The 47,209-nt window shown below is 63.8% G+C and carries 38 protein-coding genes, 1 tRNA gene and 1 pseudogene; 17 read left to right on the top strand and 23 right to left on the bottom strand.

Annotation, left to right across the window (positions count from 1 at the left end):
* Both BRA1253DRAFT_RS45325 and BRA1253DRAFT_RS22755 read left to right on the top strand, forming a co-directional pair.
* Nucleotides 1-178, top strand: a pseudogene (locus BRA1253DRAFT_RS45325) (DNA-3-methyladenine glycosylase I); the annotation flags it as partial.
* Nucleotides 179-418: 240 nt separating this feature from the next.
* Complete coding sequence (locus BRA1253DRAFT_RS22755; RefSeq protein WP_007598221.1) at nucleotides 419-712, top strand: hypothetical protein; 294 nt, start codon at nucleotides 419-421, stop codon at nucleotides 710-712.
* A gap of 115 nt (nucleotides 713-827) precedes the next feature.
* On the opposite strand, the gene dinB is transcribed toward BRA1253DRAFT_RS22755, so the two are convergent.
* On the bottom strand, nucleotides 828-1,931 hold the full coding sequence (dinB, locus tag BRA1253DRAFT_RS22750) for a DNA polymerase IV (RefSeq protein WP_007598220.1): 1,104 nt from the start codon (nucleotides 1,929-1,931) through the stop codon (nucleotides 828-830).
* A gap of 167 nt (nucleotides 1,932-2,098) precedes the next feature.
* On the opposite strand from dinB, the gene BRA1253DRAFT_RS22745 reads away from it, so the two are divergent.
* On the top strand, nucleotides 2,099-2,308 hold the full coding sequence (locus BRA1253DRAFT_RS22745; RefSeq protein ID WP_007598219.1) for a hypothetical protein: 210 nt from the start codon (nucleotides 2,099-2,101) through the stop codon (nucleotides 2,306-2,308).
* A gap of 83 nt (nucleotides 2,309-2,391) precedes the next feature.
* Here the strand turns inward: BRA1253DRAFT_RS22745 and BRA1253DRAFT_RS22740 are convergent.
* From BRA1253DRAFT_RS22740 to BRA1253DRAFT_RS22695, 10 genes are all read right to left on the bottom strand, one after another.
* Nucleotides 2,392-2,468 (bottom strand) — tRNA-Arg (locus tag BRA1253DRAFT_RS22740).
* Nucleotides 2,469-2,542: 74 nt separating this feature from the next.
* Nucleotides 2,543-3,598, bottom strand: coding sequence for a diguanylate cyclase (locus BRA1253DRAFT_RS22735; protein ID WP_007598218.1), 1,056 nt, complete (start codon nucleotides 3,596-3,598; stop codon nucleotides 2,543-2,545).
* A gap of 1 nt (nucleotide 3,599) precedes the next feature.
* Nucleotides 3,600-6,710 carry an EAL domain-containing protein gene (locus BRA1253DRAFT_RS22730; RefSeq protein ID WP_007598217.1) on the bottom strand — a complete coding sequence of 1,037 codons (3,111 nt, stop codon included), beginning with the start codon at nucleotides 6,708-6,710 and terminating at the stop codon, nucleotides 3,600-3,602.
* 136 nt (nucleotides 6,711-6,846) lie between these two features.
* The gene (locus tag BRA1253DRAFT_RS22725) at nucleotides 6,847-7,932 is read right to left on the bottom strand and encodes a branched-chain amino acid ABC transporter permease (protein WP_007598213.1); all 1,086 of its coding nucleotides are present in this window, start codon (nucleotides 7,930-7,932) and stop codon (nucleotides 6,847-6,849) included.
* Nucleotides 7,929-8,939 (bottom strand): branched-chain amino acid ABC transporter permease, encoded by a 1,011-nt coding sequence (locus BRA1253DRAFT_RS22720; protein ID WP_007598211.1) that lies wholly within the window; start codon nucleotides 8,937-8,939, stop codon nucleotides 7,929-7,931. The genes BRA1253DRAFT_RS22725 and BRA1253DRAFT_RS22720 overlap by 4 nt, the downstream gene beginning before the upstream one ends.
* On the bottom strand, nucleotides 8,936-9,658 hold the full coding sequence (locus BRA1253DRAFT_RS22715) for an ABC transporter ATP-binding protein (protein ID WP_007598210.1): 723 nt from the start codon (nucleotides 9,656-9,658) through the stop codon (nucleotides 8,936-8,938). The genes BRA1253DRAFT_RS22720 and BRA1253DRAFT_RS22715 overlap by 4 nt, the downstream gene beginning before the upstream one ends.
* Nucleotides 9,655-10,431 carry an ABC transporter ATP-binding protein gene (locus tag BRA1253DRAFT_RS22710; protein ID WP_007598207.1) on the bottom strand — a complete coding sequence of 259 codons (777 nt, stop codon included), beginning with the start codon at nucleotides 10,429-10,431 and terminating at the stop codon, nucleotides 9,655-9,657. Before BRA1253DRAFT_RS22710 ends, BRA1253DRAFT_RS22715 begins: the two co-directional genes overlap by 4 nt.
* A gap of 170 nt (nucleotides 10,432-10,601) precedes the next feature.
* On the bottom strand, nucleotides 10,602-11,768 hold the full coding sequence (locus tag BRA1253DRAFT_RS22705) for a substrate-binding domain-containing protein (protein ID WP_246648586.1): 1,167 nt from the start codon (nucleotides 11,766-11,768) through the stop codon (nucleotides 10,602-10,604).
* A gap of 237 nt (nucleotides 11,769-12,005) precedes the next feature.
* Nucleotides 12,006-13,742: a bifunctional diguanylate cyclase/phosphodiesterase gene (locus tag BRA1253DRAFT_RS22700; RefSeq protein ID WP_035993821.1), complete on the bottom strand. Its 1,737-nt coding sequence runs from the start codon at nucleotides 13,740-13,742 to the stop codon at nucleotides 12,006-12,008.
* 208 nt (nucleotides 13,743-13,950) lie between these two features.
* Complete coding sequence (locus BRA1253DRAFT_RS22695; protein ID WP_007598200.1) at nucleotides 13,951-14,916, bottom strand: sensor histidine kinase; 966 nt, start codon at nucleotides 14,914-14,916, stop codon at nucleotides 13,951-13,953.
* A gap of 195 nt (nucleotides 14,917-15,111) precedes the next feature.
* Between BRA1253DRAFT_RS22695 and BRA1253DRAFT_RS22690 the strand changes: the two genes are divergently transcribed.
* A complete protein-coding gene (locus BRA1253DRAFT_RS22690) occupies nucleotides 15,112-15,954 on the top strand; it encodes an SDR family NAD(P)-dependent oxidoreductase (protein ID WP_007598198.1) in 843 nt (280 codons plus the stop codon).
* 99 nt (nucleotides 15,955-16,053) lie between these two features.
* Here BRA1253DRAFT_RS22690 and BRA1253DRAFT_RS22685 read toward each other — a convergent pair whose 3' ends face one another.
* Together BRA1253DRAFT_RS22685 and BRA1253DRAFT_RS22680 are read right to left on the bottom strand one after the other, a co-directional pair.
* The gene (locus tag BRA1253DRAFT_RS22685) at nucleotides 16,054-17,430 is read right to left on the bottom strand and encodes a cytochrome P450 (protein WP_007598194.1); all 1,377 of its coding nucleotides are present in this window, start codon (nucleotides 17,428-17,430) and stop codon (nucleotides 16,054-16,056) included.
* A gap of 64 nt (nucleotides 17,431-17,494) precedes the next feature.
* Nucleotides 17,495-18,730, bottom strand: a complete 1,236-nt coding sequence (locus tag BRA1253DRAFT_RS22680; protein WP_007598192.1) for an LLM class flavin-dependent oxidoreductase — start codon at nucleotides 18,728-18,730, stop codon at nucleotides 17,495-17,497.
* A 235-nt stretch (nucleotides 18,731-18,965) separates the two neighbouring features.
* Between BRA1253DRAFT_RS22680 and BRA1253DRAFT_RS22675 the strand changes: the two genes are divergently transcribed.
* The gene (locus BRA1253DRAFT_RS22675; protein ID WP_007598190.1) at nucleotides 18,966-20,378 is read left to right on the top strand and encodes an MFS transporter; all 1,413 of its coding nucleotides are present in this window, start codon (nucleotides 18,966-18,968) and stop codon (nucleotides 20,376-20,378) included.
* A 141-nt stretch (nucleotides 20,379-20,519) separates the two neighbouring features.
* Entirely contained in the window at nucleotides 20,520-21,686 is a 1,167-nt protein-coding gene (locus BRA1253DRAFT_RS22670) for a PHB depolymerase family esterase (RefSeq protein WP_007598188.1), read from the top strand.
* Between the two features lie 171 nt (nucleotides 21,687-21,857).
* Here BRA1253DRAFT_RS22670 and BRA1253DRAFT_RS22665 read toward each other — a convergent pair whose 3' ends face one another.
* Nucleotides 21,858-22,538: an MBL fold metallo-hydrolase gene (locus BRA1253DRAFT_RS22665; RefSeq protein WP_007598186.1), complete on the bottom strand. Its 681-nt coding sequence runs from the start codon at nucleotides 22,536-22,538 to the stop codon at nucleotides 21,858-21,860.
* A 172-nt stretch (nucleotides 22,539-22,710) separates the two neighbouring features.
* Here BRA1253DRAFT_RS22665 and BRA1253DRAFT_RS22660 point away from each other — a divergent pair, with 172 nt between their 5' ends.
* The gene (locus BRA1253DRAFT_RS22660; protein WP_007598184.1) at nucleotides 22,711-24,309 is read left to right on the top strand and encodes an alpha-amylase family glycosyl hydrolase; all 1,599 of its coding nucleotides are present in this window, start codon (nucleotides 22,711-22,713) and stop codon (nucleotides 24,307-24,309) included.
* Between the two features lie 156 nt (nucleotides 24,310-24,465).
* On the opposite strand, the gene BRA1253DRAFT_RS22655 is transcribed toward BRA1253DRAFT_RS22660, so the two are convergent.
* A complete protein-coding gene (locus BRA1253DRAFT_RS22655) occupies nucleotides 24,466-26,163 on the bottom strand; it encodes an alpha-amylase family protein (RefSeq protein WP_007598182.1) in 1,698 nt (565 codons plus the stop codon).
* 239 nt (nucleotides 26,164-26,402) lie between these two features.
* Here BRA1253DRAFT_RS22655 and BRA1253DRAFT_RS22650 point away from each other — a divergent pair, with 239 nt between their 5' ends.
* A complete protein-coding gene (locus BRA1253DRAFT_RS22650; RefSeq protein WP_035993816.1) occupies nucleotides 26,403-26,891 on the top strand; it encodes an MmcB family DNA repair protein in 489 nt (162 codons plus the stop codon).
* 121 nt (nucleotides 26,892-27,012) lie between these two features.
* Here the strand turns inward: BRA1253DRAFT_RS22650 and BRA1253DRAFT_RS22645 are convergent, their stop codons facing one another.
* Both BRA1253DRAFT_RS22645 and BRA1253DRAFT_RS22640 read right to left on the bottom strand, forming a co-directional pair.
* Nucleotides 27,013-27,567, bottom strand: a complete 555-nt coding sequence (locus BRA1253DRAFT_RS22645) for an ActR/PrrA/RegA family redox response regulator transcription factor (protein ID WP_007598178.1) — start codon at nucleotides 27,565-27,567, stop codon at nucleotides 27,013-27,015.
* 103 nt (nucleotides 27,568-27,670) lie between these two features.
* Nucleotides 27,671-28,981, bottom strand: a complete 1,311-nt coding sequence (locus BRA1253DRAFT_RS22640) for an ActS/PrrB/RegB family redox-sensitive histidine kinase (RefSeq protein ID WP_007598177.1) — start codon at nucleotides 28,979-28,981, stop codon at nucleotides 27,671-27,673.
* 105 nt (nucleotides 28,982-29,086) lie between these two features.
* Between BRA1253DRAFT_RS22640 and BRA1253DRAFT_RS22635 the strand changes: the two genes are divergently transcribed.
* The 4 genes from BRA1253DRAFT_RS22635 to BRA1253DRAFT_RS22620 all read left to right on the top strand — a co-directional run bounded on the left by BRA1253DRAFT_RS22635 (nucleotide 29,087) and on the right by BRA1253DRAFT_RS22620 (nucleotide 33,324).
* Nucleotides 29,087-29,890, top strand: a complete 804-nt coding sequence (locus BRA1253DRAFT_RS22635; protein WP_007598176.1) for an ABC transporter ATP-binding protein — start codon at nucleotides 29,087-29,089, stop codon at nucleotides 29,888-29,890.
* Nucleotides 29,891-29,998: 108 nt separating this feature from the next.
* The gene (locus BRA1253DRAFT_RS22630) at nucleotides 29,999-30,817 is read left to right on the top strand and encodes an ABC transporter permease (RefSeq protein ID WP_007598174.1); all 819 of its coding nucleotides are present in this window, start codon (nucleotides 29,999-30,001) and stop codon (nucleotides 30,815-30,817) included.
* A gap of 121 nt (nucleotides 30,818-30,938) precedes the next feature.
* Nucleotides 30,939-32,267: a polyhydroxyalkanoate depolymerase gene (locus BRA1253DRAFT_RS22625; protein WP_007598173.1), complete on the top strand. Its 1,329-nt coding sequence runs from the start codon at nucleotides 30,939-30,941 to the stop codon at nucleotides 32,265-32,267.
* 217 nt (nucleotides 32,268-32,484) lie between these two features.
* The gene (locus tag BRA1253DRAFT_RS22620; protein ID WP_007598172.1) at nucleotides 32,485-33,324 is read left to right on the top strand and encodes a M48 family metallopeptidase; all 840 of its coding nucleotides are present in this window, start codon (nucleotides 32,485-32,487) and stop codon (nucleotides 33,322-33,324) included.
* A 175-nt stretch (nucleotides 33,325-33,499) separates the two neighbouring features.
* On the opposite strand, the gene BRA1253DRAFT_RS22615 is transcribed toward BRA1253DRAFT_RS22620, so the two are convergent.
* Together BRA1253DRAFT_RS22615 and BRA1253DRAFT_RS22610 are read right to left on the bottom strand one after the other, a co-directional pair.
* Complete coding sequence (locus BRA1253DRAFT_RS22615; RefSeq protein WP_035993812.1) at nucleotides 33,500-34,159, bottom strand: hypothetical protein; 660 nt, start codon at nucleotides 34,157-34,159, stop codon at nucleotides 33,500-33,502.
* Between the two features lie 352 nt (nucleotides 34,160-34,511).
* Nucleotides 34,512-36,725 carry a transglycosylase domain-containing protein gene (locus BRA1253DRAFT_RS22610; protein ID WP_007598169.1) on the bottom strand — a complete coding sequence of 738 codons (2,214 nt, stop codon included), beginning with the start codon at nucleotides 36,723-36,725 and terminating at the stop codon, nucleotides 34,512-34,514.
* Nucleotides 36,726-36,891: 166 nt separating this feature from the next.
* Here BRA1253DRAFT_RS22610 and BRA1253DRAFT_RS22605 point away from each other — a divergent pair, with 166 nt between their 5' ends.
* Nucleotides 36,892-37,317 carry a DUF1330 domain-containing protein gene (locus BRA1253DRAFT_RS22605; RefSeq protein WP_007598167.1) on the top strand — a complete coding sequence of 142 codons (426 nt, stop codon included), beginning with the start codon at nucleotides 36,892-36,894 and terminating at the stop codon, nucleotides 37,315-37,317.
* Nucleotides 37,318-37,377: 60 nt separating this feature from the next.
* Here the strand turns inward: BRA1253DRAFT_RS22605 and BRA1253DRAFT_RS22600 are convergent, their stop codons facing one another.
* The 3 genes from BRA1253DRAFT_RS22600 to BRA1253DRAFT_RS22590 all read right to left on the bottom strand — a co-directional run bounded on the left by BRA1253DRAFT_RS22600 (nucleotide 37,378) and on the right by BRA1253DRAFT_RS22590 (nucleotide 40,680).
* Nucleotides 37,378-38,604: an ABC transporter substrate-binding protein gene (locus BRA1253DRAFT_RS22600; protein WP_007598165.1), complete on the bottom strand. Its 1,227-nt coding sequence runs from the start codon at nucleotides 38,602-38,604 to the stop codon at nucleotides 37,378-37,380.
* A gap of 270 nt (nucleotides 38,605-38,874) precedes the next feature.
* Nucleotides 38,875-40,101 (bottom strand): ABC transporter substrate-binding protein, encoded by a 1,227-nt coding sequence (locus BRA1253DRAFT_RS22595; protein ID WP_007598163.1) that lies wholly within the window; start codon nucleotides 40,099-40,101, stop codon nucleotides 38,875-38,877.
* Nucleotides 40,102-40,236: 135 nt separating this feature from the next.
* Nucleotides 40,237-40,680, bottom strand: coding sequence for a DUF1304 domain-containing protein (locus BRA1253DRAFT_RS22590; protein ID WP_007598162.1), 444 nt, complete (start codon nucleotides 40,678-40,680; stop codon nucleotides 40,237-40,239).
* A gap of 9 nt (nucleotides 40,681-40,689) precedes the next feature.
* Here BRA1253DRAFT_RS22590 and BRA1253DRAFT_RS22585 point away from each other — a divergent pair, with 9 nt between their 5' ends.
* Nucleotides 40,690-41,220 (top strand): methylated-DNA--[protein]-cysteine S-methyltransferase, encoded by a 531-nt coding sequence (locus tag BRA1253DRAFT_RS22585; RefSeq protein WP_007598160.1) that lies wholly within the window; start codon nucleotides 40,690-40,692, stop codon nucleotides 41,218-41,220.
* A gap of 142 nt (nucleotides 41,221-41,362) precedes the next feature.
* Here BRA1253DRAFT_RS22585 and BRA1253DRAFT_RS22580 read toward each other — a convergent pair whose 3' ends face one another.
* The gene (locus BRA1253DRAFT_RS22580) at nucleotides 41,363-44,152 is read right to left on the bottom strand and encodes a [protein-PII] uridylyltransferase (RefSeq protein WP_007598158.1); all 2,790 of its coding nucleotides are present in this window, start codon (nucleotides 44,150-44,152) and stop codon (nucleotides 41,363-41,365) included.
* 187 nt (nucleotides 44,153-44,339) lie between these two features.
* On the opposite strand from BRA1253DRAFT_RS22580, the gene BRA1253DRAFT_RS22575 reads away from it, so the two are divergent.
* From BRA1253DRAFT_RS22575 to BRA1253DRAFT_RS22565, 3 genes are all read left to right on the top strand, one after another.
* Nucleotides 44,340-45,311, top strand: a complete 972-nt coding sequence (locus tag BRA1253DRAFT_RS22575) for an aliphatic sulfonate ABC transporter substrate-binding protein (protein ID WP_007598156.1) — start codon at nucleotides 44,340-44,342, stop codon at nucleotides 45,309-45,311.
* 211 nt (nucleotides 45,312-45,522) lie between these two features.
* Nucleotides 45,523-46,368: an ABC transporter permease gene (locus BRA1253DRAFT_RS22570; RefSeq protein ID WP_007598155.1), complete on the top strand. Its 846-nt coding sequence runs from the start codon at nucleotides 45,523-45,525 to the stop codon at nucleotides 46,366-46,368.
* Nucleotides 46,369-46,372: 4 nt separating this feature from the next.
* Nucleotides 46,373-47,158: an ABC transporter ATP-binding protein gene (locus tag BRA1253DRAFT_RS22565; RefSeq protein WP_007598153.1), complete on the top strand. Its 786-nt coding sequence runs from the start codon at nucleotides 46,373-46,375 to the stop codon at nucleotides 47,156-47,158.
* Nucleotides 47,159-47,209: the final 51 nt, after the last annotated feature.

Below are 47,209 nucleotides of genomic sequence, written 5' to 3'. Positions count from 1 at the left end.
GGACGTCGTGGCCTGCCTGCGCGATGCCGGTCTCGACATCGCCGAAGTGGTCAAGTCGAAAGGCGATCTGGCAAAAGTGCAGGCGCAGTTCAATGCCTGGGCCGAGGAGACCGGGCTCCCCTACACATATCTGTCACGCATCTGCGCGCTGTCCGTCGGCGAGAACAGAAGCGAGTAGCGAATTCGGCTCTTGGAATTTGGCTCTTGGATTCGGCTCTGGGGATGCCGAATCATGTGCGTCCTGTGGCGATCTCGTGCCGCAAGCGCGGCAGGGCGCAACCCGTGATCACGAAATGTATTTTTCGGGAACATTTGTGCGGAGCACCTGTTCGGGAGATAGGCCAGGCGAACATCGGCGCAGGGAACGCCCGGTCTGGCTCAGCTCAATGAAACCGACGTGACAGAAACGGAGCAGCTCATGAAGCTCACATCCGAACAGGTGAAGCAGACCGTCAACCAGCTCGGCGCTCAGGTGCTGCCCGACGAGCATCCCGCCATGCCGCAGCTCAACAGCATGTTCGGCGAACACACTTTCTTCGTCGATGAGACAGGGCTGAAGGTCGTCGAGCCCACGGCGCCCCCCGGCACCGAGCGCCAGAGCGGCGAAGTCGTCAGCCTCGCCGATTGGGGCGATTCCGAGCTGACACGCCTGATGGCGCACGAGCCCGAGCCGACCGGCGTGATCGTCGTGTTCGAGCACGTGAGGCATTGATCGGGCCCAGGGGATCGACCTTCGGTGGCGAGTCTGAAAACCCGCCACCGTAGATTCGCGTGGCGAGCGCGCTCTACGTGGCTGTCTGCGTCCGCGGAAAGCCCGTCAGTTTGGTTCAGATGCCGAGAGTCAGTTGCGGCGGCTCCGCATCGTCCCCGGCCTGGAGGGAAGACAGCGAGACTCCTAGGAGCCTGACGCTCTTCGGCAGCGGCATCTCGCCTTCGAGCAGACCGCAAGCCAGCCGCTCAAGATCGTCCCGGCCTGCAACCGGCGAAAGAGCGGACCTGCTGCGCGTGATGATCTCGAAATCGGCAAACTTGATCTTCAAGGTGACGGTGCGGCCGCGGCTGCCCGTCGCCTCGCAATGGCGCCACACCTTGTCGACGAGCGGCTTGAGCTCGGCGACCAGCGTGTCGAATTCGGTGAGATCGCTTGAGAACGTGGTCTCCGCGCCGATGGACTTGCGGACCCGGTTGGCCCGGACCGGCCGTTCGTCGACACCGCGCGAGATCCAGTAGTAATAGGCGCCCGACTTGCCGAAATTCGCATTCATGAACTCCAGCGTCTGACGACGAATATCGAGACCGGTGAACATGCCGAGCGCGTTCATCTTCGCGCCCGTGGCCGGGCCTATCCCATGGAATTTGCCGACGGGCAGCGTCTCGACGAAGGCGGGTCCCATCTCCGGTGAGATCACGAACTGACCGTTGGGCTTGCGATGATCGGAGGCGAGCTTGGCCAGGAACTTGTTGTAGGAGATGCCGGCCGACGCGTTGAGACCCGTCTCGGCCTTGATCCTCTCGCGGATCTTGAGTGCAATGTCGCGTGCCAGCGGAATGCCTTGCAGGTTTTCGGTCACGTCGAGATAGGCCTCGTCGAGCGACAACGGCTCGATGATGGCGGTATGCTCCGCGAAGATGTCGCGGATCTGCCTGGAGATCGCCTTGTAGACCTCGAAGCGCGGCTTGACGAAGATCAGATCGGGACATTGTCGCTTCGCCGTCACGGACGGCATGGCGGAGCGAACGCCGAACTCGCGGGCCTCATAGCTGGCGGCGGCGACGACGCCACGTTCCGCGGAGCCTCCGACCGCGACCGGCTTTCCGCGCAGCTCCGGATGATCGCGTTGTTCCACGGACGCGTAGAAGGCATCCATGTCGATATGGATGATCTTGCGGACGGGCGAGGTCTCGCCGGTCACCGTGTCGGATTCGCTCATGGCAAGATGATACAATTGAGCGATGAGAAGCGCGAGGTGATGTGATTCAGCGGTCGACACAGGCTGGCCGCCGCTGCGGGATGTACCAGTCCATCAAAAAGCAATCTCAGGCTTGTGAGTGGCAAGCATGGGCATGCGCTCTAATATGAGCCGCCGGAGGACAGTCCATGCAATACAGCTCCGAACTCATTCGAACCATGCGTCAGGCGCTGGAGGCCGTGATGGCGAGCGTGCCGCCCGATCAGTCGGTCTTCGGTCTGAAAGCGGCCGTAGCCGAATGCATCCTGAAGGCGGCCGCACACGGCCAGACGTCGTACGACGGACTGGTCACGTCGGCTTCCGACCAGGTCCAGGCGATCATCTCGATGCTGAATTGAGCTTGCGCTGAGCCGGCGATGACTTGAGCGCGGGCGGTAACAAGGCCACTCGGGTGGGGGCTCCAGCGCGGACTGGAAGAGACTGGCGCACCCGACACGATTCGAACGTGTGACCTTTGCCTTCGGAGGGCAACGCTCTATCCAGCTGAGCTACGGGTGCTAGTCGAGGTTCATTTAGCCGATTGGCGGGGGCCGGGCAACCGCTTCCGCCGTCTCCTGCCAGGCTGATTCGGGCTAGGCTGATTTTCTGGCGACGCGGCCCGGAACCGGCACGCCGTCCCGCCCGAGCTTGGCGAACTCGGCGAGCAGCCGTTCGGCGCAGATGATCCGGTTGCGGCCGAGCCGTTTGGCCGCATAGAGCGCCTCGTCGGCCGCGGCCAGCAGACGGTCGGGGCTGCCGTCGGTTTCGCCGGGAATGTGGCTGGCGACGCCGACGCTGAGGGTGACGTGGTCACCGGCCCCGGTGGCGCCATGGGTGATCCGCAAGGCCATCACAGCGCAGCGGATTTCGTCGGCGATGGCGCAGGCGGCGTCGCAATCCATGTCCGGGAGGATCAGCGCGAATTCCTCGCCGCCATAACGGCTGGCGAGATCGAGCGGGCGCACGGCATGCCGGCTGACGACGGACGCGACCGCGCGCAGGCACTCGTCGCCGCTCTGGTGGCCGTGGCGATCGTTGAACAGCTTGAAATGATCGACATCGACGAACAGCAGCGCCACCGGCTTCTGCGTCCGCTGGGCGCGGGCCCATTCGCTCATCAGCATCTGGTCGAACGCGCGGCGGTTCGACAGGCCGGTCAGCCCGTCCTTGCTGGCAAGCTCCTTCAGGGCCATCTCGGCGCGCTTCTGGTCGGTAAGGTCGCGCAAAGTCTCCACCACCGCGATCAGATGGCCGGCCTCGTCGTGGATGGGGCCGGCGTCGATGGCGAGATAGAGCTGGCTGCCGAGCTTCGGCATCACGCACCAGTTCTCGGCGCTGAAGCCGAGCCCGTTATGGCCGCGCGCGGCATATTCCGAATAGAACTCCGGCAGCTGTTCCGGGCGGTCGAGCGCGACGAGGTCGGCGAGGCAAGGGCGCCTGGTCTCGTAGAAGGCCTGCCAGTGTTTATTGGTGCCGATCACCTCGGAGGCGGCAACGCCGGTCAGCCGCTCGCAGGCTCTGTTCCAGATCACGACGCGGCGTTTCGGGTCGACCACGAAGGTCGGCACCACCAGATGCTGCATCAGCCGCACGGCGTAGGAATCCGCAACGTCGACCGTCTTGGCTGACGTTTTCCCCGGCTTCGCCATGTCAGGCCACCGCCGCCACCGGCAAGGCATGGTTTGGGCCGAACAGCTTTCGCACTTCGCTGGCCGGCTTCGGTCTGCTGAAGAGATAGCCCTGCATCTCCGTGCAGCCGAGCGCGCGCAGCATCTCGCGCTGCGCCTCGGTTTCGACGCCCTCCGCGACCGTGGTCATGTTGCTGGCGGCGGCGATGTTCACCACCGCCTGCACGATCACGGGCGCGCCGCTCGTCTCGGCGATATCAGCGACGAAGCAGCGGTCGATCTTGATCTTGTCGAACGGGAAGCGCTTGAGATAGCTGAGCGAGGAGTAGCCGGTGCCGAAATCGTCGAGCGCGATGCGCACCCCGATGGCGCGGAGCTGGTGCAGGATCCAGAGCGCCGCCTCGTCGTCGCGGATCAGCACGGCCTCGGTGATCTCGAGCTCGAGCCGGCACGGGGCAAGTCCGGAATCCGCGAGCGCGCCGGCGATCCGCAGTGCCAGCGTCTCGCATTTGAGCTGCACCGGCGAGACGTTGACCGCGACACGCACATGCGCCGGCCAGGTCGCGGCCTCGTTGCAGGCCATGCGCAGCACCCAGTCGCCGAGCTCGTTGATCAAGCCGGTGTCCTCGGCAATCGGGATGAACTCCGCCGGCGACACCATGCCGCGCTCGGGATGCCGCCAGCGCAGCAGCGCCTCGCATCCCGAGACTTCGTTGGTGCGCAGGTCGACCAGCGGCTGATAGTGGATCTCGAAACCGCCGTTCACCAGGGCTTGGCGCAGATCCTGCTCCAGGCTCAGGCGCGCCTTGGCGCTCGCATCCATCTCCGGCTCGAAGAAACGGTGAGTGCGGCGTCCTTCGGCCTTGGCGCCGTACATCGCGAGATCGGCATTCTTGATGAGCTGGTCGAGATCGGTGCCGTCCTGCGGTGCCATGGCGATGCCGATGCTGGCGTCGGTGGAGAGCTGATGGCCGAAGCAATGATAGGGCCGGCGGATCGCCTCGAAGATCCGCGTCACGAATGACACCACGTCGGCGGATGATTTGATCCCGGTCTGGATCACCGCGAATTCGTCGCCGCCGAGCCGCGCGATCAGGTCGCCCGGTCCGAGGCAGCTGCGGATGCGGGCCGCGATTCCCTTCAACAGCTCGTCGCCGACGTGATGACCGAGCGAATCGTTGATGCCCTTGAACTCGTCGACGTCGATATAGAGCAGCGCAAACTGGCTGCCGCCGCCGACCTTCTCCAGTTCGCGCTCGATCTGCTCGCGGAACAGCGCCCGGTTGGGCAGGTCGGTCAGCGCATCGTAATGCGCCATATGCGCGATCTTCTCGTCGGCGCGCCGCCGTTCGGTGACATCTTCGACGACGTTGATGAGGTAACGCGGCTCGCCGGATTCGTCGCGGATTCCGATCCGGGTCGAGGTGATGTAGCGCATCCCCTTGGCCTGGCTCTGCCAGGCATGCTCGTCCTTGAACAATCTCTCGCCCGACTTCAGCGCCTTGCTGTCATCGTCGGTGACGACTCGGGCGGAGGCATCCGGGTATATGTCGAAGGGAGTCTTGCCAACGATGTTTTCACTCGATTGGCCGAATTGCTCTTCGGCGGTCCGGTTGACCAGCAGATATTGCCGCGTTTGAGCATCCTTCACGGTGATCTGCGACGGGATGTGGTCGATGATCTCGCGCAGGAACATGTAGTTGCGGTCGCGTTCCTGCTCCAGCTTGCGCCGCTCGGTGATGTCTTCGATCGTGGCCACCCATCCGCCCTGCGCGAGCGGAGTGTTGATGACCTGGAAAGCTCGGCCACTCGGCAAGTGATGGCTTCTCGTGGAGACCGTGCCCTCCGCGACGATCCTCATGACGTCGGCGCAAAATGCCTCGACATCGCCTTCGAACGCGCCGCGCTCCTTGCGATGATACATCGCCTCGCGGATGTGACAGCCGGGCTTGATGACATCGTGAGAGAGGCCGAACATATCGGCGTAGCGGCGGTTGCAGGTGACGATGTATCCGGCGGCATCGTACAGGATCAACCCTTGCGACATGTTGTTCAAGGCGGTGTCGAGCCGCCCGCGCTCCGCTTCCAGCCGTTGCTGCGCCTCACGGTTCTGCCGGTTGATCTGGCGAACGATCAGGAACAGGATCAGCGCAATCACGGTGGCCGAAAGCGCAGCGGTGGTGACCATGAAACCGGTCTGCTGCCGCCAGTCGGCCAGCGCGGCTCTCGTGGTGTTGGTCGCGACGATGACCAGCGGGAAGTGCGACAGCGAGGCCCCGGAGCCGAGGCGCTCGTCGCCGTCGATCGGGCCCCTGACGCGCAGGGTGTGCCGGCCACCTTCGGCCAGCATCTTGCGCATCAGCGGTGCGTCCTTGAAGTCCCTGCCGATCAGCTCTTCGACATGCGGGTAACGCGACAGCATCTTGCCATTGCGGTCGAACAGCGAGATCGCCGTGCCCTCCGCAAGCGCAACGGACGCGAAATAGTTCTGGTAGCTGTCCGGATCGATCCGGCGGACCATCGTGCCGAAGAAGCTGCCGTCCGCGCCGCTCAGCCGACGCGCGACAATCGTGGTCCATTTTCCGATGATGAAGCTGCGGACCGACTCCAGCGCCACCGGTTCGGCCATCGGATTCGATTTGAAGGTCTGAAAATAGGCGCGTGAGGAGATGTTGATCTTGGGCAGCGGCTGGGGCCGCGACCAGTTGATCAGTTCGCCGTCGGCATCGTAGATCGCGATGTCGCCGAGGTAGGACACCGGGCCGATCTTGCTCCGCAGCATCTGGTTCGTCGCGGGTCCGGACATGCGCTCGCGGAACATCGCGGCCGAACTGATCTCCGGCAGATTCATCTGCCCGATCACATCGGCGGCGACGATGTCGGAATCTTCAAATTGCTGATCGAAGTGCCGCGCGATCAGCTGCACCGTATTTTCCAGCTCGCGTTCGCGGTTGGTCAGGGTACGTTCGCGAAATTCGCCGACGGCCATGGCGGTCACCGCGAAGATCCCCGCGACCAGCAACACGCCGCACAAAGTGAGCCACAGCACCGGTCCGCGCCGAATGGCTGCCTCCCAGCCGTGCTTCGCGGCTAGGAACATTCCGGCTGCAATTCCTGCAAAGACCTGGCGCATTCCCCCTCCCTGGAGGGACAGGAATACAGCACACAAATGGCGTAAAGCTTAGGAAAGCCAGTTACCTGAGCGTTAATCTCGTTGCGTGATCGCAGTCGTGTCCAGCGAGCCGCCGCGCTGCATCATGAATCGCGCGTTAATGCGAGCTGCCCGCGCTCTTGTCGCTGCCGAGATTACGCAGCCGCCCGACCACGCCCGTCGGAAAGAAGTAGACGCTGGCGATGAAGAGCAGCCCGAGCCACAGCAGCCATCGGTCGGGATGCAACAGTCCGGGCAGCAGCGGCAGGCCGGCTTCCGACGCCGCCTTGGAGGCGACGCCCATCAGCGACTGCAGATAGTTCTGGGCGAGGATGAAGATGGTGGCGCCGATGATCGCGCCGTAGATCGTGCCCATGCCGCCGATCACGACCATCAGCAGGATGTCCAGCATGATCGAGAAGCTGAGCGAGGTATCGGGGCCGGCATAGCGCAGCCACAGTGCATTAAGAATGCCGGCGCCGGCGGCGACCAGTGCGGCGATGCAGTTGGCGTAGCTCAGGTGGAAGACGGTGCGGAAGCCGAGCGCCTCGGCGCGGAAGCGATTTTCGCGGATCGCCTGCAGCACGCGCCCGAACGGCGAGTTCACCACCCGCAGCAAAGCGAGGATCATCAGGGCCGAGACGGCGAACACCAGATAGTACGTCAGGATGCGGCCGTTGAACTCGAATCCGAGCACGTTCTTGGAGATCAGCACCGTGCCGGGCCTGAGCAGCTCGGGCAGCTGAAAGCTGCGTCCGTCCTCGCCGCCTGTCAGCCAGGACAGCTGCGAGGCCAGCACCTGGAAGGCGGATGCGACCGCGAGCGTGATCATGGCAAAGAAGATCGCAGCCACCCGCAGCGAGAACAGCCCGATCGCAAGCGCAAGCAGCGCGGCAAGCGGCAGGCCGACCACGATGCCGGTTGCAACCGCACCCCAATTCGGGCCCATCCCGTACAGCGCGATCGCGATCGCGTAGCTGCCGATCCCGTAGAACATGGTGTGTGCGAACGACACCGAGCCGGTATAGCCGAGCAGCAAATCGTAGGAGGCGACCAGCGCGGCGAAGACGCAGATCTTGGCCGCGACGTTCAGCGCCTTCGCCCCGGGAAACAGGAACGGCATCGCCACCAGCGCCAGGATGATGACGAGGAGAACGAGCGTGAGCACGCGGCTGCGCGGCGGATCGCCTGACAGGATCATCATCGGCTGGTCACCGCATAGAGGCCGCGCGGCCGCCACATCAGAATGGCGACCATCAGCAGGATGTTGGAGACGAGGGCGAGCTTCGGCACCAGGAAGCCGCCGTAATTGGCAATCATCGCCACCAGGATCGCGCCGATGAAGCAGCCGCCGATCGAGCCGAGGCCGCCGATGATGACGACGATGAAGATCAAGACGGTGAGGTCGTCGCTCATGGAGGCGTGGACCTGCTCGCGATACAGCGCCCACATCACGCCGCCGAGGCCGGCCAACGCTGATCCCGTCATGAACACGCCGAGGAACAGGCGGCGAATGCGATAGCCGAGCGCCTCGACCATCTCGCGGTTCTCGACGCCGGCGCGGATCAGAAGCCCGAGCTTGGTTCGGTTGAGCACGAGCTGAATCGCGATGAAGACGGCAAGGCCGATCAGCGTCGCCAGCACGCGGTATTTCGCGATCGCGACGTCGCCGAGGATGAAGGAACCGCGCAGCGACGTCGGCAGCGGCGTCGGGATGATCTGCGGCCCCCACACCGCATAGAGCGTCTGCTCGGCGACGATCAGGCCGCCCGTCGTCATCAGGATCTGCTTCAGATGCTGGCCGTAGACGGGCAGGATCAGCACCCGCTCGACGATCAGGCCGAGCGCGCCGGACACCGCCATCGACAGCAATGCCGCCGGCGCCAGCACCGCGAGATTCATCCACAGCGAATCCGCCTGAAGGGAGGCCGCGAACGGCGCCAGCACCAGGGTCGCGACATAGGCCCCGACCGCGATGAAGGCGCCATGCCCGAAATTGAGCACGTCCATCAGGCCGAACACGAGCGTGAGGCCGGAGGCCATGATGAAGATCATCATGCCCATCGCGAGGCTCGCGGCCGTCAGCGTCAGCCAGGTGCTGGGCGAGCCGATCAGCGGAATCATCACCAGGGCGACCGCGATCGGCAGCAGGATCGGCGCGATGTCACGCTTGGGCTTCGGCAGCGGATCGGTTGCGGCGAGCTCGGTCATTGATGCGTCTCCAGGCTCAGGCCGAGCAGTCGCTCCTGCAGCGGCACGTCGGCCGCCAAGGCCGCCATCTCGCCGCGATGGACGATGGTGCCGTTGTCCATCACCAGCACGTCGTCGCCGAGCTCGCGGGCCGCAAAGAAATTCTGCTCGACCATCAGGATGGTAGCGCCCTTGCGCTTGATCTCCTTCAGACACTCGATCAGCGCCATCACGATCGCGGGCGCCAGCCCCTTGGTCGGCTCGTCGATCAGCAGGAGCTTGCGCGGTTCGATGATGGCGCGGGCAATCGACAACATCTGCTTCTGTCCGCCCGAGAGACTTCCCGCGCGCGACAGCCAGAACCGGCGCAGCGCGGGGAAGAAGCCGAAGATCCAGTCGAGCTGGGTGTCCTCGAGCGGCCCGTCGCGCGCCGCCAGCACCAGATTTTCCTTCACCGTGAGATCCGAAAACACCGCCATGCTCTCCGGCACGTAGCCGACGCCGAGCCGCGCGATGTCGGGCGTCGCGCGGCTCTCGATGCGCTCGCCGGCGAGTCTGATCTCGCCGGAGGAGGCCTGCCAGAGGCCCATGATGGTGCGCAACGTCGTGGTCTTGCCGGCGCCGTTGCGGCCGAGCAGCATCGTTGTCTGCCCCTGCGCGACAGCGAGATCGATGCCCTGGAGGATGTGATAGCGGCCGATATGAGTGTGCACACCGGAGAGCTTCAACAGATCGGTCATGCTGCGCTCCCTCCAACTTTATTGGGCGCGACGCCGAGATAGGCTTCCTGCACGATCGGTGATGCGATCACCTCGGCCGGAGGGCCGTCCGCAACAAGCTGCCCGTTATGCAGCACGATGATGCGGTCGGCGAGCGATCGCACCACGTCCATCTTGTGCTCGACGAGGAGGATGATCCTGCTCTTGTCCTGCTTGAGCTGCGCGATCAGGTTCAGCACGACCGGCACCTCGTCGATGCTCATGCCTGCGGTCGGCTCGTCGAACATGAACACCTTTGGTTCGAGCGCCATCATCAGCGCGACCTCGAGCTTGCGTTGGTCGCCATGCGACAGTGCGGTGGCGGCGACGCCGCGGCGGCCGCCGAGCGCGACCTGATCCAGGATCGTATCGGCGCGCGCAATCAGATCACGGCGGACCATCCAGGGCCGCAGCATGTCGTAGTGAGTGCCGTCAGCGGCCTGCACGGCGAGGCGGACGTTTTCCTCCACCGATAGATTCGGAAAGAGGTTGGTGAGCTGGAAGGCGCGCCCCAGGCCCGCGCGCGTCCGCATCGGCGCGGAATGCTGGGTGATGTCGGTGCCGTCGAATAGAATGCTGCCGCTCGATGCGCGGAGCTGGCCAGAGATCAGGTTGAAATAAGTGGTCTTGCCGGCGCCGTTCGGGCCGACGATGGCGGTGAGCTCGCCCGGCCGGAAGCTGCAGGTGACGTTGTTGACCGCGACATGGCCGCCGAAGCGGATGGTGAGGTCGCGGGTTTCGAGGGAGAGCGTCATCGAAACTTTCGATCGGGTTTGGTTGGAAGTGTATCCGCGATCACGCTGCGCCCCCTCCCTCGCTTGCGGGGGAGGGCTGGGGAGAGGGTGCCTCCTCAGGCGAGAACCCCCAAGAGGACAGCGCCCTCTCCCGGCCTCCCCCGCAAGCGGGGGAGGTGAAGGAAGAAAGATCAGCGCTTGTTCTTGATCGGAACGTCCATGTCCTCGATCTTCAGCTCGCGCACCGGCTCGAGCACGGCCCAGGCGACATTCGGATCGACCCTGACCTTGAAGTGATACATGCTCTGGAGCGCCTGATGGTCTTCCTTGCGGAACATCATCTTGCCCTTCGGCGTGTCGAACTCCAGGCCTTCCATGGCCGTGATCAGCTTCTCGGTGTCGGTCGACTTCGCCTTGGTGACGGCGGCCACGACAGACATCGCGGCGGCGAAACCGCCCGCGGTGAAGAAGTCCGGCGGCGCGTTGAAGCGCTTCTGGTGTTCGGCGACCAGCCAGTCGTTCACCGGGTTCTTCGGGATCGAATAGAAATAATAGGTCGCGCCTTCCATGCCGGGCAGGCCCTTATAGGCGGCGAGCGCCGGCAGGATGTTGCCGCCGGTGGACAGCTCGATGCCGTAGCGCTTCGGATCCATGTCCTGGAGTTTCGCCAGCGGATTGCCGGCGCCGGCCCAGATCACCCAGATCACCTTGCGGCCCGGCTTGTCCTTTAGCGCGTCGAACAGGCGCTGGCCGACCGCGGTGAAGTCGGTGGTCGAGGTCGGGGCATATTCTTCGGCGGCGAGCGTCGCGCCGGTCTTGCCGAGCGCCTCCTTGAAGGCGGCGACGCCGTCGCGGCCGAAGGCGTAGTCCTGCGCCAGCGTTGCGACGGTGACGCCCTGCTTGCCGATCGCGACCGCGTTCGAGATCGCGTCTTGCGACGAGTTGCGCGCCGTGCGGAAGATGTAGCGATTCCACTTCTCGCCGGTAATCTGATCCGCGACCGCGGGCTCCACGATCAGGATCTTCTTGTTCTCCTCGGCGACCGGCAGGATCGCGAGTGCCGCGGCCGACGAGGTCGTGCCGATCGCGATGTCGGCCTTGTCGTCCTGATAGGCTTCCGCGAGCGCGGCCTTGGAGAGATCGGGCTTGCCCTGGTCGTCCTTGGTGATGATGACGATCTTGCGCCCGTCGAGCGTCATGGTGCCCTTGGTGGCGTATTCAAAACCCATCTGCAGGCCGGTCTCGGTCTGCTTGGCATAGGCTTCGAGCGGGCCGGTCTTGCCATAGATCAGCGCGACCTTGAGATCGTCGGCCTGTGCGGAGGTGCCCGCGGCGAGGGCGAGGATGGTGGTTGCCATGACGAGTGATCGACGCACGGTGGTCCCTCCTGATGAAATGCTTTGGTCATAGCGATTTGCACAACCGTGCGGACATTGCAATTCCACCTTCCGGCGGACCACGCGACCGGCATGTGTGACATTGTCCCGGCCCGGCCGCGCCGGATCGCTTCCGCCGAAGAAATCGGCAGATGCAATTGTTGACCTCACCCCCGGAACGGGCTGCTCAGGCTTTGCAAAGTAACCAAAGGCGCGGGGTTACCGCCGGTATCCGTTCGCCCTGGAATAGCCCTGCCGGTTCTGTTGCGTCGAGCGGTTTGTGACACTGGCGCGTGCTTCGCTGGAGATCGGCGTTGCGAGCTTCAGCTCCTCCAGGAAGATCGGCCGGGAGAAATAATAGCCCTGCGCGTAGCGGATCTTGGTCGCAGCCTGCAGGTAGGCGAGCTCCTCGTAGGATTCGATGCCTTCGGCGATCACGGTCATGCCGAGCGCTTCGCTCAGGGATTCGATCGCGCGCAGGATTCCCTGGTTGCGTGGGCGCTTATGGATATCGGTAATGAAGGAGCGGTCGATCTTGATCTCGTCCGCGGTGATGTCGGCCAGCGCCGACAGTGAGGAATAGCCGGTGCCGAAATCGTCGATCGAGATGGCGACGCCGAGCTTGCGGAACATCGGCAGGATCTCGGCCTGGAAATGATTCTTGGCGACGAAGGCGTCTTCCGTAACCTCGATCATGAAGCGCTGCGGAAAGCTGGTGTCGTCGAGCGCCTGGGCAAAGCTGCGCATGAATTCGGGGTTGCCGGCCTGCTTGGCCGCGACGTTGATGCTGATGGTCGCTTCCGCACCGAACGTCTCGTTGATCAGGTCGATTGACTTGACGATCTCGGCGAGCACGAGATGGGTCAGCTCGTCGATCAGCCCGAGTTCGGTGGCAAGATTGATGAACGAGCCCGGCGCCTGGATCACGCCCTCGTCGTCGCGCAGCCGAACCAGGGCCTCGATGCCCTTCACCTCCTGCGTGCGGATGTCGACCTTGGACTGGAAGGCGCAGCAGAAGCGCTTCTCCAGGATGGCCTGCCGCAGCGACTGCTCGATTTTCATCCGCGCCAGCGCCTCGCGCTCCATGCTGGAGTCGAAGAAGGCCGCCGATCCCTTGCCGTCGTTCTTGATGCGGTACATCGCGATGTCGGCGTTCTGGCGCAGTGTCTCGAAGCTGCTTCCGTGATCGGGGTACAGGCTGATGCCGACGGAGGTTGAGGCGAACACTTCCGAATTGTCGATGAAGAACGGCGCCGTCAGCCGCTCCAGCGTCGATTGCATGAATTCGGCGACTTCCTCCTGATTCTTGATCGGCGACAGCAGCAGCAGAAATTCGTCGCCGGAGATGCGCGACAGCATGTCCGAATCGCGCAGGCCGCGTCCAAGCCGCTTCGACAGTTCGACCAGCAGGGCATCGCCCACGGTGTGACCGTAATAGTCGTTGATGTGCTTGAAATTGTCGACGTCGAGAAAGGCGAGCGCAAAGCGCTCGCCGGCGCGACCCTGCGCGAGCAGGCTGGTGGCGCGATGTTCGATCACCCGCCGCGAGGGCAGGCCGGTCAGCTCGTCGAAATAGGCCGAGCGGAACAGCTGGTCCTCGAAATTCTTCTGCTCGGTGATGTCGGAGGAGGCCGAGATCAGCAGCTCACGTCCGTCAAGGCGGATCGGACGATGGGTGGTCAGCAGCACCTGGCGTGCGGCTCCGTCGTGGAGCGCTTCCTCGGCGACCACCGCCTGACCGGAGCTCAGGGCCTGCCGGCAGGCTTTCTGGCGCGGCGCGAGATCGCGCGAGGGGCGGCTGCCGTCCATGCCGAGCTGGGCGGCCGCGACATCGTTGACCAGGAGAAGTTCGCCTTGCGCATCCTGCACGGTCAGGCCGGCAGGCAGCATTCTAACGATTTCCTTGAGGAATCCGAGTTCGGCTTCGCTCGCGCCGGAATATTTGTTGTCGTTCATAGAAGTCATGAATCTTGTTGTTTCAGCGCGCCTTTGCAATGGGCGCGATCTTGCGCGGTTCCCTCTTAAGTTTGGTTAAGGGGCCCGGAGAATTACGGTGGTGTTTTGCGGCGATGCGACGCGCGCAGCCCATCGTCATTAACGGGGCGTCAACGCGTCCGGCGAAACCGCGAACGACGCACGCGAACGGATTTCGTTTGCGCCGTGTCTAACCGTCCTTGGGGATACGGCATTGCATGGTGCAATGAAGTCCGGTCCTGAGATAGGAGACCTCCGTCTTGCCGTCGAAGGCCGACAGCGCCGACTTCAACAGCTTGGTGCCGAAACCCGGCTCGGAGATCTTGTCGACACTCGGGCCCTCGGTTTCATCCCAGGTCACGGTCAGACGGTCGTCGCTGACGGTCCATGACACCTGCAACAACCCGCGCGGCGCGGAGAACGCGCCATATTTCCCCGCGTTGGTGGCGAGCTCGTGAAACATCAGGGACAGCGTGACCGCAAGCTTCGGCGGCAGGAACAGCCGGTCGCCGTTGAGCGTGAAGCGGACATGGCCGTAAGGGCCGAGCTCGGAGATCAGCAGGTCGCGGATGTCGCAGCCGGCCTTGTCGATCCGCGAAATCAAATCGTCGGTCGCTGCAAGCGACCGCAGCCGCGGATCGATCCGGGCCCAGATTTGCGGCTGATCGTGCAGCACCTGATGCAGCACGGCATGCACTGTCGACAGCTTGTTCTTCAGCCGGTGCTGGAGTTCGTCGACCAGCAGCTTGCGGTAGTCTTCTTCCTCGATCAGGCGCCTGGAAATCCGGCGCTGCTCGACGAGTAGCGAGCGATAGTGCTCGACGCCCCAGATGGTGAGCGCGCAGACCGCCCAATAGAGTGCCAGCAGGGCGAATCGCGCGTTATCGGCAAGCGCATCGCCAAAGTTCACGACGACGCCGAGCACACCGCCGACCAGCGCCGTGATGATGCCGATGCGGAAGCCGCCGAACGCGGCCGCAAAGAACACGGCCGGGAAATACGGCGTGAAATAGACGTCGGGCCGCACATGGGCGAGAGCCCAGCGCGCCAGCGTCGCAACCAGCAGGCAGGCGACCGCAAACGCAAGGCTGAGGCCGAGCGATGGCGGTGCCACGCCCTGCCAGCCCTTGCGGAATTCGTCGATCAGCTTCGCCATGCGCAGTCCGGTCGCGATATGCGTTCGACAATCGAGCGGTCGCCAGGAATGTTACGCATGTCGCCGGCCCCAAGCAAAGCTTGCCTTGTCGGAAGCCGGCAGGAATAGTGCCTGCTGCGGCGCCGACCGTCGCGGCGCCGTCGTCGATCGGTGTCCGCCATTTGGCGTCAAGGGGTTCGAAAACAGGGACATTCCATGGGCAGGCTGGATGGCAAGGTCGCGGTGATCACGGGCGCGACGAGCGGGATCGGGTTGCGGACTGCAGAAGTCTTCGTTGCCGAAGGTGCCAAAATTGTGATCGCGGGGCGGCGTGTACCGGAAGGCGAGGCGCTGGCGAAGCAGCTCGGGTCGAATTGCGTCTTCCGCCAGACGGATGTGACGGCGGAAGCGCAGATGCAGGCGCTGATCGCGCTCGCGATCGAAAAATTCGGCCGCATCGACTGCCTGTTCAACAATGCCGGCGGCCCGGCGCAGACCGGCGGCATCGAAGGCCTCGAGGTCGAGCGCTTCGATGCGGCGATGGCGACCCTGCTGCGCAGCGTCATGCTCGGCATGAAACACGCCGCACCCCACATGAAGAAGCAGGGATTTGGCAGCATCATCAACAATGGCAGCATCGCCGGCCGTCTCGCCGGCTTCTCGTCCTCGATGGTCTATGGTGCGGCCAAGGCGGCGGTGATCCATCTCACCAAATGCGTGGCGATGGAGCTCGGCGAATCCAATGTCCGCGTCAACTCGATCTCGCCCGGCGCCATCGCGACCGGCATTTTCGGCAAGGCGCTCGGGCTTTCGACCGAGGCGGCGGAGAAGACGCAGGCGGTGATGCGCGAGATCTACAAGACCGCGCAGCCAATCCCGCGCGCCGGGCTTCCCGATGACATCGCCCATGCAGCGGTGTTCCTGGCCAGCGACGAATCCAGCTTCATCAACGGCCATGACCTCGTCATCGACGGCGCGATGACCGGCGGCCGCAACTGGAGCCAGCAGCAGCAGGGCTACGTGGCTTTGCGCAAGGCGTTCGATGAGGGGGCCGGATAGTTTCGTCATTGCGAGGAGCGAAGCGACGAAGCAATCCAGGCTGCTTCCGCGGACGCAGTCTGGATTGCTTCGCTTCGCTCGCAATGACGACTGCAATGCTCACACCGCCTTCACCCGCACCCGCAATCCGTCGCGCGGCTTCGGGATCGGCCACATCTGCCAGTCCGGCTTGTAGCCGGGCTCCAGCGATACCTCGATGTTCTGCAAGAAGTGCCGCGCGAAGCATTTGGCCTGCATGTAGGCGAAGTGCAGGCCGAGGCACATATGCGCGCCGCCGCCGAACGGCACCCAGGCGAAGCGGTGGCGGTTGCGCTGGGCCTCCTCGGTGAAACGCAGCGGATCGAAGCGGTCCGGCTCCGGCCAGATGTCCTTCATGTGGTGCGTGTAGAGCGGATTGACGCCGATCGCGGTGCCGGCGGGAATCGAAAAACCCTTGAAGGTGAAATCGCGCATGGCGCGGCGCGGCATCGAGGGCACCGGCGGCTTGATCCGCAGCGCTTCCTTGAACGCCATCTCTGACAGCGGCATCTTTTCGAGATCGTCGAAACTGCTCGGCGCGTCAGGGGCGAGCCCCAGTGCCATGACTTCCGCGCGAAGCTTGTCCTGCCAGCCGGGATTTGCCGCGAGCTCGCCGATGAACGACGTCAGCGACGAGGTCAGCGTGTCGTGCGCCGCCATCATCAGAAAGCTCATGTGGTCGATGATGTCCTGTTCCGAGAGCAGGGCGCCGTCCTCGTGGGTTGCGCGGCAGAGCTGCGAGAACAGGTCATCGCCGCCGTGATTGCCGCGTCGCAGCGGAATCTGCTCGCGGAAATAAGCGACGATGCGCTTGCGCCCCCTGACGCCGGCCGCCATCTGCGTGCCGGGCAGCGGTCGGCGGATCGGGGCGACGGCCGCGGCGACCATATCGATGAAGGCGCGGTTGATCTCGTCGACCTCCGGCCCGATATCGGCGCCGAGAAAGGATGCGGCGGCGAGATCGAGCGTGAGCTGCTTCATCGCCGGATAAAGCTGCATCTCGCCGGGTTTCGCCTTCCACTGCGTGACGCGGGCGGCGATGCCGCGGTCGAGATCGCTCAGATACGACTTCATCGGGCCGGACTTGAACGCGACCGACAGCGCCTTGCGATGCAGCCGGTGCTCCTCGAAATCCAGCAGCATCAATCCGCGCGGGAACAACAGGCCGAGCACCTTGTTCCAGCCATGGGTCGAGGAGAACAGCTTTTGCTGGTCGAACAGCACGAGCTCGTTGGCCTCGGGGCCGAGCAGCACGACATTGGTCTCGCCGAAGAAATGCGTGCGATAGACCAGGCCGTATTTGGCGCCGTTCGACTCGATGTGCCCCTTGGGGTCGGCGAGGACCTGAAAGGTCTTGCCGATGATCGGCCAGCCTTCGTCGCCGGGGATATGTGTCAGCTCGTTGCGCCTGGGCGGAGTGAAGCCGAGCGCAGGGGCGGCCACATTCTGCATCGACATGACGATTGCTCCGGTTGGCTGGACCCGGCCAACATAGCACAATTCGGTGACGATGATTCCGCGCTTACCGCTTCGCCGCTTCCTTCTGCAAATCCGGGGCATTGACGGCCGGAATCGCAACGCGGCCCGCGCCGGTCACCTTCAAAGCCTCGGCGGCCTTCTCGTTTTCCATGATCTTGGCCATCACGGCCTGTCCCGCACGCTCGAAGATCGCGCGGTTCTCGATCACGAATTTTTGCGACTTGCGCAAGCCGTCGATGTAGCCGTTGATCTCGGGCACGACATAGCGCGCGACAAGGTCCCAGCTCCGACGCGTGTTCTCCGGGTTAGCCCAGTCGTGCACGAAGCCGATGACGGCGCCGACGCCGCCGGAGACCTGCATCACGTTCTTGATCATCTTGACGAGGTCGTCGGGCGTGCCGATGACGGAGGCCGCGCCGTCGACGAACGCGGTCTTGTCCACGGCCTCGTCGGGTGAGGCGAACGCGGTGAGGCCCGGCCGCTGCAACGTGCCGACATTATATTCGTTGTGCCAGCGCATCAGCCCGGCGCCGGCCTCGCGACGCGCCTGCTCGCGGGTCTCGGCGATGTGCCAGGTCAGCAGCACGCGCCAATTCGCACGATCGACTTTGGTGCCGTGCTTTTTCGCCGCGTCCTCGGCGAACTGCCATTGCTGCTGCAGCGACATCAGCCCCTGCGTCGTCATCGAACCAAGCGAGATGATGCCAATGCCATATTTGCCGGCGAGCGTCATGCCAGAGGGCGAGATCTGCGAGGCCACCACAAACGGCATCTCTTCCTGCAGCGGCAGGAGCTGCAGCGCGGCGTCGTTCATGGTGAACCAGTCGCTCTTCGCCGTGACGCGCTCGCCATTGAAGAGGCGGCGGATCACGCCGATCGCCTCGTCCTGGCGGTCGCGCTGCGTCATCGGATCGATGCCGAGCGTATGCGCATCGGAGGCGAGCGCGCCGGGACCGGAGCCGAAGATGGCGCGGCCGCCGGTCATGTGGTCGAGCTGCACCATGCGCTGCGCGACGTTGTAGGGATGGTGATAGGGCAGCGACACCACGCCGGTGCCGAGTTTGATCCGCTTGGTGCGCTCGCCGGCCGCAGCCAGGAACATCTCCGGCGAGGCGATCATTTCCCAGCCGGAGGAATGATGCTCGCCGCACCAGAACTCGTCATAGCCGAGTGCATCGAGCTGCTCGACCAGATCGAGATCGCGCCGGAACTGGAGCATCGGATGCTCCCCGATCGGATGATGCGGGGCAAGGAAGGCTCCGAACTTCAGGCGCGCCATGGCGTTCTCTCCAGCTTACATTTTTTGTTTGTTTGTGGCGCGAAGCTACGTGCTGGAGGCAGCGAACGCAATCGCGCGATGTCCCGCACGGCGGAATGCAGCCATGCATGTGTCGTCTCCCTCTCGCGGGCACGCGGAGAGAGGCGGAGCGCGCGAGGATCCTACCTTCGAGGTAATCGCAGCGCCGCATTGGGCCTGCGATGATCGGCAAGGACATCCGAAGGGTCGCGCGCCGATGCACCAAACCGTCACAAAGCAGGTCGATACGTCCCGTCGCTGGTGGGTGCTGGCGATCGTCGTGGCCGCCCAGTTCATGTTCGGCGTCGATGCCTTCGTGGTCAACGTCGCCATTCCGACCATCGCGGTCGAGTTGAAGGCGTCGCCGGCGCAGATCGAATCCGTCATCGCGATCTACCTGATCGCCTATGCCACGCTGGTCGTCACCGGCGGCCGGCTTGGCGACATTCACGGCACCAGGAACGTGTTCCTGGCTGGCCTGCTCGGCTTCACCCTGACGTCGCTGTGGTGCGGACTAGCGCGATCCGGTGCGGAGTTGATCGTGGCGCGGTTGACGCAGGGTGCCTCCGCCGCGCTGATGGTGCCGCAGGTGCTGGCGACGCTGCATCTCCTGTTCACCGATGAACAGCGCAGCCGCGCCTTCGCCATCTACGGCATCGTGCTGGGGCTCGCGGGTGCCGCGGGCTTTCTGCTCGGCGGTCTCCTGGTCACGATTGATCTCGCCGGCACCGGCTGGCGCTCGGTGTTCTTCGTCAATGTGCCGTGCGGTCTCGTCATCGCGGTGGCGGCTTGGCGCATCATGCCCTCAGTGCCGCACCGCGCCGGCACGCGGCTGGATATCACGGGCAGCATCGTCCTGTTTGCCGGATTGCTGTGCATGATCGGTCCGCTGCTGCTCGGTCACGATGTCGGCTGGGCACCGTGGTTGTGGCTGGTGATGGCGATCGGCGCCGTGATCCTCCTGGCGTTCCCGAAACTGGAGCATGCGGTGGCACGCGCCGGCGGCATGCCGCTGATTGATCTCTCCCTGCTGGCGGACGCCGCTTTCCTGCGCGGTCTCGGCGCCGCGTTCTTTTTCTTCTTCGCCAATCTCTCGTTCTATCTGGTCATGACGCTGTTCATGCAGCGAGGGCTGAAAATCCCGCCGCTCGCGGCCGGCATGGCCTTCATTCCGCTCGCGCTCGCTTTCGTCGTGGCCTCGCGCCATAGCGGCGCACGGGCGCGCCATCGCGGCACCAGGGTCTTGATCGAAGGTTGCGCGCTTCAGATCGCGGGCCTCGCGGCGCTTGCGCTTGTCGCGTTCTCTGTCGATGCGCCGTCCGCGCTCCTGCTCGCGCTCACCATGATCGTGTTCGGCTACGGTCAGGGGCTGGTGATGGCGCCGCTCTCCGGCGCGGTGCTCTCGACGGTGAAGCCCGTGGCCGCAGGTTCTGCCTCCGGCATTTACGGCACCACGGCGCAGATTGGAAATGCGGCCGGAGTGGCCGCAATCGGCGCGGTGTTCTTCGCCGTCGAAGCCGTGCAATCAGCGCGCGCAGGATTTCTCGTCTCGCTCGCGCTGTTTGTGACGTTAATCATGATCTGCGCCGCATTCCTGGCGTGGATGCGCCGTGTATCTGCACGAAGTTGAGGCATTGCGGTTAATACGTGCGGATTTCTGCAGGTTTTCCCGCGATTTACTCGTCATTGACAGCACACGGTCTTTTTATTTTGCGCTGCAGCAACTATTTGGTTTGGGTGGACGTTGGGACGTCGCCTGCCAGGAGCTGCCGTGTCGTTAACCAGAAATGTCGACCTCTTGAGACGTCTGCCAAAGCTGGACGGATTGCGCTTCGCCGACTTTGGCCGGAGCGCCGATGCCTCCAGTCCGTTGCAGGAGGTTACGGGCTTCGGCGACAATCCCGGCAATCTGCGCCTGTTCGCGTTCGTGCCGCCGCAACTGCAGAAGCCGCGCGCGCTCGTCGTCGTGCTGCACGGCTGCGGCCAGACGGCGGCAAGCTACGATCTCGGTGCCGGATGGTCGACGCTCGCCGAGCACTACGGCTTCGCGCTGTTGATGCCCGAGCAGCAGCGCGTCAACAACAGCAACACCTGCTTCAACTGGTTCAATCCGGAAGACACGGCACGGGACAGCGGCGAGGCGTGCTCGATTCGCGAGATGATCGCGCACATGATCGAAACGCATCGCGTCGATCCCAAGCGCATCTTCATCACGGGCCTGTCGGCCGGCGGCGGCATGACATCGGTGATGCTCGCGACCTACCCTGAAGTCTTCGCGGCCGGGGCGGTCATCGCGGGACTTCCCTACGGCATTGCGACGAATCTGCGCGAGGCGCTCGACGGCATGTTTCATTCCCCGGAGCGGCCGGCCCGCGAACTTGGCGATCTGGTGCGGCGGGCCTCGAATCATCGCGGGCCCTGGCCCAGGATCTCGGTGTGGCACGGCAGCGCCGATCGCACCGTCAATCCCGGCAATGCCAACGAGATCGTCAAGCAATGGCTCGACCTGCACGATCTGCCTGACGCGCCGATGGCAGAAACCAACATCGACGGCTATCCGCGCCAGGCCTGGTGGAACAAGGACGGCGAGACTCTCGTCGAATCCTACGCCATCACCGACATGGCCCACGGCACGCCGCTCGGCCTTGCCGACAACGACCAGCGCTATGGCGTGGAAGGCGCGTTCCTGATCGAGGCCGGCATCTCCTCGTCCTATCACATCGCCAAATTCTTCGGCCTCACCGGCTGGATTCCCGACGCGGCGAAGAAGGCCGAACCAAAGCCGACGCCGGCCCGCTCGCCCGCGCCGCATCTGGCACGCTCGATCCGCGCCGCGGTCGCCGAAGAGACGGCCGAGTCGAAGCGCGAGGAGGCCCGCGGCTTCGATCTCGGCCAGATCATCACGCGCGCGCTCACGGCCGCGGGATTGATGAAGTAACTCAGGCCGTCGCGCCGATAAGGCAAGAGTTTTGTGCCCGTCGTCGCTGCGATCCGCGAATGGGGCGACCGCAACCTGAACCAGCCCGCGGCGTTCGCAGACGCCGCGGAATAGAGCATGATCCGGAAAAGTGTGAAGCGGTTTTCCGAACAGATCATGCTCAAACAAAAGCTACATCTCGCCGGTGATGAACGGATTGGTCATCCGCTCCTGGCCGATGCTCGAGCCGGCGCCGTGGCCGCAGATGAAGCCGACATCGTCGCCAAGCGGCAGCAGCTTGGTCTTGATCGAGTCGATCAGGGTCGCGTGACTGCCGCCGGGCAGATCGGTGCGACCGACCGAGCCCGCGAACAGGACGTCGCCGACATGGGCGAAGCGCAGATCCTTGTTGAAGAACACCACGCTGCCGGGCGAGTGGCCGGGGCAATGATAGATCTCGAACTGGAGATCGCCGATCGCCACGCTGTCGCCTTCGTCGAGCCAGCGGTCCGGTTCGAAATTGCGCACCCCCGTCATGCCGAACCGCGCGCCGCTCTCGACCACGTTGTCGAGCAGGAATTTGTCCGCGACATGCGGGCCCTCGATCGGCACCTTCAGCGCGTCGCGCAGTTCAGCCGCGCCGCCGACATGGTCGATATGGCCGTGAGTCAGCCAGATCTTCTCCACGGTGACGCCGGTCTGTTTGATGGCGTCGAGGATCTTCGGCACGTCGCCGCCGGGATCGATCACCACGGCCTTCTTGGAAGGCTCGTCCCAGATGATAGTGCAATTCTGCTCGAACAGCGTCACGGGGACGATGATCGCGCCCGCTTTCGCGCCTGCCTCGGCTTGTGTCTCGTTTTGCTCTGTCATGGTGTCACAATGCCGATTTTTGCCATGCCGCCAAGCAAAAGATTTGTCCCCGGGGCACGGGAACGGCCGCGGACATCGTCACACGGCGGTCTCAATTCGCCTGCTGTTTTGAACCGGGGCGCTCCTTCCGCGTTCTCCCGCGCGAGAAGCAGTTTTTGGATGGATTTCCCGCATGACTCAGGGCGGCAGCAATTGGTGGCGCGACGGCATCTTCTATCAGGTCTACCCGCGCTCCTTTCAGGATTCAAACAGTGACGGTGTCGGCGATCTCGCCGGCATTTTGCAGCGGCTGCCCTATGTGAAATCGCTCGGCGTCGACGCGATCTGGCTGTCGCCGATCTTCCCCTCGCCAATGGCCGATTTCGGCTACGACATCTCCGACTACACCGGCATCGAGCCGCTGTTCGGCACGATGGCGGATTTCGATGCGCTTCTCGCCGCCGCGCATGACAACGGCCTCAAGCTGATCCTCGACCTCGTGCCGAACCACACCTCGGACCAGCATCCCTGGTTCGTCGAGAGCCGCTCCTCGCGCGACAATCCCAAACGCGACTGGTACATCTGGCGCGACCCGGGCGAGGGTGGCGGCGTGCCGAACAATTGGCTGTCCGAGTTCGGCGGCAGTGCGTGGCAGTTCGACGAGACCACCGGTCAATACTACTATCACGCCTTCCTCGCTCAACAGCCGGATCTCAACTGGCGCAATCCCGATGTCCGCGCCGCGATCTATGACGTGATGCGGTTCTGGCTGGAAAAGGGCGTCGACGGCTTTCGCGTCGACGTGATCTGGCACCTGATCAAGGACGCCGAGTTCCGCGACAATCCGCCGAACCCGCATTATGTCGAGAGCCGGCCGCCGAACGAAAAGATCCTCACGCAATATTCCACCGACCAGCCCGAGGTGCACGACGTCATCGCCGAGATGCGCCGCGTCACGGATGCTTATGATGCCCGCGTCCTGATCGGCGAGATCTATCTGCCGCTGCATCGCCTGATGGCCTATTACGGCAACGACCTCACCGGCGCGCAGATGCCGTTCAATTTCGCGCTGCTCTCGACCTTCTGGAGCGCGCGCTCGATCGAGAAAATCGTCGAGGACTACGAGAAGGCGCTGCCGAAAGGCGCCTGGCCGAACTGGGTGCTCGGCAACCACGATCGCCCGCGCGTCGCAAGCCGCGTCGGGCCGGAGCAGGCCCGCATCGCCGCCATGCTTCTGCTGACGCTGCGCGGCACGCCGACGCTGTATTACGGCGACGAGATCGGCATGCATCAGCTCGCGATCGCGCCTGAGGACGTGCGTGACCCCTTCGAGAAGAACGTGCCCGGCATCGGTGTCGGCCGCGACGGCTGCCGCACGCCGATGCAGTGGGATTCGTCCAACTTCGCCGATTTCTCGGAGGTCAGGCCATGGCTGCCGCTGCCGGAGGATCACATCCGCAACAATGTCGTCGATCTCGAGGCCGATTCACGTTCGATCCTGACGCTCTACAGGCGCCTGATCGCGTTGCGGAAGGGGTGTCCGCCGCTGGTCGCAGGCGACTATCATCCGATCGCGGCGCAAGGCGATCTCCTGATCTATCGCCGCGAGGCCGAGGGCAGGGCGGTGATCGTGGTGCTCAATCTCGGCCCCGAGCCGATCGCGGTCACCACCAGCGCGATCAAGTTCGGCAGCGAGATTCTGCTGTCGACATTCCTGGATCGCGAGGGGGAGCGGATCGAAGGCGTGCTGGATTTGCGCGGCAATGAGGGCGTGATCATCACGCCGCCCTGACCGTCGTCCTGGACAAGCGAAGCGCAGATCCAGGACCCATTACCCCAAGGAGTAGTTTGGCGAAGATCGTGGTTATCACTTCGTACGACAATCACCTATTGGGGCAATGGGTCCTGGCTTTCGCCAGGACGACAACGGAGTGTGTGGTCGCACCTCCTATCCCGGATGCTTGTTACGCCGCAACGTCTTGTCGATATCACTCCTCTTCAACAGATAATCCAATCCACCGACGCGATACCAGCGATACCCATAAGGCTCCAGCACGACCCGATGCTGGCCGCGCTTGTCGGCGTGGCTGTGGTCCTCCGCGAGCAGATTGATGAGGTGCGCGCCGGCCTCGCCCGGCAGCCCCACCGAGAACGCAGTCTCGCGCGGCTTCTCGTCGAGATTGTGCACGAACAGCACGGAATTGTTGCGCCAGTCGTAGCGCATGATGAACACGGCGGGATCGCGCGTCGCGATGATCGAAAAATCGCCCCAGCCGATCTCCGGCACCTCCTTGCGCATCCGGACGATGCGCTCGGTCCAGTTCAGCATCGAGTTGGGATCGCGCCGCTGCTTGGCGACGTTGACGTGCGGATAGCCGTACGGTCCTTCGTCGATGACGGGCAAGGCCGGCTTGTCGCTGGTGGTGAAGCCGCCATGCGGCTCGGTCGACCATTGCATCGGCGTGCGCGCGCAATTGCGTTCCGGCAGCGACAGATCATCGCCCATCGCGATCTCGTCGCCGTAGCGGATCACGGGCGTCCCCGGCAGCGTGCACATCAGGCTGTAGGCGAGCTCGAGCCGCCGGCGGTCGCCACCCAGCATCGGTGCCAGGCGACGGCGAATGCCGCGGTCGTAGAGCTGCATGTCCTTGTCAGAACCGAAGCTTTTGAACACGGTGTCGCGCTGCGCCTTGGTCAATCGCCCGAGATCGAGCTCGTCATGATTGCGCAGGAACAGGCCCCATTGCGCCGAGGCGGGCCGCGGCCTGGTCGCCTTCAGCGCTTTCCCCAGCGGGCGGGAATCGGACGAGGCCAGCGCATAGAACAGATGCTGGTTGACCTGGAAATTGAACATCATATGCATGCGGTCGGCATCGCGGCCGAAATATTCCATGTCCGTCTTTGGCAGCACGTTAGCCTCGGCGAGGATGATGGCATCGCCCTGCCGCCATTGCAGGAATTCACGAAACGTCCGCAGCATGTCGTACTGCTCGGCCGGCTTCTTCACCTTGGCGCCTTTGGTCGCGATGACGAAAGGCACGGCATCCATGCGAAAACCCGAGACCCCGAGCTGGATCCAGAAGCCCATGATCTTCAAGATCTCGGTCTGCACACGCGGGTTCGAGGTGTTGAGATCGGGCTGGAAATCGTAGAAGCGGTGGAAGTACCAGGCGCCGGTTTCCTTGTCGCGCGTCCATGTCGATTTCTGAACGCCGGGAAACACCATGCCCTGATTGGCGTTGGCCGGCTTCTTGTCGGACCAGACATACCAGTCGCGGTAGGGCGAATTCCTGTCGCTCCGCGCCGCCTTGAACCAGGGATGCTGGTCGGAGGTGTGGTTGACGACGAGATCGATGATGACGCGAATGCCGCGCTGCTTGCAGCCATGGGTGAACTCGACGAAATCGCCGAGCGTGCCGTAGCGGGCATCGACACTGTAGTAGTCGGCGACATCGTAGCCATCGTCGCGGCCGGGCGAGGTCTGGAACGGCATCAGCCAGATCGTGGTGATGCCGAGGCCGTGCAGATAATCGAGCCGGCGCAACAGGCCCTTGAAATCGCCGATGCCATCGCCGTTGGCGTCCATATAGGTGCCGACGGACAGGCAATAGATGATGGCGTTCTTGTACCAGAGATCGTCGATCATGCGCGCGCAGCCTCGGTGGTTCCGCCGAGGTGCGGCGGCTGCGTGATAAGTGCGTAGGGGAGGGGAGGTTCCGCGCCACTGTCGTCCTGGACAAGCGAAGCGCAGATCCAGGACCCATTGCCACAGGCCAAAATTTGACGAGGACTGGTGGTTATTAGCTCGTGCACCAACGAACTCTTGGGGTAATGGGTCCTGGCTTTCGCCAGGACGACGACGGAGGAATCGGTTATCCTCTCCCCATGGACAATCCCGCCCGCATTGCCCTCGTGCCACCACCCGACCGCCGTCAATCCGAGACGGCGCTGGCGATCGCGCGCGGCACGGCGCGGTTGCTGCGCTCGCTCGGCTTCACCTGCATCAGCGAATTGCCGCTGCCCTCGGGGCGGCGCGCCGATCTCGTCGCGTTGAATGAGCGCGGCGAGATCTGGATCGTCGAGATCAAATCGTCGGTGGAGGATTTGCGCGCCGATCAGAAATGGCACGAATACCGGGCGCATTGCGACCGGCTGTTCTTCGCCTTCACGCAGGACCTGCCTTGCGAGATCTTTCCGCAAGACACGGGTCTGATCATCGCGGATGCCTATGGCGCGCACCTGCACTGCGAGGCGCCCGAGCACAAGCTCGCTGCGGCCACGCGCAAGCAGATGACGTTGCGATTTGGCATGGCTGCGGCGTTGCGGATCAACCGGCTGGTCGATCCGCAGGGGCATGCGGAGTTTTGGGAGTAGCGGCGCCGCGCGCGGGATGTCGTAGGGTGGGCAAAGCGTAGCGTGCCCACCATCCACGTCAAAGATTGAAGCAGGCACGGTGGGCACGGCGCATTGCGCCTTTGCCCACCCTACGACACCGTTATCGCGGCGCGCGCTTGGCCAAAATCCGCTGCAACGTGCGCCGGTGCATGTTGAGCCTGCGTGCCGTCTCGGAGACGTTGCGGTTGCACATCTCGTAGATGCGCTGGATGTGTTCCCAGCGCACGCGGTCGGCCGACATCGGGTTCGCCGGCAATTCGGACTTGTCCGAGCCGGTCGACAGCAGCGCCGCGACGACGTCGTCGGCGTCCGCGGGCTTCGAGAGATAATCGACCGCGCCCATCTTCACCGCGGTGACGGCGGTGGCGATGTTGCCATAGCCGGTCAGCACGATTGCGCGGGCGTCGGGGCGCTTCTTCTTCAGCGCCGAGACCACGTCGAGACCGTTGCCGTCACCGAGCCGGAGATCGACCACGGCAAATGCCGGCGCCGCCTTGCCGATCTGCGCCAGGCCGTCCGAGACGGTGTCGCATGACGTCACCGCAAAACCGCGCGTTTCCATGGCGCGCGACAGCCGCTCCAGGAACGGCTTGTCGTCCTCCACGATCAGAAGCGAGCGGTCGGTCTGTTCGTTCAGTTCGGCGATGGCGTTCAAGGTTTTGTCCTCTCTCCAGCGCGTCTACATATGGCGGCGCAATCGGGCGGTGCCAAGGGCGCCAATAGTCGATCGACCCCGTCGTGCGACGCAAGGTCGCGGCCTATCCTATTGTTTCTTCAAAGGTCTCGATAGCCTCAAAACGCTCTCTCGGCCACGTGATCTGGACCACTGCGCCGTGGTCGGGAAAGGTCCGGTTGGTAAACGAGACCTTGGCGCCGGTGCGCTCCAGCAAGGTGCGCGCGATGAACACGCCGAGCCCGAGGCCGCCGCCTTCGTCCTGGTTGCGCCGCCGCGACAAATAGGGCTCGCCGATCCGGTTCAGGATGTCAGGCGGAATGCCGGGACCGTCATCGGAGATCACGAGCTCGATCGTATCCTTGTTCCACCACGCATTCACTTCAACAGTGGTGCGGGCGAAATCGACCGCGTTCTCGACGATATTGCCGACGCCGTAGAGGATCGCCGGATTGCGCGAGCCGACCGGCTCGGCCACGATGGCGACGGCGATGCGCACCTTGATGTCGACGCCGAAATCGCGATGCGGCGCCACCACCTCCTCGATCAGCTCCGACAGTTTCATGCGGTCGAACGGCGCGCCGGTGGAGGAGAGCTGGGTGATCTTGCTCAATATGTCGCGGCAACGCTGCGTCTGCTCGCGCAGGGTCTTCAGGTCGGCGGCAAAGTTCGGTTCCTTCACCGTCTTCTCGAGCTCGCGCGAGATCAGGAAGATCGTCGCGAGCGGCGTGCCGAGCTCGTGCGCCGCGGCCGCCGCCAGGCCGTCGAGCTGGGTCAGATGCTGCTCGCGCGTCAGCACTAGCTCGGTCGCGGCCAGTGCGTCGGCGAGTTTGCGCGCCTCCTCGGTGACCTGGAACGAGTAGAGGCTGGTGACGCCGATCGCGAGCGCGATCGAGAGCCAGACGCCGACGAGATAGATCGGCGGCAGCACCAGCGGATCGTCGGAATCCCAGGGCAGCGGCAGATGGAAGAAGAACAGGATCGAGGCGCAGGCGACAGCCAGCACGCCGAGGCCGAAGGTGAAGCGGGCCGGCAGCGCGGTCGCCGAGATCAGCACGGGCGCGAGGAACAGGAACGAGAACGGGTTCTGGAGTCCGCCGGTGAAGAACAGGAGACCCGCCAGCTCCACGATGTTGAGCGCGAGCAGTCCGGCCGCCTGCATGGGCTCCAGCCGCTGCAGCGGATTTGACACGGTCTGGAGCGCCAGATTGAGCGCCGCCGACAGGGCGATGATGCTGACGCAGGGGACGATCTCGACGTTGAATTCCAGCCCCTGCGCCACGATGAAGATCGCGGCGAGCTGGCCCAGTACCGCGAGCCAGCGCAGCCGCAGGATCGTATCCAGGCGGATATGCCGCTGCGCGGGGCGAAAGTCGGAAGCGGCAAGTTCGGTCATTTCGGCCAAGGGGGCGGTGCCTTCTCGATCACAAGCGCGCGGCTCACGGAACCACCGGATTACAAGCCTTGCGCTCTCCGCTGCAATAGCAGAAGAACGCCCAGCATGACCGAGAATGACCAGGGTTCAAGCTGGCCGACTGTCGCGGATCGCAGCCTCTCCGCGGCCATCGCGGTCGATCACCTCGTCAAGGTGTACAAGCAGACCCGCGCTGTCGACGACATCTCCTTTTCGCTGCCGCGCGGCAGCATCACCGGACTGCTGGGCGGCAACGGCGCAGGCAAGACCACGACCATCGCGACGATCATGGGCCTCGTGCTGCCGACCTCCGGCCGCGTGCAGGTGCTCGGGCATCGGATGCCGGAGGACAGCGCTTCCGTGCTGGGGCGGATGAATTTCGAGAGCCCCTATGTCGACATGCCGATGCGGCTCACGGTGCGTCAGAACCTCACCGTGTTCGGCAAGCTCTATGCGGTGAAGAACCTCTCCGACCGCATCGCTGAGCTGGCCTGCGATCTCGATCTCACCGAGTTCATCGACCGCGCCAACGGCAAGCTCTCCGCAGGACAAAAGACGCGCGTTGCGCTTGCCAAGGCGCTGATCAACCAGCCCGAGCTGCTGCTGCTGGACGAGCCGACCGCCTCGCTCGATCCCGACACCGCCGACTGGGTCCGGGGTCATCTGGAGCGTTATCGCAAGGCGAACAACGCCACCATCCTGCTGGCCTCGCACAACATGCTCGAGGTCGAGCGGCTCTGCGACCGGGTCATCATCATGAAGCGCGGCCGTATCGAGGACGACGATACGCCCGAAGCCATCATGGCCCGCTACAACCGCACCACGCTGGAAGAGGTGTTTCTGGACGTCGCGCGCGGAAGGGTGAACGGCGCGCAGGAGGCGGCGCGATGAGAAGGCCGTATGTTGCGAACGTAGCCCGGGTGAGCGAAGCGATACCCGGGAACGCCGCCAGCAAGGTCCCGGATGTCGCTTCGCTCATCCGGGCTACGGGAGTGCGCGATGAGTGAGGCCTCCCTCCACCGCGGCATCTCCCTCCATCGCATCGGCGCGATGATCCTGCGCTATTGGTACCTCCTGCTGTCGTCCTGGCCGCGGCTGCTCGAGCTGCTCTACTGGCCGGCGCTGCAGGTCATCACCTGGGGCTTTCTTCAGCTTTATATCGCGCAGAATGCAAACTTCTTCGCACGTGCCGGCGGCACCCTGATCGGCGCCGTCATCCTCTGGGACATCCTGTTTCGCGGGCAGCTTGGCTTTTCGATCTCGTTTCTGGAAGAGATGTGGGCGCGCAACCTCGGCAATCTCATGATGAGCCCGTTGAAGCCGATCGAATTTCTGCTGTCGCTGATGATCATGAGCCTGATCAGGCTTGCGATCGGGGTCATCCCGATGACGCTGCTTGCGCTGTTCCTGTTTCACTTCAACGTTTATGCGCTCGGCGTGCCGCTGATCGCGTTCTTCTGCAATCTAATCTTCACGAGCTGGTCGGTCGGCATCTTCGTCTCCGGCCTGGTGCTGCGAAACGGCCTCGGCGCCGAGAGCATCGTCTGGACCTTGATGTTCGGAATCATGCCGCTCGCCTGCGTCTACTATCCCGTCAGCGTGCTGCCGGTCTGGCTGCAATATGTTGCCTGGACGCTGCCGCCGACCTACGTGTTCGAAGGGATGCGCGCGCTGCTGATCGAAAACACCTTCAGGACCGATCTGATGCTGAGCGCGTTGGCCATCAACGCGGTGCTTTTGATTGCATCTTTTGGAGCATTCCTTGCCCTTTTGCGCAGCGCCAGGATGCAGGGCTCGCTGCTGTCAGGCGGCGAATAACGTAACTTTCTCGTGGATTCAGCCCGGTTTGGGCGACTGGGCCACGTAAATGTACGGAACCATGCATTGACGCAATATTACGCATTCGGCAGTATGCTGCGATGCGAAGAGGAATATAGCGATGCCGATTGGCGAGTTTGGCGGCGCGCCGCCCCTGGTGGCCGAAGGCAGTCCGGTCCTGACGACGCCGATGTACTGGATGTACGAGATGGGGCAAGCCTCTCTCAATCCGGCGCGTGCGATCACGGACGCGACCAAGCTGCTGTTTCAGAATCCCCTCAATCCATGGGCACGCACCGAGGTCGGCAAGTCGGTTGCCGCGGCCTGCGAATTGTTCGAACGCACCACGCGCCGTTACGGCAAGCCGGAATGGGGCCTCAACGACACCGAGGTCAACGGCATCCGCGTCCCCGTCGAGGTTCGCTCGGTCTGGGAAAAGCCGTTCTGCCGCCTGCTCTACTTCGATCGCAAGTTCACCCGTCCGCTGCGCAGCCCGCAGCCGCGCGTGCTGATCGTAGCGCCGATGTCCGGCCATTACGCGACGCTGCTCCGCGGTACCGTCGAGGCTTTCCTGCCGGGGCATGAGGTCTACATCACCGATTGGGCCGATGCCCGCATGGTGCCGCTCAGCGACGGCCGTTTCGATCTCGACGATTACATCGACTACGTCATCGAAATGCTGCATGTCCTCGGCGGTAACACGCATGTGCTGGCGGTTTGCCAGCCCTCGGTTCCCGTCGTCGCTGCCGTTTCCATCATGGAAGCGCTGCGTGATCCCTTCGTGCCGACTTCGATGACGCTGATGGGCGGCCCGATCGACACCCGCCGCAATCCGACCGCGGTGAACAACCTCGCCCAGGAGCGCGGTATCGACTGGTTCCGCAACCACGTCATCACCAAGGTGCCGTTCCCGCATCCGGGCATGATGCGCGACGTCTATCCGGGATTCCTGCAGCTCAACGGCTTCATCAGCATGAATCTCGACCGGCATATGGATGCCCACAAGCAGCTGTTCGCCAATCTGGTGAAGGGCGACGGCGACCTCGTCGACAAGCATCGCGACTTCTACGACGAATATCTCGCGGTGATGGATCTCTCCGCCGAGTATTACCTGCAGACCGTCGACACCGTGTTCGTGAAGCATTCGCTGCCGAAGGGCGAGATGACCCATCGTGGAACACGCGTCGATCCCTCCAAGGTCACGCGCGTCGCGTTGATGACGGTCGAAGGCGAGAACGACGACATCTCCGGCATCGGTCAGACCGAAGCAACGCACACATTGTGCAGCTCGATTCCCGATCATCGCCGCGTTCATTACGTCCAGAAGGGCGTCGGACATTACGGCGTGTTCAACGGCTCGCGTTTCAAATCGGAAATCGTGCCGCGCATCCATGACTTCATGGTCTCGGCGGCGAATCCGAGCTCATTGCAGGCACTCGCGGCCGAATAATCGCGTATTTCGGCTTTCCCGCTGAAAATTGACGCCCTGTCGGAGGCTCCGACAGGGGCGAGTCCCCGCCAGATTCGCGGTATTTAGGTAGCTTTGTAGGAGTGAGTCCAACCTCACCCCTTGGGGGTGCCGCATGCGCCGAACGGGGGCGAAAAAAGCCGGTTCCAACCCCAGTCTGTAGGGTCTCCCGGACGCCAGACCCCTGTATATTGGGCAAATGATTTGTTTTTGCGCCGAGCGCTTTCCCTGGCGGCGGTTATGGCAGAATCCGGGCGCTCTCCTGCCCCCCGGACTGACAGACATGGCCACTCGCGCACTCCTCTATCGGCGGCCCCACGAGCCGAAGACCCTCCTGATCACCCATGGATCGCAATATTTTGCGATTCGACTGCGCCGGCATCGCCGCGCGCGCCGTTACACGCTCAGAATTCATCCGAGTGATCGCGAAGCCATCCTCACCATGCCGCCGCGCGGCACGCTCGCCGAAGCAAAAGACTTCGCGCAGCGCCACGGCGCATGGATCGCGGCACGTCTCGGCCGTTTGCCGAAGGCCGCACCGTTTCAGCCTGGCACAGTGATACCGCTTCGCGGCGTTTCTCATCGCATCGTTCATCGCGCTGGCACGCGCGGTACGGTGTGGACGGAAGTGCGCGATAGCGGTGAACGCATTCTCTGCGTCGCCGGCGGCGTCGAGCATGCGGATCGTCGCGTCAGCGACTTCCTCAAGCGCGAGGCTCGCCGCGACCTTCAGCGTGCGGCGGAATCCTATGCCGGCGAGCTCGGCGTCAAGGTCAAGCGGCTCTCGATCCGCGATCAATCGAGCCGCTGGGGCTCCTGCACCTCGGCCGGCTCGCTGTCGTTCTCCTGGCGCCTGATCCTCGCGCCGCCCTACGTGCTCGACTATCTCGCCGCGCACGAGGTCGCCCATCTCGTCGAGATGAACCACTCGGCGCGGTTCTGGCGCGTCTGCGGCAGGGTCTGCCCGTCGATGGAGCGCGCCAAGAAGTGGCTCGATACGTACGGCAACGATTTGCACCGGTACGGGGTCGAGGATTAGGTCCTCGCTGCCAGCCTCCATCTGCCGCTGTCATCGCCCGGCTCGACCGGGCGATCCAGTATTCCGAGGCGGTTGTTGTTGAACCGAGAGGCCACGGCGTACTGGATTCCCGCGTTCGCGGGAATGACAGTTGAGAATGCGGCGAGGTCCGCGCGAACTCAATTCATCCCTCTGCTCAGGCGCTGACATCCGCGCTTGTCCCCGGCTGCGTGCGCGAGGCGAGATAGGATGACTGCAATTGCGCGGCCGCCTTCTGGCCCTCGGCCAGCATCGCCTGGAAGGCCGCATCGAGTTGATCGCGGCTATAGGTTGCGGAGCTGCTTTCACGCGGGGTCCATTGCGATTGCGTGATCGCGGTGGAAGCTTTTTCAACGGTGCCACCGAGCCGCTCGGCATAGCTATCGGCCCGCCACTGCGCCAGATCCGGTCCACTCAGACCGGGTGGATCCTCCAGCTTGCCGATCTTTGCAGCCGCCTCGTTGGTCATCGTCGAGGACCCGCCATTGTACAGGGTGGCGACCACCTTGCCGTCGACCTTCACCTGAGCATAGGTATTCTCCGGTGCACCGTCCGAGACGGCCGATTGAGTCGCGCTCGTATCATGGGTCATCAGCCAGTTCGTTGCCATGAGGTCGCGCAGGTGAGGATTGTCCGCCGCGGATATCGACTTGGCGCCTGTCAGGGGCTTGACCTGCGAGACGTCGATCCGAAAGCCGTCGGTCGCAGCATCAGTCGCATCCGGTCCCGCCGGCTGAAGACTCGATGTCCTATTCGAAGCGGACGTTGATGCGGGCCGCAGATGAGGCAACGCCGCGCTGGATACACCTGACATGATGGAACGCTCTCCGATACTTGCTCAACCTATGAGAGCAAATCCCGGGCCGCCGCCCCGAGCTTGAAGAGACTGGTTTTTTTGCGTTCCGGGAGCTGCGGGGATCGGTCGATTTCGCCATGGTAGGCAGGACTTGCCGAAGACGAGACCGGTGGCGAACAGGGATAGCCGAGATAGTTGCCCCGTTCGGGATGATGGCGGGACGGTTCTGTTTTGCCCGACGTGTCAAATGGCCTTGCTGCCAGAATCAGCCGTCTTGCGACTCGCGTAAGCCGTTGATTCCGCTATCACTGGCTACTGTGCATGGGGTTGTTTTCGCGATTTTGTTTTGAGGCCACAAGGACCCACGCAGAACCTAGCGATTTCCGCCAAACAGCCGGTCCATCAGCCAGCCATCGAGTCCTGCGGCTGCTTCCGGTCGCGCATTGGCGCGCGTCGGCGGCGGCCGATAGCCGCCGTTGCTGGCCGGTGCCGGTACGGGCGCTGCCGCTGTTGGCGGGGACACCTGCGACGTCGCCTGCGCGAGGTTCGACAGGCCCCAGCTGCCTTGCGAGCTCGGCAAGGCTGCCACCGGCACGCCCTCGTGCGCCGTCTTCATGAAGCGGGACCAGACTTCGACCGGCAAGCCGCCGCCGGTCGCCTTCTTGGTCGGCGAGTTGTCGTCATTGCCGAGCCACACGCCGGTGACGAGGTTGGCGGTGTAGCCGATGAACCAGGCGTCGCGGTAGTCCTGGCTGGTGCCGGTCTTGCCGGCCGCCGGCCAGCCCGGGATCTCCGCCTTCTTGGCCGTGCCGCTGATCAGCGTTTCCCGCATCATCGCGTTCATCATGCCGACATAGCGCGGATCGACCACCTGGTTGTGCTCGTCCGCCTGGCGCATGTAGAGCAGCTTGCCACTGAGCGTCCTGATCCGCGTGACGACATGCGGCGTCGCCATGAAGCCGCCATTGGCGAAAGGTGCGTAGGCGCCGACCAGCTCGACCATCGAGACTTCGGAGGTGCCGAGCGCGATCGAGGCGTTGGGCTCGAGTTTCGACGAGATGCCGAGCCGGTGCGCGGTGCGCACCACGTTCTTCGGACCGACCTCGAGGCCGAGGCGGATGGCGACCGTGTTGAGCGACATCGCGAGCGCCTGGGTCAGCGTCACCGCGCCGAAATATTCGTGGGTGTAGTTCTCAGGTTTCCAGCCCTTGACCTCGATCGGCGCATCCTGGCGGAGCGTGTCGGGCGTCAGCCCCTGCTCGAGCGCGGTCAGGTACACGAATGGCTTGAACGAGGAGCCCGGCTGGCGCCTGGCGGTGACGGCGCGGTTGTACTGGCTCTCGGAATAATTCCGCCCGCCGACCATGGCGCGAACCGCGCCGTCCGGCGTCATCGCCACCAGCGCGCCCTGGCTGACATTGAATTTCACGCTCTTGGCCGCGAGCTCGTCGATGATGGCGGCTTCCGCCACGCTCTGAAGCTTCGGATCGATCGTGGTCTCGACCTTGATGCTCTCGTCGATCTGGCCGACCAGATCGTCCAGCACCTCGCCGATCCAGTCGGCGACGTAGTTGACCGTGCCGGCGCCGACCGGCTTCACATTGTAGGAGGGTTGGCCGATCGAGGCCTGCGCCTGCGCTTCGGTGATGAATTTGGCATCGGCCATCGCATTGAGCACGATTTTCGCGCGCGCTTCTGCGCCCTCGGGGTTGCGGTTCGGCGCGAGCCGCGAAGGCGATTTGACGAGGCCGGCCAGCATCGCGGCCTCCGCGATGGTGACGTTCTTGGCCGACTTGCCGAAATAGCGCTGCGCGGCGGCTTCGACGCCATAGGCGCCGGAGCCGAAATAGACGCGGTTGAGATAGAGCTCCAAGATCTCGTTCTTGGAATGCTTGCGCTCCAGCCAGATCGCGAGCTCCGCTTCCTGCAGCTTGCGCGCCATGGTGCGCTCCTGGGTCAGGAACAGGTTCTTCGCCAATTGCTGCGTCAGCGTCGAGCCACCCTGCGACACGCCACGATGGAGCACGTTGGTGACGAGCGCGCGCAGGATGCCTACGGGATCGATGCCGAAATGCGAATAGAAGCGGCGATCCTCGATGGCGATGAACGCCTTGGGCAGATATTGCGGCAGATCCTTCAGCGAGACGTTGGCGCCGGCCATCTCGCCGCGTTGCGCCAGCATGCTGCCGTCGATGCCGACGATCTGGATCGTCGGCGGCCGCTTGGGGATCTCGAGCGACTGGATCGGCGGCAGATGAGCGCCGACCCAGATCACGACGCCGATCACGGCGATCGCGCCCCACAGACCCAGCACCGCGCCCCAATAGACCAGGCGGCCAAGGTTCGCGCCGATGCGTGACTTGGATCGCCGCTTGGCACTGCCGCGACCGGCCGGCGCCTTCCGCTCGCGCGGCGGCTCGTCGCCGGCATCCTCGCTCTTGCGTTTGGCGGATGATTTCGTCGATTTCTTCGGCTTGTCATCGCCGCCGGGAATGCGGTCGGCCGCGGTCAGGCGCAGATCGGCGAGTGCCGCAGGCAAGCCGAACAACGGCTCCTTCCGCCCACCCTTTTTCTTTCCCAACCCCATACGCAAACGCCCGGTCAGCCCGCCCCGCCGCACGCTAGCGGTCGCTGTTTAAGGCCCGGTTACCCAGAGCTTAACGCGCGATTAGGAGGTGCGGCATTCGCTGGCCGCAGTTCCGCTGGTTTGCCGGCGGAGCTAGGATCGCCGGCATAAACAAGAGGGAGCACGCATGGGCCACATCGATCCGACCAAGGAGATTTTTTCGCAGTTCCGGGAGAACGACCGCCCCGGCCCGATCCACATGCTCAACCTGGTGCGCTTGCGCAAGGAGGCGGCCTATCCGGACGGCCGCAAGACGAGCGGCGCGGAAGCCTATGCGGCCTATGGCCGCGAGAGCGGCCCGGTGTTCGAACGCCTCGGCGGCCGCATCGTCTGGCAGGGCAAATTCGAGCTGATGCTGATCGGCCCGGAGACTGAGCGCTGGGACCATTGCTTCATCGCCGAATACCCAAGCGTCGCCGCCTTCGTCGAGATGATCCGCGACCCCGTCTATCGCGAAGCGGTGAAGCACCGGCAGGCCGCGGTGGAGGACTCACGGCTCATTCGGCACGCGGTGCTGCCGGTGGGAAAGAACTTTGGCGAGGTGCCGGATTGATTTTCCGTCATGGCCGGGCTGGCCCGGCCATGACGGCGTTGAGGCAGTTGCTTCCGAGAACTAACCCGCCGGACTCGCATCCTCAATGATCGGGCCGAACAGCTCCCAACGTTCGCCGTTGAACTTCATCATCTGAAGCTGCTTGTTGACGCGGTAGTCGGTCGGTGAGGTATTGGCCTTGATGCCGGGCAGCGCGGTGTCGCTGGTCACGTCCTTCAGCGAGGCGGCCTGCTTCATGACGTTCTCGCGCGTCAGGTCGTCGCCGCACTGCTTCAGCACATGGACCAGCAGCTGCGCCGTGCTGTAGCCGTAGGTGTTGAAGTTCGAGTCCTTGTCGCCATCAGGATAATACTTGGCCATGAAGTCGAAATACCTCTTAAGGCCGGCATCGTCCTTCCAGGTCGGATCGAGTGGTTCCTTGCCGTAATTGACGCTGATCAGGCCCTTGGCGGCGTCGAGGCCGGCTGGCTTCAGCACCGCGCCGACCGAGGTGGCGTTGATGTCAACGATCTGCACCGGATGCCAGCCCATCTCGGCGATCTTCTTGATCGCCTGCGCCGCCTGCTTCGGCGTGGTGGCGCTGAAGAACAGATCGGCGCCGGCGTCCTTGATCTTGAGGATCTGCGAATCGACAGTCGGATCGGAGACTTCGTAGGAAGCTTCAGTCACGATCATCTTGGCAGCTTTGTCGCCGAGACCGGCCTTGATGCCGTTCAGATAGTCCTTGCCGAGGTCGTCGTTCTGATAGAGCACGCCGATCTTGGCGTTCGGATGCTCCTTCAGGATGTACTGTCCGTAGATGCGGCCTTCGACGAAGTAGTTGGGGTTGAAGCCCATCGTCCACGGAAAGTTCTTCGGATCCGTGAACCTCGAGGCTCCGGTCGCCGCGAACAGTTGCGGCACCTTCTTCGAGTTGAGATATTTCTGCACGGCTGCGTTCACCGGCGTGCCGATGATCTGGAAGGTCAGCAGGACCTCGTCGCTCTCGACCAGCTTGCGAATCTGCTCCACGGCCTTCGGCGGCGAGTAGGCGTCGTCATACTGGATCAGATTGATCTTGCGGCCGTTGACGCCGCCCTGGTCGTTAATCATCTTGAAATAGGCGGCTTGGGTCTTGCCGATCGACGAATAGGCCGACGCCGGTCCAGAAAACGGCATCGTCTGGCCGACCTTGATCTCGGTATCGCTGGCACCCGGATCATATTTCTTCTGGGCATTGGCCGCCGGCATCGACAGCGCCAGGGTCAGCGCCGTTGCAGTGGCCAGATGCAGAATTCCATTCCTCATTCGCATTTCCTCATTGTTTATTGCCGGTGATCAATCGGGTGCGCTCATGCGCACCTGATGTCACCGCTGAGGGCGAGTGTGGATGAGGCGTTGTTGCAACGCAAGTTGGGCGTGCGCCCGCAGTTCGTAGGATACGCAACGTCTCAGTTCGTAGGGTGGGTTAGCCTTGCGGCTGCGCAAAGCGCAGTCCGCTGGGCGTAACCCACCACTTCTGTTTCCGCGGAAATCAAAAAGGTCGGTTACGCTGCGCTAACCCACCCTACCCAGTAACTAACCCGCTGGACCCGCATCCTCCATGATCGGGCCGAACAGCTCCCAGCGTTCGCCGTTGAACTTCATCATCTGCATCTGCTTGTTGACGCGGTAGTCGTTCGGCCCGGTGTTGATCTTGATGCCGGGCAGCGCGAAGCTCGGGGTGAAGTCCTTGATGTTGGCGACCTGCTTCATCACGTTCTCACGTGACAGGTCGTCGCCGCACTGTTTCAGCACTTGCGTCAGCAATTCGGCGACGGAATAAGCATAGGTGTTGACGGTATTGAGCTTGTCGCCTTCGGGGAAATACTTGTCCATGAAGGCGAAGAAGGCTTTCACGCCCGGATCGTCCTTCCACTGGGGATCGCCGGGCTCCTTGCCGTATTGGGTCGAGATGATGCCCTTGGAGATATCGAGGCCGGCCGGCTTCAGCGTCGCCGAGATCGGGCTCGCATTGATGTCGAGAATGTGCACCGGCGTCCAGCCGAGCTCGGCGACTTTCTTGATCGCCTGCGCCGCGAACTTGGGTGTCGAGGCATCATAGAAAAGATCGGCGCCCAACGACTTCAGCTTGACCACCTGCGAGTCCACCGTCGGATCGGTGACTTCGTAGGAGACTTCGCCGACGATCATGCCGGCGGCCTTGTCACCGAGACCGCTCTTGAGGCCGGCGAGATAGTCGCGGCCCATATCGTCGTTCTGGTAGAGCACGCCGATCTTGGCGTTCGGATGCTCCTTGAGGATGTACTTGGCGTAGATGCGTCCCTCGGACACGTAGTTGGGATTATAGGCGATGGTCCAGGGATAGTTCTGCGGATCGTTGAAGCGCGCGGCGCCGGTCGAGGCCAGCAGCTGCGGGATCTTCTTGCCGTTGAGATATTTTTGCACGGCGGCGTTCGCGGCGGTGCCGATGATCTGGAAGGTGAACAGCACCTCGTCGCCTTCGACGAGCTTGCGCACCTGCTCGACCGTCTTCGGCGGCGAATAGGCATCGTCATACTGGATCAGATTGATCTTGCGGCCGTTGATGCCGCCCTGATCGTTGATCATCTTGAAGTAGGCGGCCTGGGTCTTGCCGATATTGGCGTAGACGGAATAGGGCCCGGAGAACGGCACGGTCTGGCCGATCTTGATCTCGGTGTCGCTCGCGCCGGTGTCGTATTTCTTCTGGGCGAGAGCTTGGTTGGCGGAGAACGCGAAGGCGAGCGCCGCCGTGGCAGTGATGAAGGCTCTGCGATTGCTCATGTGGGGTTGTTCCTCCTGACGGAATTTCCGACCGACGGTCTTGTCCCGTTGATTGCCAACGGTCGCCATCGCTGTCGCAGATTGTGGAGGAACGGCAGGCGACGCGCAAGGATCGCGGCGCCGCGCTATGGCGTCTCAGGTCAGGAACAAGACTGACAGTGCGAGCGCCGCCGGCAGCGCCTGCACCATCAGGATGCGCGTGCTAACGGTCGCTGCGCCATAAGCGCCGGCCACGATCACGCAAAGCAGGAAAAACGCCTTGATCTGGAACGCGAAGGCCGGATTGCCGTGCACCAGCCCCCATACCAGGCCTGCGGCCAGGAAGCCGTTATAGAGCCCCTGGTTGGCGGCCAGCACCTTTGTGATCGCTGCCTTCTCCGGCGTGTTGCGGAAGACCTTCAAGCCCTGCGGCTTGTCCCAGAGAAACATCTCCAGGATCAGGAAGTAAGCGTGCAGTGCGGCGACCAGCGCCACCAAAATATTCGCGATCCAGATCAAGTTGAGCTCCCCCAGCGTCAGCTTTCGGGTGGACGTTAGCACGGTGGGCGTGGCAAGTGCGATGGCGTGTTTCGATGCCATGGTGCTGCAATGCCCGCGCGACCGACCAACCCACCTGTAACCTTCGGCCTCGATCGGCTGGCGACGCCGATCGGGATTGCGCTGCTGGTCACCGACGCCGCGGGCGCCTTGCGCGCGCTCGACTGGGAGGATTACGAGCACCGCATGCGCGAGCTCTTGCGCCTGCATTACGGTGTGGTGGATCTGAGTGACCAACCCGCGCCCGCGGCCATGCGGACCGCGCTGTCGGGCTATTTCGACGGCGACCTCGGCCAGCTCTCAGGCATCGCCTGGCGCATCGCCGGCACGTCGTTCCAGCAGAAGGTCTGGAATGCGTTGACGCAAATCCCTGCCGGCACCACGATGAGTTACGGCGCGCTCGCTGCCAGGATCGACATGCCCAAAGCCATTCGCGCCGTCGGCCATGCCAACGGCTCCAACCCGATCAGCGTGGTGCTGCCGTGCCACCGTCTGATCGGCGCCGATGGTTCTCTGGTGAAGTATGGCGGCGGCCTCGCGCGCAAGCGTTGGTTGCTCCGGCATGAAGGCGTGGCGGTTTAGATATCCGCCTGTGGTCATTCCGGGGCGTGCGTAGCGCGAACCCGGAATCCATTTCTCCGCGTCACCAGTGGCACGATGGATTCCGGGTTCGCCGCTGCGCGACGCCCCGGAACGACGCGAGGAGAGAGGTGCGCAGCCGCCCTCACGCCGCCGGCTGAACCGCCTTGTCGCCGGCCATCACATGGGTCAGCGCGCTCTTGATCGCGGCCTGGCGTGTTGGCGCGCTGATCTGCGCGCCCAGGAGATCGGTGACATAGAACACGTCGCGGGCGCGCTCGCCGAAGGTCGCGACATGGGCCGAGGCGATGTTGAGGTTGAGCTTCGAGATCGCGGTGGTCAGCTCATAGAGCAGGCCGGGTCGGTCGAGGCCGGACATTTCGATCACTGTGTAGCGGTCGGACCATTGGTTGTTGATCGTCACTTCCGGCTCGATCACGAACGGCCGCGCCTTGCCGCGCACGGTGCGCCGCGCCACCACCTCGGGCAGACGCAGCTTGCCTTCCAGCACGTCCTCGATCATCTCGCCGATGCGCGTGGCGCGCCGTCCCTCGTCCTCGTCACGGTCGTATTCCCTGGAGATCGAGATGGTGTCGAGCGCGCGACCGTCGGTCGTGGTGTAGATCTGGGCATCGACGATGTTGGCGCCGGCCGAGGCACAGGCACCCGCGATGATCGACAGCAGCCAGGGATGGTCGGCGGCGAAGATGGTCAGCTCGGTGACGCCACGCACCTCGTCGAAGCCGACATTGATCGCAAGCTTGTGGCCGGCCTGCTCGCTGGCACGGACGAAGCGCGCATGGCGGATCTTGCGCGGCAGCTCGACCTTGAGCCAATAGGCCGGATAGTGCCGGCCGATATAGGCGTCGAGCTCTTCCGCCGGCCATTCCGCGAAGGCGTTACGGAATTCGGCGTATGCGGCCGTGAGGCGCTTGCCGCGGTCAACCTCCGAGAAGCCGCCCGTCAGCACCGGTTCGGTCTCGTAGTAGAGGGAGCGCAAGAGCTGCGCCTTCCAGCCGTTCCACACGCCCGGGCCGACGCCGCGGATGTCCGCGGTGGTCAGGATCGTCAAGAGCTTCATCTGCTCGACCGACTGCACCACGGCGGCGAAATTCTCGATGGTCTTGCGGTCGGAGAGATCGCGCGATTGTGCGACCGTGGACATCGTCAGATGCTCCTCGATCAGCCAGGCCACGAGCTCGGTGTCGGCCGGGCTGAAGCCGAGCCGCGGGCAGAGCCGTCGCGCCACCTTGGCGCCGGCGATCGAGTGGTCCTCGGGCCGGCCCTTGGCGACGTCGTGCAGCAGCGTCGCGATGTAGATCACGGAGCGATGCTCCGGCCGGATCTTGCGCATCAGGTCGCTCGCCACCGCGAATTCCTCGATGCCGCCGCGTTCGATGTCCTGAAGGAAGCCGACGCAGCGGATCAAATGCTCGTCGACGGTGTAGTGATGATACATGTTGAACTGCATCATCGAGACGATCTTGCCAAAGGCGCGGATGAAATGGCCGAGCACGCCGGTCTCGTTCATCCGCCGCAGCACGATCTCCGCGTTGTCGGACGTCAGGATCTCCATGAACAGCCGGTTGGCCTCGGGATTCTCGCGCATCTGCGCGTTGATCAGGCCAAGCGAACGCGTCACGTCGCGCATCGCGTCCGGATGGAAGGCGAGATTGTTCTTCTGCGCCAGGCGGAAGATCCGGATCAAATTGACCGGATCGTGCTTGAACACGTCGGGCGCCGCAACGTTGATGCGGTTGTTGTCGACGATGAAATCGTCGCTGTCGGGCACCCGCCGCTTCGCCGCGGTGGGGCGCAGCCGCGCCATCATCCGGCTCAGCACCGGCGCGGGCTTGGCCTGCTGGTCCTCGAGCTTGGCGCAGAGGATGGCAGTGAGGTTGCCGACTTCCTTGGCGACCAGGAAGTAGTGCTTCATGAAGCGCTCGACGTCCTGCATGCCGGGGTGCGAGGTGTAGCCGAGCCGGACCGCGATCTCGCGCTGAAGGTCGAAGGAGAGGCGCTCTTCGGCGCGGCCGGAGTAAAAGTGAAGATTGCAGCGTACCGACCAGAGGAAGTCGGCGCAGCGGCGGAAGGTGCGGTATTCCTGCGCGTCGAACACGCCGCGGTCGACCAGCTCGTCGGTGTCGCTCACGCGGTAGACGTATTTTGCGATCCAGAACAGCGTGTGCAGGTCGCGGAGCGCACCCTTGCCGTCCTTGACGTTGGGTTCGACCAGATAACGCGATTGACCGCCGCGGCGATGCCGCTCCTCACGCTCGGCGAGTTTGGCGGTGACGAACTCCGACGCAGTGCCTTGCACGACCTCCTTGTCGAAGCGGGCGACCAGCTCGTCATAGAGCGGCCGGTCGCCGGTAAGAAAGCGCGTCTCCAGGATCGCGGTGCGGATGGTCATGTCGCCTCGCGCCTGCCGGATCGACTCGTCGACCGAGCGGGTGGCGTGACCGACCTTCAGCCCCATGTCCCAAAGACAATAGAGGATGGCCTCGGCGACCTGCTCGCCCCAGGCGGTCTGCTTGTAGGGCAGGATGAAGAGCAGATCGATGTCGGACTCGGGAGCCATCAGGCCGCGGCCATAGCCGCCGGTCGCCACCACCGCCATGCGCTCGGCACCGCTCGGGATCGGCGAGCGGTAGAGATGGCGGGTCGCGGCCGAATACAGGATGCGGATGATCTCGTCCTGCACGTGGCACAGCCGCTCGGCGCAGCGCCGGCCGTGACGGTCCTTCAGCAGGATCGTCTGTGCCGCGGCGCGCGACGCAATCAGCTCGGCCTTGAGCAGTTGCGCCATGGCGGTGCGGAACGCGTCCTCGCGTCCCTGGTGCTTCTCGGCAAGCGCATCGACCGCGGCGGTGATCCGCGCGGTGTCGAAGCGATCGTCCACCTCGGCCTTGTGCTCAGTCGCGACGCTGTCCATGTCTCACCGGATATAAGAGGCGGCAGGCGCTGTCACCCGCCATTCTCTCGCAATAGTCGTTCCATGCTGGAAAGGTGCGGCTTTGGGTAAAGCTGTTCTCGGCCGGCGCGCTTTCGAGGGGCGGATTTTCTCGTTGACCTCTAGATCTAACTCATTGAAAAACAATGAAGTTTCGAGGAGGCCGGGCATGACCAGGATTACACGACGCATACTGCTGGCGGGAGCGGTCGCTCTTGCCGTGTCCCCCGCGGCGCGGGCGGCGGATCCACTCAAGGAAATCCGTATCGACTGGGCGACCTATAATCCGGTGTCGATGGTCCTGAAACAGAAGGGGCTCCTGGAAAAGGAGTTCGCCAAGGACGGCATCACCGTCACCTGGGTGCAGTCGGCCGGCTCCAACAAGGCGCTCGAATTCCTCAATGCGGGCTCGATCGATTTCGGCTCGACCGCGGGCTCGGCGGCGCTGGTCGCACGTATCAACGGCAACCCGATCAAGTCGATCTACGTCTATTCGCGTCCCGAATGGACGGCGTTGGTGACATCAAAGGATTCCAAGATCGCCGATGTGGCCGGCCTCAAGGGCAAGCGCGTCGCGGTGACGCGCGGCACCGATCCGCATATTTTCCTGGTGCGCGCGCTGCTTGGCGCAGGTCTCACCGAAAAGGACATCACGCCGGTGCTGCTCCAGCACGCCGACGGCAAGACCGCGCTGATCCGCGGCGACGTCGATGCGTGGGCCGGGCTGGATCCGATGATGGCGCAGGCCGAGGTCGAGGATGGCGCGAAACTGTTCTACCGCAAGGCCGAGGCCAACACTTGGGGCATCCTCAATGTGCGCGAGCAGTTTTTGAAGGACTATCCGGACGCCGCCCGCCGCGTGCTCGCCGTTTACGAAGAGGCGCGCAAATATTCGCTGGCGAATTACGACGAGCTCAAGAAGACCTTCATCGCCGTGACCAAGCTGCCGGAGCCTGTCGTCGACAAGCAGCTCAAGGAGCGCACCGAGCTCACTCACAGCCGCATCGGCGCGCCCCAGCGTGAATCGATCCTCGCCGCTGGCCTCGCACTGCAACAGGCCGGCGTCGTCGACGCCAAGGTCGATGTGAAGGCGACGCTGGATGCGTTGATCGACGACCAGGTGCCGTTGCCAACGAATTGAGGGGCTCTTTCCCTCTCCCCTTGTGGGGGAGGGTGCCTCGCGAAGCGAGGCGGGTGAGGGGTTCTTTCCTCACGATCAGTATTGCGAGCCGAGAGAACCCCTCATCCGGCGCTTCGCGCCACCTTCTCCCGCAAGGGGAGCAGGGAAAAGCAGCGGAGGGCGTGGCAAGAGTAGTGTTGCAATCTTGCACAAGACGCGCTTCCTACCGGCCATGATCTCCGACGCGCCAGTGCTGCAACAAACCGCGGAACCGGCTGAAGGCGCCGCCGCGCCTTCGCGGGTCTCGCGCTATGCACGGCCGATACTGGGTGTGTTGTTGCCGCTCACCCTCGCGCTCGGTTGGGAGTTCCTGGTCTGGCGCGGCTGGTCCAACGGCCGGCTGGTGCCGCCGCCCTCGCGCGTGTTCGCCACCATCACTGATCTTGCCCGCTCCGGTGAGTTGGTCCGTCACATCGCCGCGACACTGTGGCGCGTCGGTCTTGGTTTTGCGTTCGGCGTGGTCGCGGGCACCTTGCTCGGCGCCATCTCCGGCTATTGGTCGCTGGCGCGGCGGCTGCTCGATCCGACCGTGCAGGCGCTGCGCGCAATTCCATCGCTGGCCTGGGTGCCGCTGTTCATCCTCTGGCTCGGCATCTTCGAGACCTCCAAGATTGCGCTGATCGCGGTCGGCGTGTTCTTCCCTGTGTATCTCGGCGTGATGGGCGCGATCCTCATGGTCGATCGCAAGATCGTCGAGGTCGGTCGCACCTTCCGTCTCTCCGGACCTGCCATGATCCGCCGTATCCTGCTGCCTGCGGTGCTGCCGGCCTATGTCGTGTCCTTGCGCGTCGGTCTTGGTCTGGGCTGGATGTTCGTGGTGGCGGCCGAGTTGATCGGCGCGTCCGAAGGGCTCGGCTATCTCCTGCTCGACGGCCAGCAGCTCGGCAAGCCCGCGCAGATCCTCGCCGCCATCGTGATCTTCGCGATCCTCGGCAAGCTCACGGATTGGTTGATCGAGATCGCGGCTGCGCCCTTCCTGCGCTGGCAGGACGCCTTCGGGCGTACGACGGGAGCATAGGGCGATGCTGGCGCTCGATCGGGTCAGCAAGACCTATCCCAACGGCGTGCAGGCGCTGGCGCGTTTTTCCGCCGAGATCAGGCAAGGCGAGATCGTCGCCATCATCGGCGGCTCGGGCTGCGGCAAGTCCACGCTGCTGCGCGCCATTGCGGGCCTCGACCGCGCAAGCTCGGGCACGGTGACGCTGGACAACGAGGCGATCGCCGCGCCGCATGCCAAGATCGGCATCATCTTCCAGGAGCCGCGGCTGCTGCCCTGGCTCAGCGTCGCTGACAATATCGGCTTTGGTCTTGCCGATGGGCCCGCGACCGAGCGGCGTGAAAAGGTGGCGCGTGCGCTGGAGCGTGTCGGGCTCGCCGAGAAAGCGCAGGCCTGGCCGCGCGAACTCTCGGGCGGGCAGGCACAGCGCGTCGCGATCGCCCGCGCCCTGGTGCCGCAGCCCGAGGTGCTCTTGCTCGACGAGCCGTTCTCGGCGCTCGATGCCTTCACCCGCAGGGACCTCCAGGATCATCTGCTCGATCTCTGGGCCGACACGCGGCCGACGCTCATCCTCGTCACGCATGACGTCGACGAGGCCGTGGTGCTGGCCGACCGCGTGCTGGTGATGCGACCGCGGCCGGGCCGGCTGTTTGATCAGATCGAGATCAATCTCGGCCGGCCACGCGACCGCAATGCGCCGCTGCTCGAGAATTTCAAGCGAAGTGTGCTGACGTCACTCGACCGCTCGCTCGACCGCAACGTGCCCGACCGTGACGCAACCCAGGGTCCCGGTCAGGCCATGTGGTGGTGACAATTTCTCTCTGAGCCGGTACATCGCAAGCCGGTACTTCGTAGAGACGAT

The sequence above is a fragment of the Bradyrhizobium sp. WSM1253 genome, from assembly GCF_000244935.1.
GTDB classification, from domain to species: domain Bacteria; phylum Pseudomonadota; class Alphaproteobacteria; order Rhizobiales; family Xanthobacteraceae; genus Bradyrhizobium; species Bradyrhizobium canariense.
Note: the sequence above shows the minus strand (reverse complement) of the source record. Positions and strands in the feature narration are given on the sequence as shown.

Coding starts and splice junctions, on each gene's coding strand:
- BRA1253DRAFT_RS22705 (WP_246648586.1), bottom strand. CDS start 11,768: ATGGCAACCACCATCCTCGCCCTCGCCGCGGGCACCTCCGCACAGGCC.
- BRA1253DRAFT_RS22720 (WP_007598211.1), bottom strand. CDS start 8,939: ATGACCGAGCTCGCCGCAACCGATCCGCTGCCGAAGCCCAAGCGTGAC.
- BRA1253DRAFT_RS22640 (WP_007598177.1), bottom strand. CDS start 28,981: ATGACCGAACTTGCCGCTTCCGACTTTCGCCCCGCGCAGCGGCATATC.
- BRA1253DRAFT_RS22725 (WP_007598213.1), bottom strand. CDS start 7,932: ATGATGATCCTGTCAGGCGATCCGCCGCGCAGCCGCGTGCTCACGCTC.
- BRA1253DRAFT_RS22575 (WP_007598156.1), top strand. CDS start 44,340: ATGACCAGGATTACACGACGCATACTGCTGGCGGGAGCGGTCGCTCTT.
- BRA1253DRAFT_RS22715 (WP_007598210.1), bottom strand. CDS start 9,658: ATGACCGATCTGTTGAAGCTCTCCGGTGTGCACACTCATATCGGCCGC.
- BRA1253DRAFT_RS22690 (WP_007598198.1), top strand. CDS start 15,112: ATGGGCAGGCTGGATGGCAAGGTCGCGGTGATCACGGGCGCGACGAGC.
- BRA1253DRAFT_RS22630 (WP_007598174.1), top strand. CDS start 29,999: ATGAGTGAGGCCTCCCTCCACCGCGGCATCTCCCTCCATCGCATCGGC.
- BRA1253DRAFT_RS22680 (WP_007598192.1), bottom strand. CDS start 18,730: ATGGCGCGCCTGAAGTTCGGAGCCTTCCTTGCCCCGCATCATCCGATC.
- BRA1253DRAFT_RS22620 (WP_007598172.1), top strand. CDS start 32,485: ATGATTTGTTTTTGCGCCGAGCGCTTTCCCTGGCGGCGGTTATGGCAG.
- dinB (WP_007598220.1), bottom strand. CDS start 1,931: ATGAGCGAATCCGACACGGTGACCGGCGAGACCTCGCCCGTCCGCAAG.
- BRA1253DRAFT_RS22650 (WP_035993816.1), top strand. CDS start 26,403: ATGGACAATCCCGCCCGCATTGCCCTCGTGCCACCACCCGACCGCCGT.
- BRA1253DRAFT_RS22600 (WP_007598165.1), bottom strand. CDS start 38,604: ATGAGGAATGGAATTCTGCATCTGGCCACTGCAACGGCGCTGACCCTG.
- BRA1253DRAFT_RS22660 (WP_007598184.1), top strand. CDS start 22,711: ATGACTCAGGGCGGCAGCAATTGGTGGCGCGACGGCATCTTCTATCAG.
- BRA1253DRAFT_RS22595 (WP_007598163.1), bottom strand. CDS start 40,101: ATGAGCAATCGCAGAGCCTTCATCACTGCCACGGCGGCGCTCGCCTTC.
- BRA1253DRAFT_RS22580 (WP_007598158.1), bottom strand. CDS start 44,152: ATGGACAGCGTCGCGACTGAGCACAAGGCCGAGGTGGACGATCGCTTC.
- BRA1253DRAFT_RS22710 (WP_007598207.1), bottom strand. CDS start 10,431: ATGACGCTCTCCCTCGAAACCCGCGACCTCACCATCCGCTTCGGCGGC.
- BRA1253DRAFT_RS22685 (WP_007598194.1), bottom strand. CDS start 17,430: ATGTCGATGCAGAATGTGGCCGCCCCTGCGCTCGGCTTCACTCCGCCC.
- BRA1253DRAFT_RS22665 (WP_007598186.1), bottom strand. CDS start 22,538: ATGACAGAGCAAAACGAGACACAAGCCGAGGCAGGCGCGAAAGCGGGC.
- BRA1253DRAFT_RS22755 (WP_007598221.1), top strand. CDS start 419: ATGAAGCTCACATCCGAACAGGTGAAGCAGACCGTCAACCAGCTCGGC.
- BRA1253DRAFT_RS22700 (WP_035993821.1), bottom strand. CDS start 13,742: ATGAACGACAACAAATATTCCGGCGCGAGCGAAGCCGAACTCGGATTC.
- BRA1253DRAFT_RS22745 (WP_007598219.1), top strand. CDS start 2,099: ATGCAATACAGCTCCGAACTCATTCGAACCATGCGTCAGGCGCTGGAG.
- BRA1253DRAFT_RS22695 (WP_007598200.1), bottom strand. CDS start 14,916: ATGGCGAAGCTGATCGACGAATTCCGCAAGGGCTGGCAGGGCGTGGCA.
- BRA1253DRAFT_RS22610 (WP_007598169.1), bottom strand. CDS start 36,725: ATGGGGTTGGGAAAGAAAAAGGGTGGGCGGAAGGAGCCGTTGTTCGGC.
- BRA1253DRAFT_RS22585 (WP_007598160.1), top strand. CDS start 40,690: ATGCCCGCGCGACCGACCAACCCACCTGTAACCTTCGGCCTCGATCGG.
- BRA1253DRAFT_RS22675 (WP_007598190.1), top strand. CDS start 18,966: ATGCACCAAACCGTCACAAAGCAGGTCGATACGTCCCGTCGCTGGTGG.
- BRA1253DRAFT_RS22735 (WP_007598218.1), bottom strand. CDS start 3,598: ATGGCGAAGCCGGGGAAAACGTCAGCCAAGACGGTCGACGTTGCGGAT.
- BRA1253DRAFT_RS22565 (WP_007598153.1), top strand. CDS start 46,373: ATGCTGGCGCTCGATCGGGTCAGCAAGACCTATCCCAACGGCGTGCAG.
- BRA1253DRAFT_RS22655 (WP_007598182.1), bottom strand. CDS start 26,163: ATGATCGACGATCTCTGGTACAAGAACGCCATCATCTATTGCCTGTCC.
- BRA1253DRAFT_RS22730 (WP_007598217.1), bottom strand. CDS start 6,710: ATGCGCCAGGTCTTTGCAGGAATTGCAGCCGGAATGTTCCTAGCCGCG.
- BRA1253DRAFT_RS22625 (WP_007598173.1), top strand. CDS start 30,939: ATGCCGATTGGCGAGTTTGGCGGCGCGCCGCCCCTGGTGGCCGAAGGC.
- BRA1253DRAFT_RS22635 (WP_007598176.1), top strand. CDS start 29,087: ATGACCGAGAATGACCAGGGTTCAAGCTGGCCGACTGTCGCGGATCGC.
- BRA1253DRAFT_RS22605 (WP_007598167.1), top strand. CDS start 36,892: ATGGGCCACATCGATCCGACCAAGGAGATTTTTTCGCAGTTCCGGGAG.
- BRA1253DRAFT_RS22570 (WP_007598155.1), top strand. CDS start 45,523: ATGATCTCCGACGCGCCAGTGCTGCAACAAACCGCGGAACCGGCTGAA.
- BRA1253DRAFT_RS22590 (WP_007598162.1), bottom strand. CDS start 40,680: ATGGCATCGAAACACGCCATCGCACTTGCCACGCCCACCGTGCTAACG.